At 64.6% G+C, this 57516-nt stretch carries 57 protein-coding genes and 1 pseudogene (2 of these 58 running past the window's edge); 38 read left to right on the top strand and 20 right to left on the bottom strand.

Annotated features, from left to right (window positions below; genetic code table 11):
- A protein-coding gene (locus tag MSTE_RS13595) for a primosomal protein N' (protein ID WP_096501948.1) crosses the window boundary here: on the top strand, window positions 1-1209 show its 3' portion. It extends 807 nt beyond the left edge of the window; only the last 1209 of its 2016 coding nucleotides appear in the window; the start codon falls outside the window, past its left edge; the stop codon is at window positions 1207-1209.
- Window positions 1210-1220: 11 nt separating this feature from the next.
- On the opposite strand, the gene MSTE_RS13590 is transcribed toward MSTE_RS13595, so the two are convergent.
- Window positions 1221-1787 (bottom strand): TetR/AcrR family transcriptional regulator, encoded by a 567-nt coding sequence (locus MSTE_RS13590; RefSeq protein WP_162291642.1) that lies wholly within the window; start codon window positions 1785-1787, stop codon window positions 1221-1223.
- A gap of 179 nt (window positions 1788-1966) precedes the next feature.
- Between MSTE_RS13590 and fmt the strand changes: the two genes are divergently transcribed.
- Genes fmt through ribD form a run of 4 tightly spaced genes read left to right on the top strand, consistent with a single transcriptional unit; the run spans window position 1967 to window position 6029 of the window.
- On the top strand, window positions 1967-2899 hold the full coding sequence (gene fmt / locus MSTE_RS13585) for a methionyl-tRNA formyltransferase (protein ID WP_096501946.1): 933 nt from the start codon (window positions 1967-1969) through the stop codon (window positions 2897-2899).
- On the top strand, window positions 2896-4299 hold the full coding sequence (locus MSTE_RS13580; protein WP_096505851.1) for an RsmB/NOP family class I SAM-dependent RNA methyltransferase: 1404 nt from the start codon (window positions 2896-2898) through the stop codon (window positions 4297-4299). Before fmt ends, MSTE_RS13580 begins: the two co-directional genes overlap by 4 nt.
- Before the next feature lie 40 nt (window positions 4300-4339).
- A complete protein-coding gene (rpe, locus tag MSTE_RS13575; RefSeq protein ID WP_162291425.1) occupies window positions 4340-5005 on the top strand; it encodes a ribulose-phosphate 3-epimerase in 666 nt (221 codons plus the stop codon).
- A 1-nt stretch (window position 5006) separates the two neighbouring features.
- The gene (gene ribD, locus MSTE_RS13570) at window positions 5007-6029 is read left to right on the top strand and encodes a bifunctional diaminohydroxyphosphoribosylaminopyrimidine deaminase/5-amino-6-(5-phosphoribosylamino)uracil reductase RibD (RefSeq protein ID WP_096501942.1); all 1023 of its coding nucleotides are present in this window, start codon (window positions 5007-5009) and stop codon (window positions 6027-6029) included.
- On the opposite strand, the gene MSTE_RS13565 is transcribed toward ribD, so the two are convergent.
- Window positions 5997-7541: an MFS transporter gene (locus MSTE_RS13565; protein WP_096501940.1), complete on the bottom strand. Its 1545-nt coding sequence runs from the start codon at window positions 7539-7541 to the stop codon at window positions 5997-5999. The two genes, ribD and MSTE_RS13565, sit on opposite strands and share 33 nt — an antisense overlap.
- Window positions 7538-8215, bottom strand: coding sequence for an LppX_LprAFG lipoprotein (locus MSTE_RS13560; protein ID WP_096505849.1), 678 nt, complete (start codon window positions 8213-8215; stop codon window positions 7538-7540). Before MSTE_RS13560 ends, MSTE_RS13565 begins: the two co-directional genes overlap by 4 nt.
- 171 nt (window positions 8216-8386) lie before the next feature.
- Here MSTE_RS13560 and MSTE_RS13555 point away from each other — a divergent pair, with 171 nt between their 5' ends.
- The 4 genes from MSTE_RS13555 (at window position 8387) to MSTE_RS13540 (ending at window position 11828) form a co-directional block, all read left to right on the top strand.
- A complete protein-coding gene (locus tag MSTE_RS13555) occupies window positions 8387-9121 on the top strand; it encodes an Rv1815 family serine proteinase (protein ID WP_096501938.1) in 735 nt (244 codons plus the stop codon).
- Between the two features lie 153 nt (window positions 9122-9274).
- Window positions 9275-10141 (top strand): MetQ/NlpA family ABC transporter substrate-binding protein, encoded by an 867-nt coding sequence (locus MSTE_RS13550; RefSeq protein WP_096501936.1) that lies wholly within the window; start codon window positions 9275-9277, stop codon window positions 10139-10141.
- Entirely contained in the window at window positions 10138-11169 is a 1032-nt protein-coding gene (locus tag MSTE_RS13545; protein WP_096501934.1) for a methionine ABC transporter ATP-binding protein, read from the top strand. Before MSTE_RS13550 ends, MSTE_RS13545 begins: the two co-directional genes overlap by 4 nt.
- Window positions 11166-11828 carry a methionine ABC transporter permease gene (locus tag MSTE_RS13540; RefSeq protein ID WP_057967972.1) on the top strand — a complete coding sequence of 221 codons (663 nt, stop codon included), beginning with the start codon at window positions 11166-11168 and terminating at the stop codon, window positions 11826-11828. Before MSTE_RS13545 ends, MSTE_RS13540 begins: the two co-directional genes overlap by 4 nt.
- On the opposite strand, the gene MSTE_RS13535 is transcribed toward MSTE_RS13540, so the two are convergent.
- The 3 genes from MSTE_RS13535 to MSTE_RS13525 all read right to left on the bottom strand — a co-directional run bounded on the left by MSTE_RS13535 (window position 11829) and on the right by MSTE_RS13525 (window position 14047).
- A complete protein-coding gene (locus tag MSTE_RS13535) occupies window positions 11829-12551 on the bottom strand; it encodes a hypothetical protein (protein WP_231896879.1) in 723 nt (240 codons plus the stop codon).
- Between the two features lie 42 nt (window positions 12552-12593).
- Window positions 12594-13283 carry an MspA family porin gene (locus MSTE_RS13530; RefSeq protein ID WP_162291424.1) on the bottom strand — a complete coding sequence of 230 codons (690 nt, stop codon included), beginning with the start codon at window positions 13281-13283 and terminating at the stop codon, window positions 12594-12596.
- A gap of 62 nt (window positions 13284-13345) precedes the next feature.
- On the bottom strand, window positions 13346-14047 hold the full coding sequence (locus tag MSTE_RS13525; RefSeq protein ID WP_096501930.1) for an MspA family porin: 702 nt from the start codon (window positions 14045-14047) through the stop codon (window positions 13346-13348).
- Between the two features lie 475 nt (window positions 14048-14522).
- Here MSTE_RS13525 and MSTE_RS13520 point away from each other — a divergent pair, with 475 nt between their 5' ends.
- From MSTE_RS13520 to eutC, 10 genes are all read left to right on the top strand, one after another.
- Window positions 14523-15056 (top strand): hypothetical protein, encoded by a 534-nt coding sequence (locus MSTE_RS13520; RefSeq protein ID WP_231896878.1) that lies wholly within the window; start codon window positions 14523-14525, stop codon window positions 15054-15056.
- A 28-nt stretch (window positions 15057-15084) separates the two neighbouring features.
- Complete coding sequence (locus MSTE_RS13515) at window positions 15085-15681, top strand: riboflavin synthase (protein WP_096501926.1); 597 nt, start codon at window positions 15085-15087, stop codon at window positions 15679-15681.
- Window positions 15682-15777: 96 nt separating this feature from the next.
- Window positions 15778-17031 carry a bifunctional 3,4-dihydroxy-2-butanone-4-phosphate synthase/GTP cyclohydrolase II gene (locus MSTE_RS13510; RefSeq protein ID WP_030093516.1) on the top strand — a complete coding sequence of 418 codons (1254 nt, stop codon included), beginning with the start codon at window positions 15778-15780 and terminating at the stop codon, window positions 17029-17031.
- Entirely contained in the window at window positions 17028-17516 is a 489-nt protein-coding gene (gene ribH, locus MSTE_RS13505) for a 6,7-dimethyl-8-ribityllumazine synthase (RefSeq protein ID WP_096501924.1), read from the top strand. The genes MSTE_RS13510 and ribH overlap by 4 nt, the downstream gene beginning before the upstream one ends.
- Window positions 17513-17983: a PH domain-containing protein gene (locus MSTE_RS13500; RefSeq protein ID WP_096501922.1), complete on the top strand. Its 471-nt coding sequence runs from the start codon at window positions 17513-17515 to the stop codon at window positions 17981-17983. The genes ribH and MSTE_RS13500 overlap by 4 nt, the downstream gene beginning before the upstream one ends.
- A gap of 152 nt (window positions 17984-18135) precedes the next feature.
- Window positions 18136-19413, top strand: coding sequence for a sigma-54-dependent transcriptional regulator family protein (locus MSTE_RS13495; protein ID WP_096505845.1), 1278 nt, complete (start codon window positions 18136-18138; stop codon window positions 19411-19413).
- 103 nt (window positions 19414-19516) lie between these two features.
- Window positions 19517-21040, top strand: a complete 1524-nt coding sequence (gene exaC / locus MSTE_RS13490) for an acetaldehyde dehydrogenase ExaC (RefSeq protein ID WP_096501920.1) — start codon at window positions 19517-19519, stop codon at window positions 21038-21040.
- A gap of 74 nt (window positions 21041-21114) precedes the next feature.
- Complete coding sequence (eat, locus tag MSTE_RS13485; RefSeq protein ID WP_096501918.1) at window positions 21115-22542, top strand: ethanolamine permease; 1428 nt, start codon at window positions 21115-21117, stop codon at window positions 22540-22542.
- A complete protein-coding gene (locus MSTE_RS13480) occupies window positions 22539-23951 on the top strand; it encodes an ethanolamine ammonia-lyase subunit EutB (RefSeq protein ID WP_096501916.1) in 1413 nt (470 codons plus the stop codon). Before eat ends, MSTE_RS13480 begins: the two co-directional genes overlap by 4 nt.
- Window positions 23951-24724: an ethanolamine ammonia-lyase subunit EutC gene (eutC, locus tag MSTE_RS13475; RefSeq protein WP_096501914.1), complete on the top strand. Its 774-nt coding sequence runs from the start codon at window positions 23951-23953 to the stop codon at window positions 24722-24724. Before MSTE_RS13480 ends, eutC begins: the two co-directional genes overlap by 1 nt.
- Before the next feature lie 9 nt (window positions 24725-24733).
- On the opposite strand, the gene MSTE_RS13470 is transcribed toward eutC, so the two are convergent.
- Genes MSTE_RS13470 through MSTE_RS13460 form a run of 3 tightly spaced genes read right to left on the bottom strand, consistent with a single transcriptional unit; the run spans window position 24734 to window position 27665 of the window.
- Window positions 24734-26677 carry a gamma-glutamyltransferase family protein gene (locus MSTE_RS13470; protein WP_096501912.1) on the bottom strand — a complete coding sequence of 648 codons (1944 nt, stop codon included), beginning with the start codon at window positions 26675-26677 and terminating at the stop codon, window positions 24734-24736.
- Window positions 26678-26696: 19 nt separating this feature from the next.
- Window positions 26697-27332, bottom strand: a complete 636-nt coding sequence (locus MSTE_RS13465; RefSeq protein WP_096501910.1) for a hypothetical protein — start codon at window positions 27330-27332, stop codon at window positions 26697-26699.
- 18 nt (window positions 27333-27350) lie between these two features.
- A complete protein-coding gene (locus MSTE_RS13460; RefSeq protein WP_057967980.1) occupies window positions 27351-27665 on the bottom strand; it encodes a hypothetical protein in 315 nt (104 codons plus the stop codon).
- A 235-nt stretch (window positions 27666-27900) separates the two neighbouring features.
- Between MSTE_RS13460 and MSTE_RS13455 the strand changes: the two genes are divergently transcribed.
- The 13 genes from MSTE_RS13455 (at window position 27901) to MSTE_RS13390 (ending at window position 40098) form a co-directional block, all read left to right on the top strand.
- On the top strand, window positions 27901-28260 hold the full coding sequence (locus MSTE_RS13455; RefSeq protein WP_162291423.1) for a heme-binding protein: 360 nt from the start codon (window positions 27901-27903) through the stop codon (window positions 28258-28260).
- A gap of 313 nt (window positions 28261-28573) precedes the next feature.
- Window positions 28574-30619: an excinuclease ABC subunit UvrC gene (gene uvrC, locus MSTE_RS13445; protein WP_096501908.1), complete on the top strand. Its 2046-nt coding sequence runs from the start codon at window positions 28574-28576 to the stop codon at window positions 30617-30619.
- A complete protein-coding gene (gene rapZ / locus MSTE_RS13440) occupies window positions 30591-31505 on the top strand; it encodes an RNase adapter RapZ (protein ID WP_096501906.1) in 915 nt (304 codons plus the stop codon). Before uvrC ends, rapZ begins: the two co-directional genes overlap by 29 nt.
- The gene (locus MSTE_RS13435) at window positions 31502-32578 is read left to right on the top strand and encodes a gluconeogenesis factor YvcK family protein (protein WP_096501904.1); all 1077 of its coding nucleotides are present in this window, start codon (window positions 31502-31504) and stop codon (window positions 32576-32578) included. Before rapZ ends, MSTE_RS13435 begins: the two co-directional genes overlap by 4 nt.
- Window positions 32575-33552, top strand: a complete 978-nt coding sequence (gene whiA, locus MSTE_RS13430; protein ID WP_078343326.1) for a DNA-binding protein WhiA — start codon at window positions 32575-32577, stop codon at window positions 33550-33552. The genes MSTE_RS13435 and whiA overlap by 4 nt, the downstream gene beginning before the upstream one ends.
- Window positions 33553-33731: 179 nt before the next feature.
- Entirely contained in the window at window positions 33732-34955 is a 1224-nt protein-coding gene (locus MSTE_RS13425; protein ID WP_162291641.1) for an MFS transporter, read from the top strand.
- Between the two features lie 56 nt (window positions 34956-35011).
- Window positions 35012-36034, top strand: a complete 1023-nt coding sequence (gene gap, locus MSTE_RS13420) for a type I glyceraldehyde-3-phosphate dehydrogenase (RefSeq protein WP_030093498.1) — start codon at window positions 35012-35014, stop codon at window positions 36032-36034.
- Between the two features lie 2 nt (window positions 36035-36036).
- Window positions 36037-37263: a phosphoglycerate kinase gene (locus MSTE_RS13415; RefSeq protein ID WP_096501900.1), complete on the top strand. Its 1227-nt coding sequence runs from the start codon at window positions 36037-36039 to the stop codon at window positions 37261-37263.
- A gap of 11 nt (window positions 37264-37274) precedes the next feature.
- Window positions 37275-38060: a triose-phosphate isomerase gene (gene tpiA / locus MSTE_RS13410; protein WP_096501898.1), complete on the top strand. Its 786-nt coding sequence runs from the start codon at window positions 37275-37277 to the stop codon at window positions 38058-38060.
- An 80-nt stretch (window positions 38061-38140) separates the two neighbouring features.
- Window positions 38141-38377: a preprotein translocase subunit SecG gene (gene secG / locus MSTE_RS13405; protein WP_030093493.1), complete on the top strand. Its 237-nt coding sequence runs from the start codon at window positions 38141-38143 to the stop codon at window positions 38375-38377.
- 266 nt (window positions 38378-38643) lie between these two features.
- The gene (locus MSTE_RS13400) at window positions 38644-39030 is read left to right on the top strand and encodes a hypothetical protein (RefSeq protein WP_096501896.1); all 387 of its coding nucleotides are present in this window, start codon (window positions 38644-38646) and stop codon (window positions 39028-39030) included.
- Complete coding sequence (locus MSTE_RS13395; RefSeq protein ID WP_096501894.1) at window positions 39027-39362, top strand: hypothetical protein; 336 nt, start codon at window positions 39027-39029, stop codon at window positions 39360-39362. Before MSTE_RS13400 ends, MSTE_RS13395 begins: the two co-directional genes overlap by 4 nt.
- The gene (locus MSTE_RS13390) at window positions 39349-40098 is read left to right on the top strand and encodes a hypothetical protein (RefSeq protein ID WP_096501892.1); all 750 of its coding nucleotides are present in this window, start codon (window positions 39349-39351) and stop codon (window positions 40096-40098) included. Before MSTE_RS13395 ends, MSTE_RS13390 begins: the two co-directional genes overlap by 14 nt.
- Before the next feature lie 304 nt (window positions 40099-40402).
- On the opposite strand, the gene pgl is transcribed toward MSTE_RS13390, so the two are convergent.
- From pgl to tkt, 5 genes are read right to left on the bottom strand one after another with little or no spacing between them, the layout of a single operon-like run.
- On the bottom strand, window positions 40403-41146 hold the full coding sequence (gene pgl, locus MSTE_RS13385; protein ID WP_096501890.1) for a 6-phosphogluconolactonase: 744 nt from the start codon (window positions 41144-41146) through the stop codon (window positions 40403-40405).
- On the bottom strand, window positions 41143-42051 hold the full coding sequence (gene opcA / locus MSTE_RS13380) for a glucose-6-phosphate dehydrogenase assembly protein OpcA (RefSeq protein ID WP_162291422.1): 909 nt from the start codon (window positions 42049-42051) through the stop codon (window positions 41143-41145). The genes pgl and opcA overlap by 4 nt, the downstream gene beginning before the upstream one ends.
- Window positions 42048-43598, bottom strand: a complete 1551-nt coding sequence (zwf, locus tag MSTE_RS13375) for a glucose-6-phosphate dehydrogenase (RefSeq protein WP_096505841.1) — start codon at window positions 43596-43598, stop codon at window positions 42048-42050. Before zwf ends, opcA begins: the two co-directional genes overlap by 4 nt.
- A 35-nt stretch (window positions 43599-43633) precedes the next feature.
- Window positions 43634-44767 carry a transaldolase gene (gene tal, locus MSTE_RS13370; RefSeq protein WP_096505839.1) on the bottom strand — a complete coding sequence of 378 codons (1134 nt, stop codon included), beginning with the start codon at window positions 44765-44767 and terminating at the stop codon, window positions 43634-43636.
- A 26-nt stretch (window positions 44768-44793) separates the two neighbouring features.
- A complete protein-coding gene (tkt, locus tag MSTE_RS13365) occupies window positions 44794-46911 on the bottom strand; it encodes a transketolase (protein ID WP_096501886.1) in 2118 nt (705 codons plus the stop codon).
- A gap of 226 nt (window positions 46912-47137) precedes the next feature.
- Between tkt and MSTE_RS13360 the strand changes: the two genes are divergently transcribed.
- Window positions 47138-48076 carry a heme o synthase gene (locus MSTE_RS13360; protein ID WP_162291421.1) on the top strand — a complete coding sequence of 313 codons (939 nt, stop codon included), beginning with the start codon at window positions 47138-47140 and terminating at the stop codon, window positions 48074-48076.
- Here the strand turns inward: MSTE_RS13360 and MSTE_RS13355 are convergent.
- The gene (locus MSTE_RS13355; protein ID WP_096501882.1) at window positions 48065-49042 is read right to left on the bottom strand and encodes a quinone oxidoreductase family protein; all 978 of its coding nucleotides are present in this window, start codon (window positions 49040-49042) and stop codon (window positions 48065-48067) included. The genes MSTE_RS13360 and MSTE_RS13355 overlap by 12 nt on opposite strands.
- Window positions 49043-49075: 33 nt before the next feature.
- On the opposite strand from MSTE_RS13355, the gene MSTE_RS13350 reads away from it, so the two are divergent.
- Both MSTE_RS13350 and MSTE_RS13345 read left to right on the top strand, forming a co-directional pair.
- Complete coding sequence (locus tag MSTE_RS13350) at window positions 49076-49408, top strand: hypothetical protein (RefSeq protein WP_096501880.1); 333 nt, start codon at window positions 49076-49078, stop codon at window positions 49406-49408.
- Window positions 49390-50355, top strand: coding sequence for an ATP-grasp domain-containing protein (locus MSTE_RS13345; protein ID WP_096501878.1), 966 nt, complete (start codon window positions 49390-49392; stop codon window positions 50353-50355). Before MSTE_RS13350 ends, MSTE_RS13345 begins: the two co-directional genes overlap by 19 nt.
- On the opposite strand, the gene MSTE_RS13340 is transcribed toward MSTE_RS13345, so the two are convergent.
- A complete protein-coding gene (locus MSTE_RS13340) occupies window positions 50308-51294 on the bottom strand; it encodes a COX15/CtaA family protein (RefSeq protein ID WP_096501876.1) in 987 nt (328 codons plus the stop codon). The genes MSTE_RS13345 and MSTE_RS13340 overlap by 48 nt on opposite strands.
- 192 nt (window positions 51295-51486) lie before the next feature.
- Here MSTE_RS13340 and MSTE_RS13335 point away from each other — a divergent pair.
- The 3 genes and pseudogenes from MSTE_RS13335 to MSTE_RS13325 all read left to right on the top strand — a co-directional run bounded on the left by MSTE_RS13335 (window position 51487) and on the right by MSTE_RS13325 (window position 53457).
- Window positions 51487-52561 (top strand): annotated as a pseudogene (locus MSTE_RS13335) (oxygenase MpaB family protein).
- A gap of 17 nt (window positions 52562-52578) precedes the next feature.
- Complete coding sequence (locus tag MSTE_RS13330) at window positions 52579-52794, top strand: hypothetical protein (protein WP_096505837.1); 216 nt, start codon at window positions 52579-52581, stop codon at window positions 52792-52794.
- 99 nt (window positions 52795-52893) lie between these two features.
- On the top strand, window positions 52894-53457 hold the full coding sequence (locus MSTE_RS13325) for a TetR/AcrR family transcriptional regulator (RefSeq protein ID WP_096501874.1): 564 nt from the start codon (window positions 52894-52896) through the stop codon (window positions 53455-53457).
- Between the two features lie 23 nt (window positions 53458-53480).
- Here MSTE_RS13325 and MSTE_RS13320 read toward each other — a convergent pair whose 3' ends face one another.
- The 4 genes from MSTE_RS13320 to MSTE_RS13305 form a co-directional block, all read right to left on the bottom strand.
- Window positions 53481-54731 carry an MlaD family protein gene (locus tag MSTE_RS13320; RefSeq protein WP_162291639.1) on the bottom strand — a complete coding sequence of 417 codons (1251 nt, stop codon included), beginning with the start codon at window positions 54729-54731 and terminating at the stop codon, window positions 53481-53483.
- A 68-nt stretch (window positions 54732-54799) separates the two neighbouring features.
- A complete protein-coding gene (locus MSTE_RS13315) occupies window positions 54800-55999 on the bottom strand; it encodes an MlaD family protein (RefSeq protein ID WP_408645790.1) in 1200 nt (399 codons plus the stop codon).
- On the bottom strand, window positions 55999-57123 hold the full coding sequence (locus tag MSTE_RS13310; protein ID WP_096501868.1) for an MlaD family protein: 1125 nt from the start codon (window positions 57121-57123) through the stop codon (window positions 55999-56001). Before MSTE_RS13310 ends, MSTE_RS13315 begins: the two co-directional genes overlap by 1 nt.
- Window positions 57120-57516: the end of an MCE family protein gene (locus tag MSTE_RS13305; RefSeq protein ID WP_096501866.1), read on the bottom strand. The gene runs 650 nt beyond the window's last position; only the last 397 of its 1047 coding nucleotides appear in the window; its start codon lies off the right edge, out of view; it ends in the stop codon at window positions 57120-57122. Before MSTE_RS13305 ends, MSTE_RS13310 begins: the two co-directional genes overlap by 4 nt.

The following is a 57516-nucleotide window of genomic DNA, read 5'->3' as shown; positions in this document are numbered from 1 at the left end:
AATCTCGCCGAACCCCGTTCGCCCTATCCGCACGCCCGTGAGGTGGCCATGCTGCGCGCGCATCAGCTGCGATGCGCGGCGGTGATCGGTGGGTACGCGCGCACCGCCGAGTCGCAGGCACTCGTGGAGAGCCGCTGGGCACACGACCTTGTCGCGGCCCGGCCCGTGGTGCGCAAGGCCTCCGCGCGGATCAGTGCTCTCGACGACAGCGGGTATGCGCAGGAGCGCGATCCGGCGGCACGTTCGGCGCGGCTTCCCATGGTGGTTCTAACGGCCGCGCGCGATGCGTTGAAGCGCGGGCACTCGGTGCTCGTGCAGGTGCCGCGACGTGGATACGTTCCGGCGTTGGCCTGTACGCGGTGCCGCACTGTCGCGCGGTGCCGTCACTGCACCGGCCCGCTGGCATTGGAAGGGCCCGGCGGGCCCTCCAACAATCTCAGCCCCAGCTGCCGATGGTGCGGACGCGTGGATGCCGACCTGCATTGCGTCCGTTGCGGCTCCAGCGCGGTCCGTGCCGTGGTGGTGGGTGCCCGCAGGACGGCCGAGGAACTGGGCAGGGCACTGCCGGGAGTCCCGGTGGTGACATCCGGTGGCGGCGAGGTGCACACCACCGTCACCGGACCGCCAAGCCTGGTGGTGTGCACGCCGGGCGCAGAGCCCTTGACGCCCAACGGGTATGGCGCAGCGTTGCTCTTGGATGCATGGGCACTGCTCGGACGCCAGGACCTACGCGCCGCGGAGGACACGTTGCGGAAGTGGATGGCAGCCGCAGCGTTGGTGCGCGGACATGATGAAGGGGGCGCCGTGGTGGTGGTCGCGGACTCCACACTGCCCACGGTGCAGGCACTCATCCGGTGGGACCCGGTGGGGCATGCCGCCGACGAATTGGCCGCGCGCGCAGAGGTTGGATTGCCGCCGCAGGTGCACATCGCAGCCATCGACGGGCCCGCCGCAGCGGTGGCTGCCCTCGTCGACACCGCGGACCTGCCCGAGGGCGCGGAGCTGTTGGGGCCCGTCGATCTTCCGGTGGGAGCGCGCCGGCCGGCCGGGATATCCGACGGTGTCGAAGTAGTGCGCATGCTGGTACGTGTACCGCGCACAGCCGGGTTGGAGATGGCCGCGGCTTTGCGCCGCGGAGTGGCAACGCTGAGTGCCCGGCGCGACGCGGAACCCGTCAGAGTGCAGATCGACCCGCTGCACGTGGGTTGATCGGGCGAACCTCAGGTGTTAGCGGCAACGAGGGTGGGACCGGCGCTGATGCCCTGGGCGAAGGTCTCGACGATATAGCCGATGAGATCGTCCCGACTAACCGTCCGCGAGGCGCTCCACCAGTTGATCGTCATGAGAACACCGCCAACCGCGAGCCGCGACCAGATCGGAGCCAGCCGTCGCATGTGATCGCCGGGAAACTCGGCCTGCAAATGTTCCTCGGTGACCTGCGCGATGAGGTCGAACACCCCGTGGTCGAGTCGCTCCTGTGCGGTGAGGTCGCGATCGAGCGCGATGTACAGCTCCGGTTCCGCGATGATCCAGTCGACGACGATGTCGGCAAATGCCCGGGTCTGATCGCGTATATCGCCGACCATGCTGTCGCGCCACGAACCGGAGATCAGTCGATCGGCGTGGCGGCGGCTCAATGCCCGCAGCAGGTCCGCCTTGGTGGGAAAGATTGCATAGCAGGCGGACCGGGCGAATCCTGCCTCCCGGGCAACCTCCGCGATGGAGACGGTGCCCCCCGTGTTGTGAATCGCGCGCTCTGCGGCGTCAAGTAGTTCTTCTGCTCGCAGTTTGCGATCATACGGAGCGCCACTCGGCCGGCCTCGTCCTCTGGTAGCCATCAAAATCATGGTATCGGATGTATCCAGACTTAGTGTCGCTCTGCTCGGCGAATCGCGCGCGCGACTCGGGGCCTCGTCTACGGACCTGGGATTCGATGTGGGCGGCGCATCCTTCCTAGACTGACTCGGTGCGCATAGTGTTCGCCGGTACTCCGGCCCCGGCGTTGCCCTCTCTGAGGAGGCTGTTGGCCTCCCGTCACGAGGTGGTCGCGGTACTGACGCGACCCGACGCCCGCGCGGGTAGGGGACGGGCCTCGGCCGCGTCGCCGGTGGCCGAGCTGGCCCGTGAGCATGGGCTGCCCGTGCTCGCGCCGCCGCGGCCCAACGATGCGGAATTCGTCAGTGAGCTCACCGAACTCGCTCCGGACTGCTGCGCGGTGGTCGCCTACGGCGCCCTGCTGAAACCCGAACTACTCGTGGTGCCCACTCACGGCTGGGTGAATCTGCATTTCTCGCTGCTCCCGGCCTGGCGCGGTGCCGCACCCGTACAGGCAGCCATCGCGGCCGGTGATGAGATCACGGGTGCCACGACATTTCTCATCGAGCCCACACTGGACAGCGGGCCCGTCTATGGAGTGGTCACCGAACGGATCATCGCCAGTGATACCGCCGGTGTGCTGTTGGGCCGACTCGCCGAATCCGGTGCGGGGCTTCTTGAATCGACAATGGACGGGATCGACGACGGGGCACTGGTGGCCGTTCCACAGGTGGCCGACGGAGTGAGCGTCGCACCGAAGATCACGGTGGAGCAGGCGCGCATCCGATGGGAGCTCCCTGCCCATGCGATCGATCGCCATATCCGGGCCATGACTCCCGATCCCGGTGCCTGGACAACCATTGGGGATACGCGTATCAAGGTTGGACCGGTGAGAATGGATGTGGACGTGCACGCCGAGGAACTACCGCCCGGAGCCTTCGCGGTCCGCAAGCGTGACGTGCTGGTGGGCACCGGCACCACACCGATCGCGCTCCACGAGGTGCAACCCCAAGGTAAGAAGTTGATGAACGCCGTCGATTGGGCGCGCGGCGCCCGGCTGGACGCGGAGGTGCGCGCACTGTGACTACCCGCCCGCCACGCCGACGGCCCAATCAGGATGCGCGCCCGAAGGAGCGTGCACGCCAGAAGCTCGATCCGGCGCGTCAGGTCGCGCTCGATGTGTTGCGCGCGGTATCGCGCCAGGATGCGTATGCAAATCTGGCCCTGCCCGCGCTGATGCGTGAACGCGGCATCACCGGGCGCGACGCCGCCTTTGCCACCGAACTCACCTATGGAACGTCCAGGGCTCGTGGTCTTCTCGATGCGGTCATAGCGTCGGCCGCGGGTCGAACGATCGACCAGGTTGACGAGGGGCTGCGTGATCCCTTGCGGCTCGGTGCCTACCAACTGCTGCGCACCCGCGTCGAACCACACGCGGCGCTGTCCACCACCGTAGATGCCGTGGCCGTCGAATTCGACCAGGGCAGAGCCGGTTTCGTGAATGCGGTACTGCGGACGATCTCCCGTCGCAGCGAGCAGGAATGGGTCGATGAGCTGGCCCCGCCGGAATCTGACAGGGTCGGCCGACTTGCCTTCGCGACTGCCCACCCACGATGGATCGCTCAGGCGTTCTCCGATGCACTTGGCCCCGCGGCCGGTGAGCTCGACGATGTGCTCGCCAGCGATGATGAGCGTCCCGTGGTTCATCTCGCCGCGCGTCCCGGGTACATCGACGCGGTCACGCTGGCCGACGAGGTGGGCGGCACCGTCGGCCGTTACTCGCCTTATGCGGTGTACCTACCCGGTGGAAATCCGGGTCGGGTGGACTCAGTCCGCGATGGCCTGGCACAGGTGCAGGACGAAGGCAGCCAGCTGGTCGCGCGCGCGACCGCGTTGGCTTCGCTGGACGGGGCCGATGAGCAATGGCTTGACCTGTGCGCAGGGCCCGGCGGCAAGACCGCGCTACTGGGCGCACTGGCGGCCGAGCGTGGAGCGCACGTCACGGCGATCGAGGTCGCTGCCCATCGCGCCGAGTTGGTGGCCACCGCCACGAAAGCCCTGCCGGTGACGGTGCTCACGACGGACGGGCGCGAGAGCGGTTTGGCGGCAGGGTCCTTCGACCGTGTGCTGGTCGACGCCCCGTGCACGGGGCTGGGTGCGCTGCGCCGCCGCCCGGAAGCTCGCTGGCGCCGTCAACCGAGCGACATTCCGGCATTGGTCAAGTTGCAACGCGAGTTGCTTTCCAGCGCCATCGAATTGACTCGGCCGGGTGGCATCGTCGTGTACAGCACGTGTTCGCCGCACTTGGCAGAAACGGTGGGTGTGGTCTCCGATGCGGTGCGGCGCCATCCGGTGACGGCCGAGGACGCCCGCGCGGTGTTCCCCGGTGTGGACGGGCTCGGCGATAGCGATGCGGTGCAGTTGTGGCCGCACCGGCACGGCACCGATGCCATGTTCACCGCCCTCCTGCGCAAACACGTATGATGAGGCACATAAGCTGAACGGCATGTCTCACCGCGCTCCTATGATCGCTCCGTCGATCCTGTCCGCCGATTTCGCACGTCTCGCCGAAGAGATGGCGGCAGTGGAAGGAGCCGACTGGCTGCATGTGGACGTCATGGACGGGCACTTTGTGCCCAATCTGACACTGGGTCTCCCCGTCGTCGACAGCCTCTTGGCCGCAACCGATATCCCGATCGACTGCCATCTGATGATCGACAACCCCGATCGGTGGGCGCCCGGATACGCCGAGGCGGGGGCGCACAATGTCACCTTCCACGCCGAGGCCACGGACAACCCCGTCGCAGTCGCCCGTGACATTCGGGCAGCAGGCGCCAAGGCCGGTCTCAGCATCAAGCCGGGCACACCTCTGGATCCATATCTGGAGGTGCTCAAGGACTTTGACACGCTGTTGGTGATGTCGGTGGAGCCGGGATTCGGCGGGCAATCCTTTATCGCGGGAGTGCTCGACAAGGTGCGCGCGGTGCGTAAGCTAGTCGACTCCGGCGAGCTGACGGTGCTCGTGGAGATTGACGGCGGCATCAATGCCGACACCATCGAGCAGGCCGCCGAGGCCGGCGTCGACTGTTTCGTCGCAGGTTCGGCCGTGTACGGGGCGCAAGATCCTCAGGCGGCGGTGCGGGCGTTGCGTGAGCAAGCTGCCAGGGCGGCAGCACATTTGGCCCGCTGATATGGCCAACCCGATCGGCCTCGACGCCGCCATGGATCTGGCGATCCGAGCCGCAGAGGAAGTCAAGGGCAGCACCTATCCGAACCCGCCTGTCGGCGCGGTGATCCTGGATGCGGCGGGGGTTGTTGCCGGGGTCGGTGGCACCCGCCCGCCCGGGCGGGAACACGCCGAGGTGGTGGCGCTGCGCCAGGCCGCTGATGCCGCGGCAGGCGGTACCGCCGTCGTGACCCTGGAGCCGTGCAATCACCAGGGAAGAACCGGACCTTGTGTGGATGCGCTTGCAGCTGCGGGTGTTTCACGTGTCGTCTACGCAGTCGCCGACCCAAATCCACAGGCGGCCGGGGGAGCGGAGCGCTTGCGTGCGCTGGGTATCGACGTCGTCGATGGCGTAGGTGCCGAGCTGGTCTCGGCAGGAACGCTGCGCGAATGGTTGTACAAACAACGTACCGGTCGTCCCCATGTCACCTGGAAGTACGGCGCCAGTGTCGACGGGCGCAGCGCTGCCGATGACGGCACCAGTCAATGGATCACCAGTGAGCAATCGCGAGCCGACGTGCACCGGCGCCGCGCGTTCGCCGATGCCGTTCTCGTCGGTACCGGCACCGTCTTCGCCGACGATCCGCAGCTCACCGCGCGCACGCCCGAGAACGTGTTGTTTCCCCACCAGCCGCTGCGCGTCGTCATCGGTATGCGCGAGGTCTCCTCGGATGCAAAGGTATTGAATGACGACTCGCACACCATGGTGATCCGCACCCACGACCCGGCCGAGGTGCTTGCCGCGCTGGCGGACCGAACCGACATCTTCCTGGAGGGTGGACCGACGTTGGCCGGGGCCTTCCTGCGAGCCGGTCTTGTGGACAGAATCCTGGCCTACCTGGCCCCAATGCTGTTGGGTGGCAACGTCCCCGCCGTGGAGGACGTGGGCGTCACCACCCTGTCACGCGCGCTGCACTGGGAGTACGACCAGATCGAACGCATGGGACCCGACGTGCTACTGAGCCTCGTTCCCCGCCTTGCGGTGTGAACCGATGAACAGCGCGATCACCGCGCCGATCACACAGACGATTGCCGTGATCGCGAACATCTCGCTGTACATCTCGCTGTAGGCGGTGATGCTGCGGTTCAGGAGCCGCATTTGTAGCTCCATGAAATTCGGCTTTCCGGTCGGCTTGGGTTCCTTGGCGGCCAGCGCATCGAAGTTCTGGTAGAAGCGGTGAATACCCCAACCGCCGAGGGCGGCCATGCCGATGAGCATGCCCGTCATTCGAGCCACCACCACGAGGGCCGAGGCGATGCCGTGCTGAGCGGCGGGCACCACGCGGAGAGCCGCGGATGACAGCGGTCCGATCACCAGGCCCAGACCCACACCGGCGACCACCAGGTCGGTGTCGAGCCGGGGCAGCGTGAAGAGCCCGAAGTTGTGCACGGCATCCAACACATCTACCGGCCAACCGGAGATCAGGTAGTACCCGAACGCGGCGATGAGCAGGCCGACGACGGCGATGATCCGATCGCCGAATCGGGTCGCGAGCCAGCCACCGATCACCGCCCCGATCGGCAGTGCGACAAGGAAGCGGGACAGCAGGAAGACCGCGTCGGCCTTGTTCATCTGCAGCACTCCCTGCCCGAGCAGCTCGATGTTGACCAGTGTCACCATTAACGCCGCACCGGCGGCCAGGGACGCGGCCAACGCCGCGAAGAACGGGCCGAACCGCACGCCTTGTGGCTTGATCAGCCGGGTTTTGGCCCGCGATTCCCAGAGGATGAACGCCAGGAATGCGACCCCGGATCCGATCAGAACCGGCAGGGCCCACTCTGGTAGTGCCGAGACTTTCGGATCGGGGCTGTACAAACCCACCACCAGCAGCGCCAATGCGGCGGCCAGCAGTGCGCCCCCTACGACGTCCACCTTCGGCCGATTCGGGTCGTGCTGGTGCGCGGGCACGCTGAACTGGACCAACACGATGGCGATGATCGCCAACGGCACGTTGACCCAGAAGATGGCGGTCCAGTGGCCGAACAGCCATACGCACAGCACGCCGTACAGGGGGCCGAGCACGCTGCCCAGTTCCTGGGCGGCACCGATACCGCCGAGAACGGTCGCGCGATTGCGTTGCGCCCACAGATCCGCGCCCAGAGCCAGGGTGACCGGAAGCAGCGCGCCACTGGCCACGCCCTGAATGATGCGGCCCGTGACCAGCATCGTCAGGTCGGTGGACAGCGCCGTGACGATCGAACCGATCGCGAAGCCCGCCAGCGCCAGCTGCAGGATGAGACGACGGCCGAATCGGTCGGAGGCCTGTCCCAGCAGTGGCATCGCGGCGATATATCCGAGTAGGTAACCCGTGACGATCGGAGTGACCTGCTGGATGTTGTTAAGCGCGATGCCGACGGTAGTCATGATGTCGGTGAAGACACTGACTACGACGTAGGTGTCCAGGGCGCCCAGGAGCACCGCCAGGCTTCCGGCGCCGATGGCGATGCTGCGATGCCGCAGGGGTAGGGAGGTACCGGGCTCCGTCGCTGTGTGCGTCACAGGGCGGGCTTGTCGACCGTGACCGGCTTGCCCCAGTCGGACAACGACATCTCGATGGTGTTACCCGGCGAGGTGTCGACGCTGATCTTGGTCAGCAGGTGCTTGCCGTCCTTCTGGATCCACGCCTTGGCCGGAATGTCGGCGGTGAGCGTGGTGCCGCTGGTGAAGGTGTTCAAGGCGTCCTTGCTCATCGTTCCGGTCACGAGAACCGAATCGACACCGTCGACGGTCTCGACCTTTTGGGACTTGGCATCGGTGATGTTCGACAGCAGGTTGGCCAGCCCCTTGTTGGGATCCAGGATCAGCCCGATGTCGTAGATGTCCTTGACCGGTCCCATGCTGGAGTACGCGCTGCCGAGCTGCGCGAACAGCTCGCCGTCGACCACGACGAACGGCAGCTCCAGCCCCCCGGTCTTGGCGGTGCCCTTGGCGGCCACGGCGGGTGTGGTGGTCAGATCGCCGGTCAGGTCCGACAGCTTGAGGGTCGGCTTGTCGCCGGTGACCTTGAGCACGATGTGCGTGCTGGTCTGGGTCTTGGTGGTGGCCGCCGATTCGCTGAGCAGCGTGGCGGCCTCGGGCAGGCTGGGGTCGGCCTTCTCGGTCTTGGAGCAGCCGGCCAGGGCGATGGCGGCGACGGCTACGGGGATAACGGCGAGTCGGATGCGGTTGCGCATGGGACCGATCGTAGAGGCTGACCGCGACCACTGGGAGGCTCGCGACACGACGACGTTGCTGGCGATGAAATTGACACCCCAGCAATCCGACGCCATGCTCGTTTGCAGGGCGGGATTGTCAACCGAGGGCTGGTTGTGGTGAAAAACGTGAGCAGAGCACTGGCATGTGGCATGTCCACGGTCGCCGCTGCCGCAGGCATTCTCGTTGCTTTACCTGCGCTTTCGTTCGCCGATCCAGCCTCGGAAACTCAGCCCAAGATTGTCGCTTTCCCGGGCATGTCGATTGTCCAGGGGGATAGCCGTTGCACGCTCGGCTACGTCGATCCGATATCGCGAATCGGTCTGACGGCGGGACATTGCAACGCCACCGGAGCGGTCACCGATCTGGGCGGGAACCGTGTCGGCGAGGTGCTGCTGATGAGCCGGAACCTGCCAACCGGTGGAGCGATCGGCCCCGGCGACGTCGTCTCGGACTACGAGGGCATCACGTTCGCGCCCGGGGTCGAGCTGAGCAGCAAACTGCCCAACGGGGTTGCGCTGCGCATGACCCAGAACGCGGGCCCAGAGCCCGGGCTCCCGGTGTGTCTGATGGGCTCGGTGTCGGGCGAGACGTGCGGCAAGGTCGATGCGATCAACAACGGCTGGTTCACCATGACGGATGTTGGTGGGCAGCACGGTGATTCGGGTGGGCCGGTGTACACCATCACGCAGCCCGGCCAGGCATTGCTGGTCGGCATCTACTCGTTGCGGTGGGGCGGAAAGCCTGCGGCCATGTCATGGTCGGCGATATCCGCACAGATGCAGTCGCAGTTGGTGGCGCAGATTCCGGCTGCCGGGCCGGGTAACGGCGGTCCACCGCTGCCTGCTGTGCCGTCGCCGGGTGCCGCGGCGCCCGCCTCGGCCTAGGCTTCGCCGGCTCATTTCGCATTAGTACAGGGCGCATTGCGTTTTCTATTCTGGTACTGTGGCGCCGTTCTGGGGCCATTATTAAATTTGCTGAGCCTTCAGAAATTCCACAATGTCAACCATTGTGATCACACTGAATTTTGGAAGGTAGACATGAAACGCATTGCCATTGCTCTCGCAGCCGCCGCGATAGCCATGGGGACCGTCGGGTGCTCCGCGAGCGACGATCGTGGTGGAAACATCGTGTGTATCGGCACCACAGAGGCGGGTAAAGACTCGTGGGACGTCTTTGTCGATGAAGCGGGGAAGGCGGGAATCAAGCTCGTCACCACCAACTTCACCGACTACAGCCAACCCAATGTAGCGCTCACTCAAAAACAGATCGATGTGAATCTATTCCAGCATCTTCGTTTCCTGGGTGAATACAACGTCGCCGATAGCGCGAATCTTGCTCCGGTCGGTGCCACCTATATCGTGCCGCTCGGACTCTATTCACAGAAGCACAAGGCGATAGCGGATGTTCCGCAAGGCGGACAGATCGCGATTCCCAACGATCCGCCCAACCAGGCGCGCGCGCTGTTCGTGTTGAAGGCGGCCGGGCTCATCGCGCTCAAGGGTGGACGTACGACACCGAGTGTGGCCGATATCGACAAGGGGGCATCGAGGGTCACCGTGACGTTGGTGGACGCGGCGCAGACGGCATTGTCTCTCAAGTCGATCGATGGCGCCGTCATCAACAACACCTATCTGGCGCAGTCGAACATCGACCCCAAGAGCGCGCTCTACGCCGATGACCCGGCCAGTCCGGGCGCCGAGCCGTATATCAACGTCATCGTTGCGCGCGACGAGGAGAAGGACAATCCGACGTATCAGAAACTCGTCGATGTCTTTCATTCCCCGGCCGTTACCGAGGCATACGCCAAGGAGAGCAAGGGAACTCAACTGACGGTGACAAAGAGTGGCCAGGACTGCGCGTCCATCCTGGCGAGGATCGAGCAGCAGATCCGCGCCGAGAAATGACGGAAGCGGCACCGCTCATCCGGTTCGAGAACGTCAGCAAGACGTTTCGGGTGGGCAAGAAGACCGTCACCGCCGTCGATGACGTGTCGCTGGACATCGACGCGGGCGACGTGTTCGCCATGATCGGTTACTCGGGGGCAGGGAAGAGCACACTGGTACGTCTCATCAATGGGCTCGAGCGACCCAGCTCTGGTCGGGTCGTGGTGGACGGAGCCGAGGTGAGTGCCCTCGGAGGGCGTGAATTGCGCAGTCTGCGTACCGATGTGGGCATGATCTTTCAGCAGTTCAATCTCTTTCGATCCCGGACCGTAGCGGGAAACATCGCCTACCCGCTGCGGGTGGCCGGGTGGACGGCCGAGAAGCGCACCGCGCGGGTCGCCGAGCTGCTGGAGTTCGTCGGCTTGGGTGAAAAGGCGAAGAGCTATCCGGATCAGCTCTCCGGTGGGCAGAAACAACGTGTCGGGATTGCGCGCGCACTCGCGACATCGCCGTCCATCCTGTTGGCCGACGAGGCCACCAGCGCCTTGGATCCCGAGACCACCGGCGATGTGCTGCAACTGCTACGCACGGTGAACGACGAGTTCGGAGTCACCATCGTGGTGATCACCCACGAGATGGACGTGGTGCGTACGGTGGCCGATCGTGTCGCGGTTCTCGCCGATGGCAGGGTCGTCGAGTCCGGCACCGTTTTCGACGTTTTCTCGACACCGCAGAGTGAGGCGGGTAAACGCTTCGTCGGCACGGTTCTGCAGAACACTCCCAGCGCCGCGGATGTCGCCCGAATAGCTCAGCGGCACAAGGGAAGCATTGTCTCAGTGGAGATCAGCGAGGGCGTCCAGATAGGACCGGCGCTGGCGCGTGCCACCGAGCTCGGGGTGCGTTTCGAGGTGGTCTACGGAGGTATCACCACTCTTCAGTCGCGCTCATTCGGCAATCTCACACTCGAGCTTGAGGGGCCTGATAGTCAAGTGGCGCAGATTATTTCGGACTTATCCGCAGTGACGACCATCCAGCAGGTGAGGCGATGACGACGAATTGGGAGCGGTTGCGCCCGCAATTGTTCGAAGCCTTTGGCGACACCCTGTATATGGTGTCGATCACCCTTGTGGTGGGCGGTGTCATCGGTCTGGGCTTGGGAGTGCTGCTGTACACCACGAGATCCGGTGGGCTGTTGCAGAACCGGGTGCTGCATACGCTGCTCAACGTGGTGGTGAACATCGTCCGGCCCATACCGTTCGTGGTGCTGATCGCCGCACTCGGACCGATCACACTTGGGGTGGTGGGGACGACCATCGGCACTACGGCGGTGGTGTTCGTGATGATCGTCGCGGCGTCTTTCGCGATTGCGCGCATTGTCGAACAGAACCTGGTGACCATCGACCCCGGGGTCATCGAGGCGGCGCGCGCAGTCGGTGCCGGGCCGTTGCGGATCATCCTGACGCTGCTGGTGCCGGAAGCGCTCGGGCCGTTGATACTCGGCTACACCTTTGTGCTCATCGGGATTGTGGACATGTCCGCGATGGCAGGTTTGGTGGGCGGTGGCGGTTTGGGCGACTTCGCGATCGTGCAGGGATATCAGCGTTTCAACTGGCAGGTGACGATCGTATCGACCGTCATCATCATCGCGCTGGTCCAGGCGGCGCAGTTCTTTGGAAACTATCTGGCGCGCAAGGCGCTTCGGCGATAGTTACGCGGGAGGCGCAGGCGCGGCAGGTGCCGGCGGTGCACCGGGCGCGGGAGCAGCGCCTTCGGGCGCCTCGGGCGGGGTCCAGTGCCACTGCTCGGGCGCGGGGCCCTGCGAGTCATCACCCAAACCGGGAATGCGTGTTCCGGGAGGCGGGGCGGTGCCGGGCAGGGGCTGGTTGAGCGATTCCTTGGTCCCGCGGCCTACGATGCCGCCTCGCCACTGACCGTCCTGTACGCCCCGAACGAGCCTGCCCAGGTAGTCACCGCCGGAGATATCGGCGTTCTCTTCTCCGGGGTTCACGCCGTAGATCTCGCCCTTGCCGGGCTCGGCGGGCTTCAGGTTCTGCGGCAACAGGTACTGGTTGTTGAGCGCCCTCGTGTTCGGGGTGACGACGGGAGTCTCGAAGCCCGGTGCCGTCGGTGCTGCCGGTGCCGGATTCTGGCCAATCAGATTGGGATTACCCACGATTGCCAGGTTGGTGGGTATGCCACCGGGGCCCTGGTCGGTTCCGGACAGGGCGAGCGGGTTGCCGATGTGAGACGGCGGTGGCGGCTCCGGCGGGCCGGGAGGTGCCGTAGGGGGAGGTGCGGCCGCGGGCACCGGCGCCGGGTCCGGTTCCCCGGGATCGGCGCCGGCGGTTGCCGCGGAGGGGAGCAGCGCACTAGCGGCAAGAGCCGCAGCTACCCCGATCTTCACGATGGACGGACGATCGGGGTTTTTCATGGCTGCGGCTCCTCTGCGCTGGACGAGATCGGACGGTCTGAATTAGACGGTCTTCGTGACGCCGTAGTAGGCGACGATATCGTCGTTGTCCTTCGACGAGCTGGTCAGCACGGCGTACGAACGCAGGAACGACTGGCCGATGCAACCGTCGATCTTGATGTGCACGTCCTTGAGGGTGATGCGCACTTCGCTGCCCTTGTACTTCTTCTTGTCGACCGAGACGTTGATGACCTCACCGGGCTGCGGGTGCACTTCGATCTGGCCCTGAATGGGCATCGACAAACCGGGGCCCAGCGATGGAACTCCAGCGGCAGTGATACCTGCGTTTAGCGATGCTGACAGGCCAATCGAGCCGTTGAGCTTTACCGTGTTGAGGGAGATGCCGCAACCGATCTGATAGCCGGCTTCCAGGGTGCCTCCGGACAGCTTGGTGCCGCCGCCCTTTGCCGAGCCGGTGAACGTGCCACCGGCGAGATACTCGCGCGATGAGGTGGCGGTGGTCAGCGGCGGGATGGGTAGTTGGGTCTCATCCTTGGCGCCGACGGTCAGGGTCCAGCCATCGGGGGTCTTGACGACGCCCGGATCCTCGGAGCCGACGAGGCCGTTGTCCGGCGGCGGGCCGTCAGCGACTGGCTGTACGGGGGATGGCTCGTCGGATGGGTCTGCCAGGGCGAGCGGAGTCGACGCCGCGAGTGCGCACACGGCGGTCAGGGTGATAAGACTCTTGAGCATGGGGTTGGTACCTCTCGAGGTCTGGAGCAGTGGGCTGGCTGTGGGTGTTTCGGTCATCAATGTCAGACGGCCTTGGTGACACCCATGTAGGTGACCACGTCATCGGTGTTCTCGGTGGAACTGGTGAAGGTCGCATACGACCGGATGAAGGACTGACCGACGCAGCCGTCGATCTTGATACGGAAGCCGGTGATGGTGGTACGTGTGGTGGTGCCCTCAAAGGTCTTCTTGTTGACCGGTACGATGGTCACCGTGCCCGGGCGAAGGCCGACCTTGATCTGGCCGACGACACTGACGCCGACACTGGCACTCGCCGATGCAAGTCCTGTGTTGTTGAGGCCTGCGCCGATGCCAGGAGTGATACCGGCTCCACCCATGAGCTCGACAGGCCCGCCGTTGATACCGCAGCCGATTTGGTAGCCGGCCTCCAGGGTGCCACCGGCGAGCTTGGTCTTACCCGAGCCCTTCACCCCTCCGATGAAGGTGCCGCCGACGATGTATTCACGCGAGGACAGCGCGGTGGTCAGCGGGGCCACTGGGAGCAGGCTTTCATCCTTGCCTGCCACGGCCAGGATCCAACCATCCGGGGTAGACAAGGTGCCGGGCTCTGCGGACGGCATGGCGCCGGTATCACCGGGCGGGGGAGGCGGCGCATCGGCCACCGGCTGCACGGGCGCCGGATCATCACCGGGTTCGGCCAGGGCGAGGGGCGCAGTTGCGGCTAGCGCGCATACAGCAGTCAGAGTGACAAGACTTTTCAGCATGGTGCGGTGGCGCCTCTCATTGTGTGGTGATGTCCATGACTTCTGTGAGGAAGCTGTCCAGACGAATGTTGGGGGTGCCGCATTGCGAAACGGTTAATGGACGGACAACAGTTATCGCCCAATGTCTATCCATTTCGTACGTCGGTACACACCGTTCCAACCGCGATGATTTGAAACGCGAAAAGCCTTCTGCCTCGGCGATTGTGACGAAAACCACTGGTGTCGTTACCGCCTCGCCGCGATCGTTTGGGACTACCCCGTAGGGGTATCCAGCCCACTTTTCAACGGTCAGTCGAATTTCACGCCGTATATCGGTTGTTCAACTCTCGTTCAGACTTGTGACAATTCCGCAACTCACCATCGAATATCGGTGCCGTACTAACGCGACGTCTTATGGAATTCCCGGTACGGTCACGGCACCAGAGAATCTGGAGAGGAATCGATGAGGTCACTACATCTGTGTCGCAAGGCGGTCGTGCCTGCATTGGTTGCGATCGGTATGGGGCTGACGGTCGTCCCGTCGGCATACGCGGAGCCCGATCAGCCGGATCCTTCGGAACAGCCCGCTCAGCAGACTGTCGTGGCGCCCGGCCCCGCCATGGCGGCCGCGCCCGCACCCACCTCCGATAGCGCCGCTCCGGCGGCCATCGAGGCGTGCGCCAAGTTCGCGACGGCACTTGATTACGCGGCCACCAACTACTCCGATTTTGCCGAGAACCTGGCCGGTATGGAAGGCAACTACAGCGACACGTACGTCTCGTCCAGCAATGGCACGGGCCGAACCGCGCTCCGTGAGGCCGCATCCTTCGCCAATGAGGCGGCAAGTACCCCGGAGCTGGACCCGGCGATCGCCGATCCGATGCGTTCGTGGGCGACGAACGCCAACAAGCTGATGATCCTCATGGGTGTCCGGGCACCGGTGGACGGTGTAAACGGGAAGGCCAACGACCTGAACACCGATGCGCACAACGTTCAGATGGCCTGTGCACTGGCGGGGACGCACGCCTAGCCCGGCACGGTCGTCCTAGTCTGGTTCCATGTTCACCGGAATCGTTGAAGAGCTTGGCGAGGTCTTGGGCAGAGAGGATCTCGGCGACTCTGCCCGCCTCACCGTCCTCGGCCCGCTGGTTGTCGAGGACGTCAAACATGGCGATTCGATAGCCGTCAATGGTGTCTGCCTGACGGTGGTCGAGGTGCGTCCCGGTGGAGTCTTCACCACCGACGTCATGGGGGAAACCTTGTCGCGCTCGAGCCTGGACAAGATCGGGACGGGTACGAAGGTCAATCTTGAGCGTGCAGCGGCGGTCAACAGCCGACTCGGTGGGCACATCGTGCAAGGGCATGTCGACGGCACCGGCAACGTGCTTGTCCGCACTCCGTCGGAGAACTGGGAAGTGGTGCGCGTCTCACTGCCCGCACAGGTGGCCAGATACGTCGTCGAAAAGGGCTCGATCACCGTGGACGGGGTGTCACTGACGGTGTCGGCACTGGGGCCGGATTGGTTCGAGGTGTCGCTGATTCCCACCACCTTGGGGTTGACGACGCTCGGATCTGCCGAGGTGGGGACGCCGGTGAACCTAGAAGTGGATGTCATTGCCAAGTACGTGGAGCGCCTCCTCGAGCACCGTTCTTAGGTCCCTGGTTCCGCTGAGTGAACAGCGCTCGAATCGTTCGATTCGCGGTGGTTCATAATTAACGTGCCCCACACGCCCCTAACGAGAGTGGTCCCCATGACCAGGTTGGACAGCATCGAACGCGCTGTCGCCGATATCGCCGCCGGTAAGGCCATCGTCGTCGTCGACGATGAGGATCGGGAGAACGAAGGCGATCTGATTTTCGCCGCGGAGAAGGCCACCCCGGAGTTGGTGGCGTTCATGGTGCGATACACGTCGGGCTACCTCTGTGTGCCGCTGGCCGGGGAGGACTGCGATCGCCTCGGACTCTTACCTCAATACGCGGTAAACCAGGACAAGCACGGCACCGCATACACGGTCACCGTCGACGCGAAAAATGGTATCGGAACCGGGATTTCGGCGTCCGATCGCGCGGCGACAATGAGGTTGCTGGCCGATGCGACAAGCGCACCCGATGACTTCACCAAACCGGGCCACGTTGTTCCGTTGCGCGCCAAGGACGGCGGAGTGCTGCGGCGTCCGGGCCACACCGAGGCCTCGGTGGATCTGGCGAAGCTGGCGGGGCTACGGCCCGCCGCGGTGATCTGCGAGATCGTCAGCCAAAAAGACGAGGGCGCCATGGCCCAAACCGAGGAACTGCGGGTCTTCGCCGACGAACACAACCTTGCCCTGGTATCGATCGCGGACCTGATCGAGTGGCGGCGCAAGCACGAGAAGCATGTGGAGCGGATCGCGGAGGCACGGATTCCCACTCAGCACGGCGAGTTCCGTGCGGTGGGGTACACGAGCATTTACGACGACGTCGAGCATGTGGCATTGGTACTGGGAGACATTTCCGGGCCCGAAGGCGACGGCAATGATGTATTGGTGCGGGTGCACTCTGAGTGTCTGACCGGCGACGTATTCGGCTCTCGCCGTTGCGATTGCGGTCCGCAGCTGGATGCGGCAATGGAGATGGTGGCCAAGGAGGGGCGCGGCATCGTGCTGTACATGCGCGGCCACGAAGGGCGCGGTATCGGCTTGATGCACAAACTGCAGGCCTACCAGTTGCAGGACGCCGGTGAGGACACCGTAGATGCGAACCTCAAGCTCGGTTTGCCTGCCGACGCGCGTGATTACGGTTTGGGCGCACAGATTTTGGTGGACCTCGGGGTGAAGTCCATGCGACTGCTGACCAACAACCCCGCCAAGCGGGTGGGGTTGGACGGATACGGCCTGCACATCATCGAGCGCGTGCCCCTGCCGGTGCGCGCCAACTCGGAGAACATCCGATACCTGCGCACCAAGCGCGACCGGATGGGGCACGATCTGGCCGATCTTGACGATCACCCTGAGGCCGACGGCGCGTGAGCGGCGAGGGCATCCCGTCACTGAAGGTCGGTGACGCATCAAGTCTCAGCTTGGCGATAGTGGCCAGCACCTGGCATGACCAGATCTGCACCGCGCTGCTGGAGGGCGCCAAGCGCGTAGCGGCCGACGCGGGGATCGATCGTCCGACCGTCGTTCGGGTCCTGGGTGCCATCGAGATACCCGTCGTGGCGCAGGCGCTGGCCCGTACCCACGACGCCGTCGTTGCGCTCGGGGTCGTAATCCAAGGCGAGACACCGCATTTCAACTACGTGTGCGACGCGGTGACTACCGGTCTGACCCGTGTTTCCCTGGATACGAGCACACCGGTGGCCAACGGAGTGCTGACCGTGAACAACGAGCAGCAGGCCCTCGACCGTGCCGGACTGCCGGATTCCTCCGAAGACAAGGGTGCCCAGGCGGCGGCCGCCGCGCTGGATACCGCGCTGACGCTGCGTCGGCTTCGCCAGCCGTGGACTGAGGCGTGACCGAATCGCCACGGGACGGCGCATGGGAGCTCGTCCTCAAACCGCACCTATCGCCGTACTTCGTGTACGCCGCCGCCTTCATCATCGCGGCCGCGCATGTCGCGGTGGGGGTGCTGCTCAAGATCTCGCCCAATAGCGGGGTGATCTTCAAGACCTCCGACCAGATCGGTATCGCGTTGGTGGGCTTTGTCATCGCGGGTGTGGTCCTCATGTTCGCGCGCCCGCGGGTACGTGCCGGTGTGGTGGGGCTCGAGGTACGTAATGTGCTGGGTCCCAAACTCATCCCGTGGTCCGAGGTAGTTGGAGTCTCATTTCCCGCCGGTGCGCAATGGGCACGGCTGGACCTGGACGACTACGAATACGAGCCGTTGATGGCGATTCAGGCCATCGACAAGCAGCGGGCCGTCGACGCGATGGACGCGCTGCGGGGCCTGGTCGTGAAGTACACGGAGCAGTCGACGGCCTAGCCGCCGTATTCGACGCGATCCGGGCAGGAAAGCCGTTCGTGAGCGGGCGGCCGCTCATCTCACCCAGTTTCCGGCCGTGGTGGCGATGTCCACGTATCGTGTCAATACCGAACGTGCCTGCGAATATGGCCAGGGCAGAGAGCTTGGAGAACGTGGCGACTACGAGAACTACCGCGCGCCGCGGGGGTGTTCGGGCGTCGCTGGCGTCCGTACGGAACGCGCACGACCTCTTTGTAGCAGGTCAGGTAGACGGTTCGTATCTGGAGTCGATACCGCTGCCGCGTCTCGTCACCGAAAGCTGGCAACGGAGCCTGGCGACCGGTGTCGATCCTGATCGCGGGCCCGGTGAGGCGGCCGCCGCGAGGACCCTGACCGAGCTGCGTAGCAGTCATCCACTGGCCGGCGCGCTGCCGGTCATTCGTCGTCTGCTGGTGGACCATGCCACGGACTCGGGCGTGCTTGTCGGGGTTACCGCTGCCGACGGCGCACTGCTGTGGGTGGAAGGCGACGCGGGCGCAAGCCGCAAGGCGGCCTCGATGAACTTTGTACCCGGTGCCGACTGGAGCGAGCGGGCCGTGGGCACTAATGCCCCGGGTACCGCCCTCGCCCTGGATCGGGAGGTGCAGATCCGTGGCAGCGAGCATTTCTGCAGGTTGGTGCGGCCATGGTCGTGCACCGCGGTGCCGATACATGACCCGCTGACCGGCGAGGCCCTGGGAAGCATCGATCTCACCGGCGGTTCGGCTGTTGCATCGGCTCAGACCCTGGCCCTGGTGCGTGCTACGGCAGTGGCCGTCGAGCATTTCATCGCGCTGAACTACCCGCGGCGCGGTCAGCCGGAAAGTGGTGTCGAACCGCGTGTGACGCTGCTCGGCGCCGACCGCCCGATTTTGCACACCGGCGGCGGACAGCACCGGCTGTCCGGTCGCCACGCCGAGATCATGGCGCTGCTGATGCGTCACCCGGAGGGTCTGAGCGCCGACCATCTGGCGATACTGCTCGACGAAAACGATCTCGACGTCGTCACCGTTCGCGCCGAGATGTCCCGATTGCGGCGCATCGTGGGGGACGAGTTGATCGGGTCCCGCCCATACCGGCTGCTCGAACATGTGGGAAGCGATATGGATGATGTCTTCGCCGCGCTTCGATCCGGTGATATCGCCAGGGCCATGGACCACTACTCGGGCCAGCTGTTGCCGCGTTCGGCAGCTCCCGCAATTGCGCGGCTGCGCCTGGAGCTGAGCACCAGCCTTCGCAGCGCGGCACTTGCCGACGGTGATCTGCAGCTGCTGCGTCGTTGGCTCGACCTGCCGGAGGCTCGCGATGACCGCCAGGGATGGCAGGCGCTGCACGATCACCAGGGTGCTGGGGTTGTCGGCCGCTCCGCAGCGCGTGGCCATCTCATTGCGCTGGACTCCGACCTCGCCTGAGCACCGCCACCGTTGGCCGGAAGTTGCAACCGTGCTGCAACGGGCCAAAACCTACCTTCAGTGATCACCGACACATGTGATGTCTTGAAGGCAGGAGAACGCCGTGACTGTTTACGCCCACCCGGGTGCGCAGGGATCGCTGATGACTTTCGCATCCCGCTACGAGAATTTCATTGGTGGGCAATGGGTTCCTCCGGCCGAGGGCCGATACTTCGAGAATCGCACGCCGGTGACGGGGGAGGTGTTCTGCGAGATACCGCGCTCCGGTGAGGCCGATGTGGAGAAGGCTCTCGATGCCGCGCACGCCGCGGCCCCCGGCTGGGGCAAGACCTCGCCGGCGGATCGGGCGCTCGTCCTCAACAGGATCGCTGACCGGATGGAATCCAACCTGGAGTCCATTGCCGTTGCCGAGTCGTGGGACAACGGCAAGCCCATCCGGGAAACCCTGAACGCAGACATCCCGTTGGCCATCGATCATTTCCGGTACTTCGCCGGTGTCCTTCGGGCGCAAGAGGGTTCACTCTCGCAGATCGACGAGGACACCGTCGCCTACCACTTCCACGAGCCCCTCGGCGTGGTCGGGCAGATCATCCCGTGGAACTTCCCCCTGCTGATGGCGAGCTGGAAACTCGCCCCGGCCATCGCCGCGGGCAACACGGTGGTACTCAAGCCCGCCGAACAAACCCCCGCGTCGATCTTGTACCTGTTCTCTCTTATCGGCGACCTGCTGCCTCCCGGCGTGGTGAACATCGTCAACGGGTTCGGGGTGGAGGCGGGCAAGCCACTGGCATCCAGCAGCCGGATCGCCAAGATCGCGTTCACCGGCGAAACCAGCACCGGCCGGCTGATCATGCAGTACGCCAGCCAAAACCTGATTCCGGTCACCCTGGAACTCGGTGGCAAGAGCCCCAACCTCTTCTTCTCCGACGTGATGGTCGCCGGTGACGACTTCCAGGACAAGGCCCTGGAAGGGTTCACGATGTTCGCGTTCAACCAGGGTGAGGTGTGCACCTGTCCTTCGCGGAGCCTGATACAGGCCGACATCTTCGATGAGTTCCTGGAGCTGGCCGCCATCCGTACCAAGGCCATCCGCCAGGGTGACCCTCTCGATACCGAGACGATGATGGGGGCGCAGGCCTCCCACGAGCAGCTCGAAAAGATCATGTCGTACATCGATATCGGCAAATCCGAAGGGGCGCGGCTGGTTACCGGCGGTGAGCGGGCCGAGCTCGGCGGCGATCTGTCGGGCGGTTACTACGTGACGCCGACGGTCTTCGCCGGTACGAACTCGATGCGGATCTTCCAGGAGGAGATCTTCGGGCCGGTGCTGGCCGTGACCTCCTTCGCGGACTACGACGACGCGATCGCCATCGCCAACGACACTCCGTACGGGCTGGGCGCCGGAGTGTGGAGTCGCAACGGCAACATCGCCTATCGCGCCGGGCGTGACATCAAGGCCGGCCGGGTGTGGACCAACTGCTATCACCAGTATCCCGCGCACGCCGCCTTCGGCGGCTACAAACGGTCGGGCATTGGCCGCGAGAACCACAAGATGATGCTGGATCACTACCAACAGACCAAGAACCTGCTGGTGTCCTACAGCTCCAAGGCCCAGGGCTTCTTCTGAGCAACGCCACCGGCGATGTCACCCGAAAGCGAAGTCATTCAACTGAATTGATCTGTGGAGAGCAAGGAAACGATATGGCGACCACCAAGCACGGCCTCGTCGAGGAGCATCTCGAAAGCGCGGACTATCTGCGCAAGCGCCAACTCAAATCGGGGAGTGCGGGCTGGCTGCTGCTGGCCGGCCTCGGGGTGAGTTACGTGGTGTCCGGCGATTACTCGGGCTGGAACTTTGGCCTCGGCCAAGGCGGTTTCGGCGGGTTGGCCATCGCCACCGTGGTGATCGCCGGCATGTACCTGGCACTGGTGCTGGGGATGGCGGAACTCTCGTCTGCGCTGCCGACCGCAGGCGGCGGTTACACCTTCGCACGCCGTGCGCTCGGACCGTGGGGCGGATTTGCCACGGGGACCGCAATTCTCATCGAGTACTCGATAGCTCCGGCCGCCATCGCGACATTCATCGGCGCGTATGTCCAATCGTTGGGTCTGTTCGGCATCACCAATGGATGGTGGGTTTACCTGGCCGCCTATGCGTTGTTCATCGGGATCCACCTGTCGGGGGTTGGCGAGGCACTCAAGGTGATGTTCGTGATCACCGCGATCGCCTTGGTTGGCCTGCTGATCTTCGCGGTTGCCGCGGCCGGTCAGTTCGACGTCCACAATCTCACCAACATCGCGGTGGATGCGGGTGCGGCCGGGTCCTCGAGTTTCCTACCGCATGGATACCTGGGTATCTGGGCGGCCATCCCGTTCGCGATCTGGTTCTTCCTCGCCGTCGAGGGTGTTCCACTGGCGGCGGAGGAGACGGCCAATCCGGAACGCAATGTGCCGAGGGGGATTATCGCGGCGATTGGCGTGCTGCTGGTGACCTGTGCGATCGCACTCGTGCTTACCACGGGTGCCGGTGGCGCAGAACAGATGTCGGATTCGGGTAATCCGCTGGTCGAGGCGCTCGGTCACGGCACTGCCGCCAAGCTGGTCAACTACATCGGGTTGGCCGGGCTGATCGCCAGCTTCTTCTCGATCATCTACGCATACTCACGGCAGCTGTTCGCGCTCTCCCGCGCGGGCTATCTGCCGACGATGCTGTCGGTGACCAATTCGCGCAAGGCGCCCACGCTGGCGCTGATCGTCCCCGGCGTCATCGGGTTCGCACTGTCGCTGACAGGACATGGCGACCTGCTGCTCAACATGGCGGTCTTCGGTGCGGCCCTGAGTTATGTGCTGATGATGGTCAGCCACATCGTGCTTCGCGTGCGCGAGCCCAACATGCCGCGGCCGTACCGTACGCCGGGTGGTGTGGCCACCACCGGCTTCGCTTTGGCCATCGCGGTGCTGGCGGTCATCGCGACCTTCCTGGTCAACCCGGTGGCTGCGGGCTTGTGCCTGGCGGTGTTCGCGGCATTCATGGTCTATTTCGCGCTATACAGCCGCCACCGCCTGGTGGCGAATTCGCCCGACGAGGAGTTCGCGATGCTGGCGGAGGCTGAAAGCGAGCTCACGTGAAGTACCGGCAACAGGTCGCGGGGGTCAGCTACGCGTTCGACGGGCTGGTGGACGTGATGGCCAAGGCGACGCCGCTGCGATCGGGTGACCAGCTCGCAGGCTGCGCGGCGGATTCTGATGCTGAACGGGCAGCCGCGGCATGGGTTCTCGCTGACCTGCCACTCGATACGTTTCTCAACGAAGCGGTGGTGCCCTACGAAACCGACGAGGTTACCCGGCTGATCATCGACAGCCACGATCGACGCGCCTACTCGGACATCGCGCATCTGACGGTCGGTGGCTTTCGGGATTGGTTGCTGCAGAGTGCATCCCATGACGACGGTGCTCAGCGCATCGCTGCCGTTTCTGCCGGGGTAACCCCGGAGATGGCGGCGGCGGTCAGCAAGATCATGCGCAATCAAGACCTGGTGGCGGTCGGGGCGGCGATGCGGGTGAGCGCAGCCTTCCGCACCACGGTAGGTGGCGTGGGCACGCTGGCCACCCGGCTTCAGCCGAATCACCCCACCGATGATCCTCGGGGTGTCGCCGCAGCCGTGCTCGATGGGCTGCTCCTGGGGTGTGGTGACGCGGTTATCGGTATCAATCCGGCGACCGATTCGCCGGAAGCCACATCGGATCTGCTTTATCTGCTGGACTCGATCAGGTCGCGCTACGACATTCCGACCCAGTCGTGCGTTCTGTCACACATCACCACCACCATCGGATTGATCGAGCGGGGTGCGCCGGTGGATCTGACGTTCCAGTCGATCGCAGGCACAGAGGGCGCCAACTCTGCTTTCGGAGTGAACATCGCGCTGCTGCGTGAAGGTCGCGATGCGACCCGGGCGCTGCGGCGTGGGACCGTCGGTGACAACGTCATGTACCTCGAAACCGGCCAGGGTTCGGCGCTGAGCTCCCAGGCCCACCTGGGTATCGGCGATAAACCTGTCGATCAGCAGACCCTCGAAACGCGCGCCTACGCGGTGGCCCGCGATCTGGACCCATTCTTGGTCAACACCGTCGTCGGATTCATCGGGCCGGAATATCTCTACGACGGAAAGCAGATCATCCGCGCCGGATTGGAGGACCACTTCTGCGGCAAGCTACTCGGTCTGCCGATGGGTGTCGACGTCTGCTACACCAACCACGCAGAGGCCGACCAGAACGACATGGACACACTGCTGATCCTGCTTGCCGCCGCCGGGGTGGCATTCGTCATCACTGTTCCCGGTGCCGACGACGTCATGCTCGGTTACCAGAGTCTGTCGTTTCATGATGTCCTGCAGGCTCGCCGGACGTTGGGCCTGCGTCCTGCACCCGAGTTCGAACAGTGGCTGCACGCCATCGGAATGATCGACGAAGCCGGCGCTCTCACCCCCTTCGACGTGACGAGCTCGCCATTGCGTGCGCTGACGGCATCGGGTGCCTGATGACGGCAGGTGATGTTGCCCGTCAAAGGTTTTGGAAAGAGCTGCGGGTGAACACCCAGGCCCGGATCGGTTTGGACCGGGCGGGCAATGCGCTGCACACGCGAGATGTGCTGGACTTGGCTACCGCGCACGCGGCTGCCCGCGATGCGGTCCACGTGCCCCTGGACACCGAGCGTCTCACCGCCGAAGTCGGTGGTATCGGACTGGGCACACCGGCGGTGGTCACCAGCCAAGTGAGTTCGCGCGCAGAGTATTTACGCAGACCCGACCTCGGGCGGTTGCCGGCCGACTTGTCTTCGGTGCCGAGGGAAGCAGCCGATATCGGCTTCGTGCTGGCCGATGGTCTGTCACCCACGGCCCTCATGCGCCACGGCGTCCCCCTGCTATGCGAACTCGTCCTGCAACTCGGCGTTTCCTACAGCCTGGCCGCGCCCGTCATCGCTACGCAGTCCCGGGTGGCGCTGGGCGATCACATCGCCGCGCAGGGGCGGTACCGAACGCTGATTGTCATCATCGGGGAGCGGCCCGGCCTCAGCGTTGTCGACAGCCTCGGCATCTATCTCACGCATCTGCCGCGCCCGGGCTGTACCGACGCCGATCGCAATTGCATATCCAATATCCACCCGCCGGACGGGCTCAGTTACCGCGAGGCCGCACATATCGCGGCGAGTCTGGTCGGTGGTGCGCGCCGGTTGGGCCGTTCTGGCGTGTCGCTCAAGGACACCTCGCGTGCGAGCGCGATTGACGGGCCCGGACAGGGCGAGTTGGGCTGATCTGCGTGCTTATCCCGTGTCACCCATGACGAGGCCCTCACGGCGCGGATCCGCACCGCCGATCCATCCCTGACCTCGTCGCACCAGCGCCGACAGCCCACTGGACTGATCGGCGACATCGACAGTGTGTCCTCGACTGCGCAGCCCTTGGATCAGTGGATCGTCGGAGCCATTGTTGTGCGCATCGATGTTGGGGTGCTCTCCACCGACGTTCGTCTTGCGCGAATTGTTGGCGCCGAAGTCCACCATGGAAACCGCCTGTTGTGGATCGAGCCCCCAATCTAAAATGCCGACAAGGGTTTTCACCACGAATTGGATGATCACCGCACCGCCCGGAGAGCCCAGCGCCAGCAGCAGCGCGCCACGCTTGCCGGACTCCGTGCGTTCGAAGACCAGGGTGGGGGCCATGGAGCTACGCGGCCGTTTTCCCGGCTGTAGCCGATTGGCGACGGGAAGTCCGTCCTTGCCCACGGGCTCGGCGGAGAAGTCGGTGAGCTGGTTATTGAGGATGAAGCCGTCGACCATGTGGAAGGAGCCGAACGCGGATTCCACTGTGGTGGTGAGCGATGCGGCGTTGCCTTGCCTGTCGACGACAGTCACCTGGCTGGTGCCGTGTTCGGGGGTGGATACCGCCGCAGACGCCGGAACGTTGAATTCGCCGGGCCGGGCGGTGCCCATCGTCTTCTCGCCGGAGATCAGCCGGGCACGTTCGGTCAGGTAGGTCGGGTTGAGCAGGGTCTTCGGTGAATTACCCGGCAGTGCCACAAAATCGGTGTCGGCGACGTACTTGTCACGGTCGGCATAGGCCAGCCGCTCGGCCTCTGCGATGTAGTGCACCCCGTCGACAGTGGGTCTTCCGCCGTCCAGGTCGACGTCGGTGGGGCGGTAGGAGGCCATCGGAAAGTTTTGCAGGATACCCAGAGTGGCCGCGACGGCGATGCCGCCCGAGGATGGTGCCGGCATACCGCAGATTTCGTGATCACGGTATGTGGTGCACAGGGATTCACGACGCTTGGCCGTGTACCCGGAGAGATCGGCCGCCGTCATCAGGCTTGGGGTGCGTCCGGACGAGGTATCAGCCGCCGCCGCGACGATATCTTCGGCGATGGCACCCCGGTAGAACGCGTCAGGCCCGTCGGTGGCCACCGCGCCGAGGGTTTTCGCGTAGGCCGGATTGGTCAGCTTCGTCCCCGCGGGCTTCGCCGATCCGTCGGGGTTGAGAAAGTACGTGCCCGCCTCGGGATCGATGGCAAGGCCGGCCGCCGAGCCGCTGATGGCGGCAGCGAGCCGTGGGCTGATCTCGAAACCTTCGTCGGCCAATTGAACTGCCGGAGTGAACAAGTCGCGCCACGAAACGGTTCCGTGCACGGAATGGGCGTCGTGGAGTAAGCGAAGGATGCCGGGAACGCCGATGGAGCGGCCCGATGATCGGGCATCGGGAATGGGCTTGACTCTGTTGGCGTCATCGATCCAGCGCAGATAGTTTTCGGTGGCCGCCGCAGGAGCTATCTCTCGGCCGTCATAGGCCTCGACGGCGCCCGTCTTGGCGTCGTAGTAGACGAGGAAGCCGCCGCCCCCGATCCCGGAGGATTGCGGCTCGACGAGCCCGAGGACGGCTTGTGCGGTGATCAATGCGTCGGCCGCGGACCCGCCGTCGCGTAGCACTCGGCAGGCCGCCTGGGTGGCCAGTGGGTTGGCCGTCGCGACGGCAAAGCCGGCAGTGCGAACGGCCGTCATGCCCGTGCGATAGCCGGTCGCGATCTCGGGGTTGATGGAGATATCGCGTTTCCCGGTGGGGCCCGCGACGGCGCTGTTCGTGACGGGAACGCCATTGGTGGAGATGCTGCACGGCTCGGATCCGGCGCCCGGATGCGTTGCGTGGTCGGTTGAGCAGCCGGCTGTCACGAGTACAGCGATGGCGAGGACGGCTAGCGGTCGTGGTGGAATCCTCACAGTTCCATCACGGTAGCGGCTACGGGCTGAGGTCGACCGGGTGGTAGGAGAAACCGATCTCGACGGGCGTGTTGGTGAGTTCGGCACTGCGCCCGGACAGCAGCACCTGGCCATCGGGATCGATCGTGACGGTCAGCGGGATCGTGGTGCCCTTGCTGCTGGTTACTGCGGGGGATGCGAACATCCCGACCAGCAGTGGCGGCTGATCCGCACCGGCGGCATCGGATTCGATCAGCAGTGTGGTGTCGTGGCGCACCCAGTGGGTGCCCGCGGGAAGAGCAAGGTGCAGGTTGTAGTCGAATGAGTCGGAGGGGTTCTTCTTCACGATGGTGAAGTACTCGCCGCCGTCGACAAGAGGGGTCACCGTGAAGTCGGTGTCGGCAGACCGATAGGTCGCCTCTCCGTCGGGGCCCCATTCCGCGGGCAAGAGGGGAGCGCCGTCGGGCAGGTGGATTGTCAACAACTCGCCGGGTTTACCGGTCCTGACCTTGATGCCCTCCTGCGCGAAGACGGGAAGTATCGCTGTCCGCGTGGTGGCTTCGGAATTCGGTGCGGGTGCCGGGGTATCGGGATCGGCCGCGGCGATCACGGGTGACAACGCGATCCCGCTCATCGTCAGCAATACGGTAGCCAGGGAACTAATGCCGAACTTCATTCAATTCGTCCTTCTGTGTCAGCACGCCAGCGTGACGTGGGCGACCTTGGTGGACACCGGAACCGATGTCGGCCTGTTGCGCATATCACGCGCGCTGGCGACGTTGGAAACCGGCGATTGCTGATTGACGGATTGGACGGTGCAGTTATCTGGATGACCCGATCCGATTCTCGTCACGGTGACGCGATAGCCGCTGGCCTGCAGGCTGTTGATCACTGCATCGGCGTCATTCGACGGTCGGGCCTGCGCGTGAATTGCCGTCGCCAGAGAAAAGCTGGAGGCCGCTACGAGCAGGACAGGTATGAATCCACCAGGCAATCTACGTACCGTCATAAAGCCCTCACCTTGTAGTTGATTCTCTTTCCAGGCTAGCCGATCACACGCGCCGCGTCTGGAAGCCCGTGATTCTGAGCTGCGCTAAGAGCGAGGCCCGGTCTGCTCGGGTGCGGATAGGTGCCGGGTTATCGCATGAACAGCAATCCAACGATTGAGCTCGATTAAGTAAACAGCTACCCATTAACGGGTTAACAACGTTAGCTCGATGCTACTGTTGTTTATGCGAATAGCCATGGCGAAAGTGATGTCTGGATATGTGTCTTCGATGCTTATCGGGGGCGTATTCCTTTGTAATGTTGCTCACGCAGACCCAAGTGCCGAACCGGCCGACTGCTCGGCTGCTGACTTAGCGGGGATTGTGGCGGGGGTTTCCGCCTCGGAATCGGTCTATCTGCACACGCACCCCGAAGTGAATGACTTCTTGTCGGGTTTGAAGGGCAAAAATGCTAAGGAAATTCGTACCGACCTGCGGCAGTACATGAGCTCACACCCGGATGTGAAACAAGATCTTCAGGATATCCGTCGGCCACTCACCGATTTCAAGACCAGGTGCAGCGCCGAGTCGCTTGAATCAGTCGGCGATTCGGAATAGGGGGCAATGGCGATGCGCAGTGTTGCATTTATCACAGGCCTCCTGAAGCGAGGATCCATCATCGGAATGGCCGCATTGGCGTTGTTTGCCACTGCAAGTCTGAACGTTGCGCACGCGGATATTCCGCCGTGCGCCCCGCACGAAGACCCCGAGCACTATCGATGCAAGATCTACACAGACGATCCATTTGGTGTGTGGGAGTCCGAGGTTGAGCAGGAGCTGCTGGGGATTCCTTGGTCCGACCACTGACGGGCCCGGACCGGACGCGCTCTGCGCGCCGGGGTTAGTCGGACTCCGCGACTAGCCTGGATACGTGCCCGATCCCTCGACCTATCGACCGACCCCCGGCTCGATACCCGTCGAGCCGGGGGTCTATCGATTCCGTGATCCGCACGGACGGGTCATCTACGTGGGCAAGGCCAAAAGTCTTCGTAGTCGGCTCACCTCGTACTTCGCCGATATCGCCAGCCTGCATCCGCGTACCCGGCAGATGGTCACCACCGCCGGCAGCGTGGAGTGGACCGTGGTGGGTACCGAGGTCGAAGCCCTGCAGCTCGAGTACAACTGGATCAAGGAATTCGATCCGCGCTTCAACGTGCGCTACCGCGACGACAAGTCGTATCCGGTGCTTGCGGTCACGCTCAACGAGGGGTACCCGCGGCTGTTCGTCTATCGCGGGCCCCGCCGTAAGGGCGTGCGATACTTCGGCCCGTACTCGCATGCGTGGGCCATCAGGGAGACGCTCGACCTGCTTACCCGGGTCTTCCCGGCCCGCACCTGCTCTAACGGAGTGTTCAAGCGGCACAAACAGATTGACCGCCCATGCCTGCTGGGATACATCGAGAAATGTTCGGCACCCTGCATTGGGCGGGTGAGCGCCGAAGAGCACCGTGAGATCGTTCTGGATTTCTGCGACTTCCTCTCCGGTAAGACGGATCGTCTGGCCCGGGACATGGAACGTGAAATGAACCATGCGGCTAAGGAACTCAATTTCGAGCGGGCGGCCCGGCTGCGCGACAACATTTCTGCCTTGCAGCGAGCACTGGAGCGACAGACCGTTGTGTTCGGCGATGGCACCGACGCCGATGTGGTGGCCTTCGCCGACGACGAGCTGGAAGCCGCGGTGCAGGTGTTCCACGTGCGTGGTGGTCGGGTTCGCGGCCAGCGTGGCTGGATCGTCGAAAAATCGGGGGACCCGGGCGATTCCGATCTTGAGGGACTCGTCGAACAGTTCCTCACTCAGTTTTACGGCGACCAGGCCGATCTCGCGTATGTCGCCGACACTGATGCCGATGTGGCTCCGGTGCCGCGCGAGGTTCTCGTGCCGGTGCTGCCGCGCGATGCCGAGGGCATGACTTCCTGGTTGACCGGTCTACGGGGTTCACGGGTCTCGTTGCGGGTACCGCAGCGTGGCGACAAAAAGGCGCTCGCCGAGACGGTGGAGCGCAATGCCAAAGAGGCCCTGTCGCAGCACAAGCTCAAGCGCGCAGGCGATCTCACCACACGGTCGGCGGCGTTGCAGGAGATTCAAGATGCACTCGGCCTGGAGCAGGCGCCGCTGCGCATCGAGTGCATCGATATCAGCCATGTCCAGGGCACCGATGTGGTGGCCTCATTGGTGGTCTTCGAGGATGGGCTGTCGCGCCGGTCGGACTACCGTCACTACAGCATCAGGGAGGCTGCCGGCGATGGGCGCTCCGACGACGTCGCCTCCATCGCGGAGGTCACTCGGCGCCGATTCGCCCGGCACGTGCAGGATCAGCAGGTTCACGGTGACGCCGGCGCGGGACCGGATGTCGCCGGCGTTGCGGCTCCGGAAGGCAGGTCGAGGAAGTTCGCCTATCCGCCCAACCTTTTCGTCGTCGACGGTGGTGCGCCGCAGGTCAACGCGGCCGCCGCCGAACTGAGTGAACTGGGTGTCACCGATGTCGCGGTGATCGGTTTGGCCAAGCGCCTCGAGGAGGTATGGGTGCCGGGTGAGCCGGATCCGGTGATCCTGCCGAGAACAAGCGAGGCGCTGTATCTGCTGCAGCGCGTTCGCGACGAGGCGCACCGATTCGCCATCACGTTCCATCGCAGCAAGAGGTCCCGGCGGATGACCGCCTCGGTGCTCGACGGGATACCGGGGCTGGGAGAGGCGCGCCGGGCCGCGCTCGTCTCGCACTTCGGTTCGGTGGCGCAGCTCAAGAAAGCCAGCCTCGAGGAGATCACCGCAGTTCCGGGTATCGGTGCGGCCACCGCACTCGCGGTACGTGAAGCACTCGTCGGTCCGAGCAATTCGGAGGCGACTTCCTATGCAACGGAAGCACCACTGCCCGCCATGGTCGAAAATGGAGTCGATGACAATCGATCCCCCTAATCTCGCCAGCGGACCCACGAACGCCGATATCGACGTCGTCCTGGTCACGGGCCTATCGGGCGCGGGACGCGGCACTACGGCCAAGGTGCTCGAAGACCTGGGATGGTATGTCGCCGACAACCTGCCCCCCGAACTGATTACCCGGATGGTCGACCTGGGTCTTGCCGCGGGTTCACGCATCACGCAGCTCGCTGTGGTGATGGATGTCCGGTCCCGAGGCTTTACCGGAGATCTGGAATCAGTGCGTGCCGACCTGGCCACTCGGGGCATCAGCCCACGCGTCCTCTTCCTGGAGGCCTCCGACGAGAGCCTGGTGCGCCGCTACGAACAGAACCGGCGCAGTCACCCACTGCAGGGCGGTCAGACCCTTGCCGAGGGCATCGCCGCCGAACGCACGCTGCTCTCGCCCATCCGGGCCTCGGCGGATCTGGTTATCGACACGTCGTCGTTGCCGGTACCCGCACTACGTGCCGCGATCGAACGTGCCTTCAGCACCGAGACGGTCGCACATCTGAGCGTCACCGTGGAATCTTTCGGATTCAAATATGGACTACCGATGGATGCCGATATGGTCGTCGACGTCCGATTTCTACCGAACCCGCACTGGGTAGATGAGCTGCGGCCGCATACCGGTCAGCATCCATCGGTGAGTCGGTACGTGTTGAGCCAACCGGGCGCGGACGAGTTCCTGGACACATACCATCGGCTGCTGAACCTCGTCATCGACGGTTACCGGCGAGAGGGAAAGCGCTACATGACAATCGCGGTCGGCTGTACGGGCGGTAAGCATCGCAGTGTTGCGATCGCCGAGGCGTTGGCCGCATCTTTTGCCCCCGATGAAGGCTTGTCGGTACGGGTGTTGCACCGCGACCTGGGGCGCGAATGAACCCCGGTACCGACCAGCCGTTCGCGCGACGCGAACCACGGATCGTTGCCCTCGGCGGCGGGCACGGTCTGTACGCCACACTCTCGGCGGCGCGACGGCTCACCCATGACATCACCGCCGTGGTCACGGTGTCCGACGACGGCGGTTCGTCCGGGCGGATTCGTTCCGAGCTGGGGATCGTGCCACCCGGCGATCTGCGGATGGCGTTGGCGGCGCTCGCCTCCGACAGCCCGCGCGGGCGCATGTGGGCCACGGCCATCCAGCACCGGCTGGGCGGCAACGGCGGGTTGGCCGGGCACCCGATCGGCAACCTGATTCTGGCCGGGCTCACCGACATGCTCGCCGATCCGGTCACCGCGCTCGACGAGATGGGCCGCATGCTCGGCATCACCGGGCGGGTGCTGCCGATGTGCCCGATTCCGTTGCAGATCGAGGCAGACGTGTCGGGCCTGGAGTCCGATCCCCGGATGAGCCGGGTGATCCGGGGACAGGTGGCGTTGGCGACCACTCCGGGCAAGGTGCGCCGCGTACGTATGCATCCGGGTAATCCGCCCGCCACCCGGCAGGCCGTGGAGGCCATCATGGCCGCCGACCTGGTGGTTTTAGGGCCTGGGTCCTGGTTCACGAGTGTCATCCCACATGTCCTGGTGCCCGAACTTTTCGCTGCATTGCAACAGACCCGTGCCCGCAAAGCCCTGATCTTGAATCTGGCCCCGGAGCCGGGGGAGACGGCGGGCTTTTCCGCGGAGCGTCATTTGCACGTACTCTCGCAACACGCGCCCGAGTTCGGTGTGCACGACATCGTCGTCGAATCTGCCTCCGCAGATGCCACCGAACGCGACCACTTGACCAGGGCGGCCGCCTTGTTCAATGCGCACGTTCAATTCGCTGACGTCTCGCGCCCTGGTACACATTTACATGACCCTGCGAAACTGTCGGCGGTCTTGGATCGAGTACGAACGGGTAGTGCGGCTGCGGCCGCGGGAACAGATGCCGAATCCACGGTGCGCCTGGCAGCGGGGGGCGGGAGCACGCAGCATGGAATCCAGAGAGGGGACACCCCGTGGCGATGACCGCCGAGGTCAAAGACGAACTGAGCCGCCTGGTGGTGACTCAGGTCAGTAGCCGGCGCGCCGAGGTCGCGTCGCTGCTGCGGTTCGCCGGCGGACTGCATATCGTCAGCGGCCGAGTTGTCGTCGAGGCAGAAGTCGACCAGGGCAGCATCGCGCGGCGTCTCCGCAAGGACATCTTCGATCTGTACGGCTACAACGCCGTGGTGCACGTGTTGTCCGCGGGCGGTATCCGCAAGACCACTCGTTACGTGGTCCGTGTCGCCAAGGACGGCGAGGCTCTTGCCCGGCAGACCGGTCTGCTCGACCTGCGGGGCCGCCCGGTGCGTGGGCTGCCCGCACAGGTGGTGGGCGGCAGCGTGGCCGATGCCGAGGCAGCTTGGCGCGGCGCTTTCCTGGCCCACGGCTCGCTGACCGAACCCGGACGATCCTCGGCGCTGGAGGTCAGCTGTCCGGGGCCGGAGGCCGCGCTGGCACTGGTGGGCGCGGCCCGACGACTCGGCGTGAGCGCCAAGGCGCGTGAGGTGCGGGGCAGTGATCGTGTGGTGGTTCGCGATGGTGAGGCCATCGGTGCCCTGCTCACCCGGATGGGCGCGCAGGACACCCGACTGACGTGGGAAGAACGCCGGATGCGCCGCGAAGTGCGGGCAACAGCGAACAGGCTCGCGAATTTCGACGACGCGAACCTGCGCAGGTCTGCGCGCGCTGCGGTTGCGGCGGCTGCACGCGTGGAGCGTGCCCTGGAAATCCTTGGCGACACCGTGCCCGACCATCTCGCGGCCGCCGGAAAGCTGCGCGTTGAGCACCGGCAGGCATCACTTGAGGAGCTGGGCCGTCTCGCCGATCCGGTGATGACCAAAGATGCTGTCGCGGGCCGTATTCGGCGGTTGCTTTCGATGGCAGACCGCAAGGCCAAGACCGACGGGATCCCCGATACCGAGTCCGCGGTGACCCCGGAGCTGCTCGAAGACGCGTAACAAGTCGCCTCGCGACGAGTGAAAACCGATGGCGAATTGTCGGAGCGCTTTCGTACTCTGAATCGGTGGACTTCGCTAAGCAGGTGAAAACCGAAGGGGTCCTTGGGGAAATGCCCGAGGACTCTTCGGGCGAGGAGCCACACCATCAGAGCAGCGGTCTCCCGCGCGCGCTGCGTCCGTTGCGGCATCGCGACTATCGACTGCTGACGCTGGGTCTGGCAGTGACGCTGCTGGGCAATGGCATGTGGACGGTGGCGCTCGTCTGGCAGGTCATCCGGATGGGGCTCGGGCCGGCGCAGGTGGCGATCGTCGGCACCACCTTCAGTGTGGGTCTGCTGATCAGCGTGTTGCCCGCGGGTGTCGCCGCTGATCGACTGCCCAAGTTGTGGGTGATGCGCTGCTCGCTCGCCCTGCAGACAGTGCTGATGTTCACCACCGCGACGCTCGCGCTGACCGGTGCCGCCCACATCTGGCATCTGGCGCTGAACTCACTGTTGTTCGGGATTGCCGAAGGTTTCTACATCCCGGCATACACCGCGTTGTTGCCGAGTTTGTTGCCCGCCGATGAGCTGTTGGCTGCCAACGGAATCGAAGGCGTGCTGCGGCCCGTGATGCAGCTCGCGGCCGGCCCCGCGGTCAGTGCCGCCATCGTCAGCGTGTGGTCACCGGGCGGAGCGTTCCTGTTGGAGGGTGCGCTGGTGGCGGCGGGTATGGGCTGCCTGCTGCTGGTCCGGCACACCCACGAGCCGGCCGCCGTGCCCGATGTACGCCGGCATCCGGTGCGCCGTGCGCTGGCCGATTTGGCGGAGGGGTTCCGCTACATGGTGCACACCACCTGGTTCTTCGCCACGCTGCTGTTCGCGATCGGTTACGTATTGGTGGTCGTCGGGCCCATCGAGATTCTGCTGCCGTTCGTCATCCGGGACCATGGCGGAGACCCCGGCACACATGCCACGGTGCTGGCGTTGTTCGGCCTGGCCGGCGCGGCCGGGTCCTTCATCGTGTCGTCACTGCCGCTGGCTCGCCGGTACCTGACGGTGATGATCCTGATGTGGGGAGCGGGGTCCTTGCCCCTGGTGCTCATCGGGTTCACCGGACGCGTCTGGATGATCGCGCTCGCCATGATCATCGTGGGCGGCACCATGCAGGCGGCCAACGTCATCTGGGGCACCCTGATGCAGCGTCGCGTGCCCGAGGAGATGCTCGGCCGCGCGGCGAGTATGGACTTCTTCGTGTCCCTCGTCGGCCTGCCCGCCTCGTTCGCACTGGTGGTTCCCGTGGCGCACATCATCGGCAACACCACGGTGTTCGTCATCGCCGGCGTGGCACCGCTGGTGTTGGCGGTCATCGCCCACATCGTCGCGCGACTGGGCCGGGACGAAATGGCGCACCCCCTGGGCTAATGTGAGTGCCGATAACGGGTACACCACAGATCAAACAGACAAAGAGGGAGCGCTACGTGACTGTCCGGGTAGGCGTAAACGGGTTTGGCCGGATCGGCCGGAACTTCTTTCGGGCACTGGACGCGCAGAAGGCTCAAGGGATCAACACCGACATCGAGATTGTCGCGGTCAACGACCTGACCGATAACGCCACCCTGGCCCACCTGCTGAAATTCGACTCGATCCTGGGTCGGCTGCCGTACGACGTCAGCCTGGAGGGCGATGACACCATCGTCGTCGGCGACCACAAGATCAAGGCCCTCGAGGTCCGCGAAGGTCCGGCGGCACTGCCGTGGGGCGACCTGGGAGTCGATGTCGTCGTCGAATCGACCGGCATCTTCACCAAGCGTGAGAAGGCGCAGGGCCACCTGGACGCCGGTGCCAAGAAGGTCATCATCTCCGCGCCCGCCAGCGACGAGGACATCACCATCGTGCTGGGCGTCAACGACGACAAGTACGACGGCAGCCAGAACATCATCTCCAACGCCTCGTGCACCACGAACTGCCTCGGACCGCTGGCCAAGGTGCTCAACGACGAGTTCGGCATCGTCAAGGGCCTGATGACCACCATCCACGCCTACACCCAGGATCAGAATCTGCAGGACGGCCCGCACAGCGATCTGCGCCGCGCTCGCGCCGCCGCGCTGAACATCGTGCCGACCTCGACCGGCGCCGCCAAGGCCATCGGTCTGGTGCTGCCCGAGCTCAAGGGCAAGCTCGACGGTTACGCCCTGCGCGTGCCGATCCCCACCGGCTCGGCGACCGACCTCACCGTGGAGCTGGCCAAGGCCGCCAGCGCCGACGAGATCAACGCCGCCATGAAGGCCGCCGCGGAGGGCAAGCTCAAGGGCATCCTGAAGTACTACGACGCACCGATCGTGTCCTCGGACATCGTGACCGACCCGCACAGCTCGATCTTCGACGCGGGATTGACCAAGGTGATCGACAACCAGGCCAAGGTGGTCTCCTGGTACGACAACGAGTGGGGTTACTCGAACCGCCTGGTCGACCTGGTCGGCCTGGTCGGCAAGTCGCTGTAACGATGGCGATCAAGTCCCTCAACGACCTGCTGGCCGAGGGAGTTTCGGGCAAGGGCGTGCTGGTCCGATCGGACCTGAACGTCCCGCTCGACGACAACCTCAACATCACCGACCCCGGCCGCATCGTGGCCTCGGTCCCGACCATCCGCGCGCTCGCGGGTGCCGGGGCCAAGGTCATCGTCACCGCGCACCTGGGCCGCCCCGACGGTGCGCCGGACCCCAGGTTGTCCCTGGCTCCAGTGGGTGCGGCGCTCAGTGAGCTGTTGGGGCAGCACGTGCAGGTGGCCGGCGACGTTGTCGGGACCGATGCGCTGGCGCGTGCCGAAGGCTTGACCGACGGTGACGTGCTGCTGCTGGAGAACATCCGGTTCGACCCGCGTGAGACCAGCAAGGATGACGCGCAGCGGCGGGCGCTGGCCCAGGAGTTGGCCGAATTGGTCGTCGGCCCAACGGGTACCGACGGTGCGTTCGTCTCCGATGGATTCGGTGTGGTGCATCGTAAGCAGGCCTCCGTTTACGACGTGGCGACTCTGCTGCCGCATTACGCGGGTGGTCTGGTCGCGGCCGAGGTGGAAGTTCTGCGGGTGCTCACGGCCAGCACCGCGCGTCCGTACGCGGTGGTGCTCGGCGGGTCCAAAGTCTCCGACAAGCTGGCGGTCATCGAATCGTTGGCCACTAAGGCCGACAGCCTGGTGATCGGCGGCGGGATGTGCTTCACCTTCCTGGCCGCGCAGGGGCTGCCGGTCGGCAAGTCGCTGGTGCAGCCGGAGATGGTGGACACGTGCAAGCGGCTGCTGGATACCTATGCCGATGTGATCCACCTGCCGATGGACATCGTGGCGGCCGATGAGTTCGCGGCCGATTCGCCCTCGGAAATCGTTGCCGCGGATGCTATCCCGGACGGAAAGATGGGCCTGGACATCGGGCCCGAGTCGGTGAAGCGGTTCACGGCCGTGCTGTCGAACGCCAAGACCATCTTCTGGAACGGTCCCATGGGTGTCTTCGAGTTCCCCGCCTTCGCCGCGGGCACTCGAGGTGTCGCCGAGGCGATCATCGCGGCCACCGAGAAGGGCGCGTTCAGCGTGGTCGGAGGCGGTGACTCGGCGGCTGCGGTGCGTGCGCTGGACCTGCCGGACGACGGCTTCTCGCACATCTCCACCGGTGGTGGTGCATCCCTGGAATACCTTGAAGGCAAGGCGCTTCCGGGTATCGACGTTCTCGAAAGCTAGAGGAGCATCGCATGTCGCGTAAGCCGTTGATCGCCGGCAACTGGAAGATGAACCTCAATCACTTCGAGGCCATCGCCCTGGTGCAGAAGATCGCGTTCTCGTTGCCGGACAAGTACTTCGACAAGGTGGACGTGACGGTCATTCCGCCATTCACCGACATTCGCAGCGTGCAGACCCTGGTCGACGGGGACAAGCTGCGGTTGACCTACGGCGCACAGGACCTGTCGGTGCATGACTCGGGTGCCTACACCGGCGAGATCAGCGGCGCATTCCTGTCCAAACTGGGCGTCACCTACGTCGTGGTGGGGCACTCCGAGCGTCGTCAGTACCACGCCGAGGATGACGCGCTGGTCGCCGCCAAGGCGGCCGCGGCCCTCAAACACGGTCTGACGCCGATCGTCTGTATCGGCGAAGCCCTGGACATCCGCGAAGCGGGGGACCACGTGCAGTACAACGTGGACTCCCTGCGGGGGTCGCTGGCCGGGCTGTCCGCCGAGCAGGTCGACAAGGTTGTCATCGCCTATGAGCCGGTGTGGGCCATCGGCACCGGCCGGGTGGCCAGCGCGGCGGACGCGCAGGAGGTGTGTGCCGCGATCCGTGCCGAGCTGGTCCAGATCGCGAATGCGGAAGTGGCCGCCTCGGTGCGCGTCTTGTACGGCGGCTCGGCCAATGCCAAGAATGTGGGCGAACTGGTCGCGCAGGACGATGTGGACGGCGCCCTGGTGGGCGGCGCCTCGCTGGATGGCGAGCAGTTCGCCCAGATGTCGGCGATCGCGGCCGGCGGACCGCTGCTGTAGCCCACCTACCGGTGAGGACGGCGCGCGACGAGGGGTCATCCCTGCGCGGCCGACCAGAAGGGAGCCGGTAGGCTAACCCCATGGAATTGGCGCTGCAGATCATCCTGGTGATCACGAGCTTGTTGGTGGTCCTGCTGGTGCTGTTGCACCGTGCGAAGGGCGGTGGTCTGTCCACACTGTTCGGTGGTGGCGTGCAGTCGAGCCTCTCCGGTTCAACCGTGGTGGAGAAGAACTTGGACCGGCTCACCTACTTCGTCACGGCCATTTGGGTCATCTCGATCATCGGTGTTGGGCTGGAGATCAAGCTCGGCGGATAGCGGAACGACGTTTTATCGGCAGCGGACTACTCCACAGGTAGTCCGCTGTTTTGTCTCTGCGGTGGATATTCTCGCTGGTAGTTGATGTTTCATCTATTTGCCGAGAAATTTCTTCAAAATTCATGGAACCGATTCATGTCCTCGGACCATCAATCTCTATGTATGGCACAGAAGTCGACGAATGCCATCAGCGGTCGGTGGACCGGGGACGCGGAGGGGACGTTCCCGTTTCACCGGCCGTACCCCCAGGAAAGGAGCCCCTCGACATGTCGGAGTGCCGTGGTGACCCCCGCCAATGGATCCGTGAGTACCAGGATCGCCTGGAGGTTCTTGGGCAGCGTGCCCAGTACGTACAGCAGACCGTGGGCCTGGTTCGCGGCCATGCGCAGGATGATGTGGGAGTCGCGGTGACCGTGGGGTCGGGAGGCCGCATCGAGGCGCTGGATCTCGATGAGTCCACGCTGTCGATGGATGCGCGGGATCTGTCGGCAATCATCACCAGGACTATTGCCGCGGCACAGGTCAATGCGGCCAGCCAGATCCACAGCACGTTGCATGACCTCACCGGTGACGGACCGGCCATGGACTACGTCAAGGGCTACCTGGACGGGGGGCACCTTGGGGAGGGTGAACATCTGGGACCGTCGTCATGAGCAATGAGCCGGGCGGGACCTTCCACTTTGATCGCGATGTGGTGCTGCACGAGGCGGCGAACCTGGAGGCCGCCGGGGGGTCGGTGCGGTTCTTGCTCGAGCATCACGGCGAGGGGCTCGACGATCAGGACCTGGGGTCTGTGTCATCGGATTTCGTGATGTCGGTGCGGGGAAGCATCGATGAGCTGTCCGATGCCGTCCGCACGCTCGGCGATGTCATTGTGGAGACGGGGCAGCGCCTGCACGATCAAGCTCGGCAGATCGCCGAGGCGGAGGATCAGACTGTCGCCGCGATGACGAAGATTGGTAAAGGGTTCGGTGGACACCCTTGATGCCGAGCTGAAACCGCTCACTCGCCTGTATGACGCCGGATTGGGCTTCTTGGTCGAGCATGTGCAGTTCCTCGAAGAACCACTCAATGCGCTTCGGGGTGACCCGGTCGCGGCGTCCGCCGAGGCCACGTTCTGGCGCTATTGCATTGCCGACGTCACCAATGTGCAGCAGGAACTGTCGGCTGTGCTCAGCGCGCTGGACGACGGTCACAGTGGTGCGGCGGCAACAGGATTCGGTGAGACAGCAGGCGCTATCGATGACGCTCTGCAGGAGCTGCGCCTCGTCGCGGCGAATGTCAACCAGCGCATCAACGTCGTGACGGATCTGGTCACTCACACGCGAAGCATGCTCGGGCAATGGGTGGAAGGGTACGTGGACGACATCATCACCGAGTTCACAGCGGCCCGTGCTGCCTCGCCCATCACCCAGGGCGGCAGTGTGGCGACCACCATCGCCTCCGCGGTGGCGGATGCCTCCGAGCTTGGAAACAAGATGGGGCGCACGCTATCGCAGCTCCTAGACCGTCTTGACGAGCATGCGGCCGCGATCCGGGATGCGGTGACCGAATTCGCGATCAATGTGCAGCGTCTGAAGACGCCCGCACCGGGACCCGTCGCCGCCCCGTCGCCGGGTGTGTCGGCTCAGCTGTCTGCGCCGACGCAGGCCCAGACGGCGCATGGCTTGTCTGTAGACCCGGATGCGCTCTTCGCCGCGGGACAGGGCAACGAGAGCTAGACCGCCACGTACAGGGTGTAGGTCAGGATTGCGAAGACGACGGCACGATCAATATCACCGGGATGGAGGGGTGTCCCGAGGAACTCTCGGACCAGGAGAGGACGGTGCAGACCGTCAGCGTCAGCCAGGTCGGCAGCGCGGTAAGAAGTCGCTGCCGCATCGAATCTGGGCGTGCGGCGCCACCGTTGGCGCGCGCAGTCGGTCAGTGGAAGGCGCCGTCCGATATGGCGCTCGGAAAAGTGTGTAGCGGCGAGCTGTTTCGGCCCTGAATCAAGACCGCATGATGACCCTGTCGGTGGGGTGGCTAGCCCAACTGGCTCGCGGCGGCCTCGTCGAGCAGCCACACGGTACGTTCTGTGCCCTTGGCGCCTGCCGCGGGCACATCGATCGGATCTGCCCCTCCGATGGCTGCCGCGACGGCCTCGGCCTTGGCCTCGCCGGAGACGATCAGCCACACCTCGCGTGAACGCTGAATGGCAGGCAGTGTCAACGTGATCCGCTGTGGGGGCGGCTTGGGGGAGTCGGGCACCGCCACCACCAGTCGGTGTGTTTCCTTGACGGCATCGGTGTGTGGGAACAGCGAATTGATATGGCCTTCGCCGCCCATGCCCAGCAGGTGGACGTCGAATGAGGGGCAGTCCTGGCCGGGCTCGGCATTGGCCGCCAGCAGCTGCTCGTAGGCGAGTGCGGCCGCGTCCAGGTCCGTGCCGTATTCGCTTTCGCTGTTGGGCATGGCGTGCATGTTGCGCAGCGGGAAGTCGACATGCTCAAGCAGCGCCTCCCAGGCCTGCCAGGCATTGCGTTCCGGATCGGTCTTCGGGACGTACCGATCGTCACCCCAGAAAACGTGGACGTTGGCCCAGTCGAGATGGCTGGCCACATCGCGCAGATGTTTGAGCAGGGCGATACCTGTGCCGCCGCCGGTGAGCACGATCATCGCCTTGCCGCGTTCAGCGAGGGCGCCGGCGATCGCCGATGCCAACCGGTCGCCTGCTGCGGTCACCAAAGTATCTGTGTCCGTGTACTTTTCGATGATTGTTTCACTCATAGGTATTGCACCTTCGCGATTCCCTCAAGCGCCGTGCGGTAGATCTCATCGGGATCGAGGCGGCGTAAATCCTCGGCCAGGCAATCTCGTGTCTCTCTGCGTGGCAACGGAAGTGATGCCGACGGGCGCCCGGTGCGGGCCAATGTCGCGATGGCCCCGGTCTGCGGCCGGCTCAGGGTGACGACCTCGCTGTCCCGGTGCAGTTCCACCTTGAGCTCGCCGACCAGTCGGGTGACGGGTCCTTCGATACGTGACGCGAGCCAACCCGCAGTGACGTCGAGCGCGGGTTCGGTGGCCAGCCCGGACACCACTGCCGAGTTGATGCCCTCGTACGGTGGTTGATCCAGGGCCGAGGCCAGCAGCGCGCGCCAGTAGGTGATCCGGCTCCACGACAGGTCGGTGTCGCCGGGGGTATATCCGGCGAGCCGGTTCTTGATGGCGTTGAGTGGATCGGGTGCCGTCGTCGCATCGGTGATTCGGCGAATCGCAAGACGTCCCAGCGGATCTTTCGCGGGAACGGCAGGAGCCTGGTTGGGCCACCACGCCACCACGGGGGTGTCGGGCAACAGGAACGGGATCACGACACTGTGCTCGTGTGCGGCGAGCGGGCCGCGCAGCCGCAATACGACAACCTCGCCGGCTCCGGCGTCACCGCCGACCCGGATCTGAGCATTGAGCCCGGTGGTGGGAGCCAACGGATTGCGCTCCAGCACGATGATGCGACACGGATGCTCGTGGCTGGCGCCGTTGGCGGCCTCGATGACCTCTTCCACGTCATCGCCGGCGTCGGTGATGACAACCAGGGTAAGCACGCGCGCCATGGTGACCGCGCCGCCGGTTTCGCGCAGCTCTACCAACTTTTTGTTGACGTCGTTGGTGGTGGTGTCGGGCAGATCGATGATCATGGTCGCCTCCAGTCACGTCCCGTACGGGCCAGCATGTCGAACGCCGACTGGGGGCCCCAGGTGCCGGATTCGTAGGTCTCGGGTTTTCCTTCCGACGCCCAGAAGTCCAGTGCTGGATCCAAAATCCGCCACGACAACTCGACTTCGGCGTTCACCGGGAACAGCGAGGGCTCGCCCAACAGCACATCGAGGATCAGCCGCTCGTACGCCTCCGGTGATTCCTCGGTGAACGCCTGCTCATACGAGAAGTCCATGTTGACGTCCCGGACCTCCATCGCGGTACCCGGAACCTTCGATCCGAAGCGCAGCGTGACGCCCTCGTCGGGCTGCACCCGAATCACCAGCGCGTTGGCGCCCAGTTCCTCGGTCATCGTGGAATCGAAGGGCAGGTGTGGTGCCCGTTTGAACACCAGGGCGATTTCGGTGACGCGGCGGCCCAAGCGTTTTCCGGTGCGCAGGTAGAACGGAACCCCGGCCCAGCGCCGACTGTCGACCTCCAGGGTGATCGCGGCGAATGTCTCGGTGGTCGAGGTCTTGGAGAAGCCTTCCTCCTCCAGCAGACCGGGAACCTGCTGGCTGCCCTGCCACCCGGGTCCGTACTGACCGCGGGCAGTGGTTTCGGCGAGCGGCTCGGCCAGCCGAGTGGCCGAGAGCACCTTGATCTTCTCGGCCTGCAGCTCGGCGGGGGAGAAGTTGATGGGCTCTTCCATCGCGGTGAACGCGAGCAACTGCAGCAGGTGGTTCTGGATGACATCGCGCGCTGCGCCGATGCCGTCGTAATAGCCTGCGCGGCCGCCCAATCCGATGTCCTCGGCCATGGTGATCTGCACATGATCGACGAAGTGGGCGTTCCAGATCGGGTCGAACAACTGGTTGGCGAACCGCAGCGCCAGAATGTTCTGCACCGTCTCCTTGCCGAGGTAATGATCGATCCGGAAGACCGATTCCTCGGGGAACACCTGGTTGACCACAGCGTTCAGCTCGCGGGCGCTCTGTAGATCGTGGCCGAAGGGTTTCTCGATCACGACGCGGCGCCATGCGCCGTCCACGGGCTGGGCGAGTCTGGACTTGGACAGCTGCTCGCACACCGTGGGGAACGCCTTCGGCGGAATCGACAGGTAGAAGGCGTGATTGCCGCCGGTGCCGCGTTCCTCGTCGAGCGTCTGCAGGGTCTTCTTGAGCTGCTCGAAGGCCGTGTCATCATCGAAACTGCCCTGCACGAACCGGATTCCCTCGGCAAGACGGTCCCAGACATGCTGACGGAACGGGGTGCGTGAGTGTTCCTTCACGGCATCGAGCACGATCTGGCCGAAGTCCTCGTTGGCCCAGTCCCGGCGAGCGAATCCGACCAACGCGAAGCTCGGTGGCAGCAACCCGCGGTTGGCCAGGTCGTAGATGGCCGGCATCAACTTCTTGCGTGCCAGATCGCCGGTGACCCCGAAGATCACCAGCGAGCAGGGTCCCGCGATGCGTGGAAGACGCTTATCGCGCTTGTCCCGTAACGGGTTTTTCGCCGATGAGCCGCTCGCGCGAAGAACGTCAGTCATGGATGAGCCTTTCGTGTGAAGACCGTCATCCACGCTCACTCCTTGGTGGATACCGCATCGAGTTGGGCTTGGGTGGCGTCGATGAGCTCGTTCCAGGCAACCTCGAACTTGTCGACGCCCTGGGTCTCGAGCACCTCGAACACGTCGTCCAGATCGATTCCGGCGCGACTGAGCTCATGGAAGACCGCGTGCGCGCCGTCATATGTCCCGTGAATGGTGTTACCGGTGACGATGCCGTGATCGGCAACGGCCTCCAACGTCTTCTCGGGCATGGTGTTGACGGTGTGCGGAGCCACCAGGTCCACCACGTAGAGGGTGTCGTCGTAGTCGGGGTTCTTGACTCCGGTCGAGGCCCACAGCGGACGCTGCACGCGCGCACCGGCCTTCTTGAGCTCGGCGAACCTGTGACCGTGATCGAAGACCTTCTCGTAGGCCTGGTAGGCGAGGCGGGCATTGGCGACCCCGGCCCGGCCCCGCAGGGACAGTGCCTGACCGTTGCCGATGTCCTCGAGGCGCTTGTCGATCTCGGTGTCCACCCGGGACACGAAGAACGAGGCCACCGAGTGGATCTTGGAGAGGTCGCGTCCGGCTTCCTTGGCTGCCTCCAGGCCGGCCAGGTAGGCGTCCATCACTTCCTTGTGGCGTTCCACCGAGAAGATCAGGGTGACGTTGACCGAGATGCCCTCGGCGATCACCGCAGAGATCGCGGGCAGACCGGCCTTGGTGGCTGGGATCTTGATCAACAGGTTGGGCCGATCGACGATCTTCCACAGCTCGATGGCCTGCAGGATGGTCTTGTCGGTGTCGTGTGCCAGGCGCGGGTCCACCTCGATGGACACTCGGCCGTCGACGCCCTCGGAGGCTTCGTACTGCGGAGCCAACACGTCGCAGGCGGCGCGCACGTCATCGGTGGTGGCGGTGCGGATTGCCGAGTCGACATCGGCCCCCCGCTCGGCCAGCTCGGCGATCTGCGCGTCGTAGGCATGCCCCTTGGACAGGGCGGCCTGGAAGATCGCAGGGTTGGTGGTCACCCCGACGATGCTTCTGGTCGCGATCAACTCGGCGAGGTTGCCCGAGTTGAGTCGGTCCCGGGAGAGATCGTCGAGCCAGACGGCGACTCCGGCTTCGCTCAGTTCGGCGAGATTAGCGTTCTGATCAGATGTGCTCATGGGATTCATCCCTTCCTGATTCGGGGTTATTGAGCTGCTGCGATGGACCTTTCGGCGGCCGCAGCCACTGCATCCGGGGTGAAGCCGAACTCGCGGAACAAGGTCTTGTCGTCAGCGGAAGCTCCGAAGTGCTCGAGTGAGACGATTTGACCGGCGTCGCCGACGAACTTGTACCAGCCCTGCGCGATGCCGGCTTCCACGGACACCCGGGCACGCACCGACGGCGGCAGCACGCTGTCGCGGTATTCCTGGGGCTGGGACTCGAACCATTCCACACAGGGGAACGACACCACGGAGGCCGCAATTCCCTTGGCGGCAAGAATCTTCTTGGCCTCGACGGCGAGCTGCAGTTCCGAGCCCGTGCCGATGAGGATCACGTCGGGCGTGTCCGCTGGATTCTCACTGGCTGCCTCCAGTACGTAACCGCCCTTGGCCACACCCTCGCGGCTGGTGCCTTCCAGGATCGGCACGCCCTGGCGGGTAAGTGCCAAACCGACTGGGCCGGTGCTGGATTGACGCTCCAGGACGGTCGCCCAAGCGTAGGCGGTTTCATTCGCGTCACCGGGGCGCACCACCGAAAGGTTCGGGATGGCACGCAGGGCGGCCAGGTGCTCCACCGGCTGGTGAGTGGGGCCGTCCTCGCCGAGACCGATCGAGTCGTGTGTCCACACGTAGATCGGGTCGATGTTCATCAAAGCCGCCAGGCGCACCGCGGGCCGCATGTAGTCGGCGAACTGCAGGAACGTTCCACCGTACGCGCGGGTGGGGCCGTGCAGCACGATGCCGGACAGGATCGATCCCATCGCATGCTCGCGGATGCCGAAATGCAGTGTGCGGCCATATGGTTGGGCATTCCAGTCCGATGTTGCGATGGACGTTGGGCCGAAGGAATCGGCGCCCTTGATGGTGGTGTTGTTGCTGCCCGCGAGGTCCGCGGAGCCACCCCACAGCTCGGGAAGCTTGGCGCCGAGCGCCGAGAGGGTGTCGCCGGATGCGGCGCGAGTGGCCACGCCCTTGGAGCCGGGCTCCCAGGACGGCAGGTCGGCGTCCCAGCCCTCGGGCAGGGTGCGTGCCTCCAGCCGGTCCAGCAGCGCCTTGCGCTCGGGCTCGCGGGCGGCCCAGGCGTCAAAATCCTTGTCCCACTCCGCATGTGCCTGCTTGCCGCGCTGCACCAGCTCGCGGGTGTGGGCGATGACTTCTGGGGCCACGTCGAAGGATTTCTCCGGATCGAAGCCCAGAATTTTCTTGGTGGCGGCCACCTCGTCGGCCCCCAGCGCCGAGCCGTGCACGCCGCCGGTGTTCATCTTGGTGGGAGCGGGGTAGCCGATGATCGTGCGCAGCGCGATGAACGACGGGCGGTCGGTGACCGCACGGGCGTTGGCCAGTGCTTCCTCGATGCCGGTGACGTTCTCACCACTGATGACTGTCTGTACATGCCAGCCATACGCCTCGTAGCGGGCCGGGGTGTCCTCGCTCAGTGCGATCTTGGTGTCGTGCTCGATGGAGATCTCGTTGTCGTCCCAGATGACGATGAGGTTCCCGAGCTGTTGGGTACCGGCCAAGGAGGACGCTTCGGAGGTCACGCCCTCTTCGATGTCGCCGTCGGAGGCGATGACATAGATGAAGTGGTCGAACGGGCTGGAGCCCGGCGCGGCGTCGGGGTCGAACAAGCCGCGCTCGTACCGAGAGGCCATCGCCATGCCAACCGCCGAGGCCAGGCCCTGGCCGAGCGGCCCGGTAGTGATCTCGACGCCCTTGGTGTGGTGGTACTCGGGGTGGCCGGGGGTCAGCGAGCCCCAGGTACGCAGTGCCTCGATGTCGGAGAGCTCCAGGCCGAACCCGCCCAAGTACAGCTGCAGGTACAGGGTCAGGCTGCTGTGCCCACAGGACAGCACGAATCGGTCGCGCCCGATCCAGGAGGGGTCGCTGGGGTCGTGGCGCAGCTGGCGCTGAAAAAGCGTGTACGCCACGGGTGCCAGGCTCATCGCGGTGCCGGGGTGGCCATTGCCGACCTTCTGCACGGCATCGGCGGCCAGCACCCGTGCGGTGTCTACCGCACGCGAGTCCAGGTCTGTCCAGTCATCCGGGTGGTCGGCCCGGGTGAGGGTTGGGATATCGGTCGGGATCTCGTCGATCGCGGTCACGGGCCCATCGTAGTGCCGCCGATTTCGCGCCGCTGCCTCACGGCCGGGTCACGCCATCTCGGCAATGTGATAGTCCGGTGGCGGACAACCTATGTTCACTTCAATGGGCCGACCTTGGTTGTCGACGCGCGACCCTGGCGGTCTACCATCGTCTGTAGTAGAGCGCTCAGTGCCGCGGGTCGGCTGGCTCACCGGATAATTACCCAGGAGGATCAGCGCGGTGCGGATGCGAGAGACGCAAGGCGCGCGTGCTCGCGGCCCGTTCCTTTCGACAATCCTCGCCTACGTGGCGCTGACCAAGCCCAGGGTCATCGAGCTGTTGCTGGTCACCACCATTCCCGCGATGCTGCTGGCCGACCGCGGTCACGTGAATCCGCTGTTGATCCTGAACACGCTGCTCGGCGGCATCATGGCCGCGGCCAGCGCCAACACGCTGAACTGCGTGGCCGATGCCGATATCGACAAGGTCATGAAGCGCACCGCGCGGCGGCCGCTGGCGACCTCGACGGTCACCACCCGCAATGCCCTGATCTTCGGGATCGTGCTCGGTGTGGGGGCGTTCGCCTGGCTGTGGTGGACCGCCAACCTGCTGTCCGGTGTGCTCGCCGTGGCCACCATCGCCTTCTACGTCTTCATCTACACGTTGGTGCTCAAGCGACGCACCGCACAAAACGTGGTGTGGGGCGGCGCTGCCGGGTGCATGCCCGTGATGATCGGGTGGTCGGCGGTCACCGGCACGATTCAATGGCCGGCAGTGGTGATGTTCCTGATCATCTTTTTCTGGACTCCGCCGCACACCTGGGCGCTGGCCATGCGCTACAAGGAGGACTACCGGGCTGCGGGCGTCCCGATGCTGCCCGTGATCGCCACCGAGGAGAAGGTCACCCGGCTGATCCTGATCTATACCTGGCTGACGGTGCTGGCCACGCTGGCACTCGCGCTGGCCGCCGGTGTCATCTACGCCGTGGTGGCATTCCTGGCCGGGGTGTGGTTCCTGGCGATGGCGCACCAGTTGTACTCGGGTGTGCGCAAGGGTCAGCCGATCAAACCGCTGCGGTTGTTCCTGCAGTCAAACAACTACCTGGCCGTGGTCTTCTGCGCGCTGGCGGTCGACTCGGTGGTCGGCTGGCCGCTGTTGTTCGGTAATGGGCTGCTAGGGCACTAGGACGACCGACCCGGTGGTCTTGCGTGCCTCCAGGTCGATATGGGCCTGGGCGGCCTGCTCCAACGGATAGCTGGCTCCGACGGTGATCTTCAATGTTCCGCGCGACACCAGGTCCAGGACATCGTCGGCGCGCCAGGCGAACTCTTTGGGGGTGCGAATGAAATGCCCCATGGTCGGACGGGTGAGCACTGCCGACTTGGCGGTGAGGCGCTGCGGGTCGAAGGGCGGTACCTGGCCGCTGGCCGCGCCATACAGGGCGATCAGGCCACGTACTCGGACTGCTGCCAGGCTTGCCTCAAAGGTCGACTTGCCGACGCCGTCGTAGGCGACCGCCACACCCTCACCCGAAGTCAGCTCCAGGATTTTCTCGGCGAATTCCGCCGGATCTGTGGGATCCGGGTAGGACAGCACCTCGGCGGCACCGGCCTCGCGGGACAGTTCCCCCTTGGCCGCGCTCGACACGGTCGTGATGACCCTGACACCGCGATGGGATGCCCATTGGGTCAACAGCAAGCCCATTCCGCCGGCGCCTGCGTGCACCAGCACGGTGTCACCGGCGGCGACGGGGTAGACCGAGGTCAGCAGGTAATGGGCGGTGATGCCTTGAAGTAAGGCGCTCGCGGCAACCTCCGGGGACAGGCCTTCGGGCACCTTTGCGGTGTAATCGGCTGGTGCGGTGGTCGATTCGGCATACCCCCAGGCGGCGACGGGGCTGGCGACCCGGTCGCCGGGGGCGAGGGTTTCGACACCCTCACCCACTGCGCTCACCAGTCCGGTGACCTCCGACCCCGGAATGTGGGGGAGCGGGGCGGCGTAGCTGCCGTTGCGCAGATAGACATCACGGAAGTTGACCCCCACCGCGTCGACGTCGATGAGCACCTCGCCGGGGCCCGGTGTCGGAGCTGTCTTTTCGACGAGGGTGAGCACTTCGGGTCCGCCGGTCACCGGCACTTCGATGGCGCGCATGGGTACCAGTATCCAGGCACGTACGCTCTATACATGACCGATGAAGCCCAGTCAGCCGACAAGCAGCGGAAGGTGTCCGTTCCGTCGACCGTGCATCGCGCACTGACGGCGTTCGTGAAGGCGCATCACATGCCCACCAAGGCAGTGCTGCAGCCCATCGGGCAGGCGGGTGTTCGCATCACCCTGGTCGGTGCCGACGGGATACTCGGCGATCAGGTTGTTGCCGACCTGGCGACCGCGCACGCCGCCGTGGAGGCCGTCGAGGGCATCGAGGCCGTCGAGGAATGGGACCGCGAGCTGGTCAGTACCGCCACCCCGGCACCGGGTCACGCCAAGAAGATGGCCGGGTGGGTCGCCCGGACGTAAGGCTGGGACGGCCGGATATCTTCCATCCGCGCATCGTTCTGGCCGGTTGCCCACAGCTCGTCTCCGGTGACGGTGACGACGCCGAACTTGTTGCCGCACTGCGTGTTCGTGATCTACACGCGCGTTGGCTGTCTTGGGATGACCCGGAGACCGCACAAGCCGATGTGGTGATCCTGCGTGCCACCTGGGACTACCCCGAACGTCTGGATGAGTTCCTACAATGGGCCGGGTCGATGCGCAACCTGCTCAACCCGTTGCCGGTGGTGCGCTGGAACACCGACAAGCGCTACTTGAATGATCTTGCTGCAGCAGGTGTTCCGACAGTTCCGAGTACGTTCTTCGCGCCCGATGAGCCCGTCCTCCTGCCCGACGGCGAACTGGTGATCAAGCCCGCAGTGGCGGGTGGATCGCGTGGCGCGGGGCGTTTCACATGCCCGGAGGCCGCACGTAATCACGCCGAGGCGCTGCAGGATGAGGGCCGCACCGTCCTTATCCAGCCCTACGATCCTCGTGTCGATGTGCACGGCGAAACAGCGTTGGTCTTCCTCAACGGCGAACCGTCCCATGCCTTTACCAAGGGTGCGCTGCTACCTCCGCCGGGTGCTGCCGCCGAGGTCGACGAGTCGGGTCTGTTCCACTCCGAGCGATTGGCGCCGGTGAAACCGTCCTCGGCGCTGTGGAAGTTCGGTGCTTCGGCGCTGGCTGCCGCGGCCACCAAATCCGGCATCGCCATGGCCGAGCTGCTGTATGCACGTGTCGACGTCATCGGTGGAGTGCACGATGACGACCCGCGGCTGTTGGAGCTCGAATTGGTCGAGCCGTCTCTGGGCTGGCGTCAGCTGGAGACCGAGGAGCGCGATCTGGCGCAACGGAAGTTCGTGATCGGTGTCGACGAGGCGTTAGATCGTTTGGGCCTGGGCCCGCTGGGGCAGCACCGACGCGGCTAGCGCCGGGGTGGTCAGCGCCGCCCAAAGAGCGGCCGTGGCCGCGGTGCACGCTGCCGCACCAGCGACGTGGACGGCGACGAGTACGGCAGGCACGCCGGTGTAGAACTGCACCACGCCCACGAATCCCTGTGCCAGTGTGAGTGCCAGCAATACCGTGAAACGGACCCAGATAGGCCGGGTCACGCCGACGGCCGCGAGCCCGAATCCCAGCCCTACGAGCAGCGCCAGGTAGGCGATGAGCAGTGTGCCGTGCAGATGCACCAGCGTGGTGATCTCCACCTGTAGCCGGGGCACTACGCGGGTGACGCTTTTGTCGCCGGCGTGTGGTCCTGCTCCGGTGACCAGCGTTCCGGCCACCAGGACGGCGGCCAATGTCGCGCCGATCAGCGCGGTCAGCCGGCGCAGCGGTCCGGGAGGCGGAGGCACCATCGGGAAGTCGGAGACGACGTCGGGCTCACCGATTTTCACGTAGAGCAGCGTCGCCAACCACACCATGCCCATCGACACCAGCAGATGGATCGCAACCGTCCACCACAACAGGCCCGTCAATACGGTGATTCCGCCGATGACAGCCTGCAGCACGGTCGAGGCCGGCATCAGCCAGGCGTATACGAGGACCTCGTGGCGGCGGCGCGCACGTGTCACGGCAAGGACGGCCAACGCGGCGGTGATCACCACCAGGAAGCTGATCATCCGGTTGCCGAATTCGACGGCCTGGTGGATGCGGGGCACTTCGGCGACCGCGACCGGGGTGAAACTCCCGGGGAAGCACTGCGGCCAGGTGGGGCATCCCAGGCCCGAGGCGGTGACGCGAACTACGGCGCCGGTCACGGCGATTCCGCCCTGGGTCAGCACGACCGCTGCGGCGATGAGTCGCTGCGTGCGCAGGCTCGGCATCGGCAGCAGATCGACCACCCGCAAAAACGCCCGATATAACACGCGATGAGTCTATGCCACTGCCAACTACGCCTTGTAGTAATCACCGCCGATCCGGCGCCGGCGCGGGGTTCGGGCGGGTGGATCGACTAGTTGACGCTTGCCCCCTTGACGTAAGCGATCCGGTAATGAATCCTACGCTGTGTATGAAATTCCTACACATCGTAGGAATTCGAGCGCAGAGGGAGCGGGCCTGTGAGCGTGATCCGGGATTGGCTGTCACTACCGAAGGTTGAACCTGCTGAGGACTACGGCTTCTTTGGTCCCGAGTCGGTGTCGTGGCGCGTGTGGAGCTACCCGACGTCGCTGTCCATTGGATTTCAGCGCGCCGTGGTGATCGAGGAACTTGATCCCGGACTGATTGCGGCCGTGGACAAGACGCACGAGGTCTATTCAAGGCCACGGACTCGTTACGACCGCACGCTGCGGTACTTCGCCATGGTGGCCTTTGACGACAGCAGGTCGACAGCCAAAGCGGCCGATGTACTGGTGAAGATTCATTCCAAGGCCATCGGCGTCGATCCCGTCACCGGCGAGAACTACGACGCGAACAATCCCGACTCGCAGTTGTGGATCCACCTCACGGCCTGGCATTCGATTCTGCTCGCCTACGAGAAGTACGGCCCCGGGCGGCTTTCCCACAACGAAGAAGCGCAGTTCTGGAGTGAATGCGCCCGTGCCGCGGAACTGCAGACGTGCGATCCGGGTGATATCCCCCGAACGCGCGAGGGGATAGGCGAATACTTCGAAAAGATGCGGCCGCAGCTCATCGGCTCCGATATCGCCCGGCAGGCGATGCGGCACTTGCTCAGCGCGGAGGTGATGCTGCCGCCGATGCCACTGCTGTTGCGGCCGTTCACCAAGGTGATCACCTTGTTTTTTGCGCCGGGGCACCTTGGCGACCATGCCTCGGTGGATGCGGGAGATGGCCGGGTTAAGCGTGGCCCCCCTGCTTGACGCGGCGATCGTGCCACCGATAAGCGCCGCGTTCACCGCGGTCAGCATGAGCAAGCGGCTGCAATTGATCCTGCTCCGGCTGATCTCGCCGGCCACCGTGCCCATCGGCGCCCGCGTTCTGCTGTCGGTACCGCCGAAAAGCTCAATCACCATGACGCCCAGGGAGGCTCAGGAACTCTACGGCTACGAGATTCCGAGCCGGGCGCATCGAGAACTCCGGGAAAGGCAGCAGGCTCGCGTGTTCGGAGAGGGGCAAGCTCCCAGCGACGAGGGCATCAGAGAGTCCGAGCCGATTCTCGGCACCGTTGGATGATTCGGAAGGAACACACCATGATCAAGGACCTGCTCGACCGTCGCCTCAGCATCCGCCAGCTCGTCTACCTGGCGATCGTCATCGGTTTGCCGTATGTGGTGATCGGGTTGATTTGGGCAATGACCCATCGGGGACACCTCGAGCAACTCACCGGATTGGACAAGCTCTTCTCTATGCTGGGAGAAATTGTCGCCTGGCCGGTGCTCATCATCGCCAACGTGTATCTGCAGTAGCCGGGCCAGCCGTAGGAGGACACCGTCACTGCGCCGCCAGCCTCGACGAATCCGCGCGCCCGGGCCGAACATCTCGGACCGGAACGGAGGCGGGCGCACGTGCTGGATACGGCCCTGCAGATCACCGCTGAACAGGGCGTGGCGAATGTGACGATGGCTGCCATCGCCACGCGCATGGGCGTCACGCGCCCCGTTGTGTACGCGTGCTACAACGGGCGAAATGAGGTACTGACGCAACTACTGGAACGGGAGACGCGGCTGGCGCTCGCGAGTCTCCGAGCCGTCCTACCGCCCCAGCGGACGGGTTCCATTGAGCAGATGTTCGTCGACGGATTCGGAGCTCTGCTCGGCGACGTTGTCGCGCGCCCTGCCTCGTGGCAGATCATCGCCGCAGCGCAGTCGGATCCTGTTCTTGCCGAGGCTATCTCGCAGGGGCGGGCGCAGATTCGGACACAGATCTGCGACGTCATGCGGCCTTTGCTGCAGCGGTGGCAGGTTCGTGATGTCGATTTTGTGATGCCCCCGCTGGTTGAAACGCTCCTGGCGATCAGCGAGGGGGCCATACGGTTGATGCTCAGCCCCGAAACACGCTGGTCCGCAACGGACCTGGCCGATATCGTCGGCCGGGCCGCGTATCGGGCATTGCGGGCCACTCCCCGCTGATGGCCTGCCGGCTGGTCGGGCCTCTACTGTGGCGGCTCGATGGGCAGCGTTGGTCCGCCGTACGGGGTGGGAATGCTGAAGTGTCCCGTGGCCGTCCGATCCGCGGTTGTCCCGAGATCGGCCCCGGGGCGTGGTCCGGCCGTATCGTCTCCGGCCGGGCGTGGAGCGTTCTTGGCCCCGCGGATCAGGACGGCGGGATCGTCGTCACGGCAGAACGTGTTCAAGAACGGCTCGGGGTAATCGGCCGATGACGGGGGCCTGCGCGGGGTGCCGTAGTCACACGTGTAGCGGGGGTAGATATCTGCGGTGGCCCACCCGCCACCGTCATGAAGGATCGTGGTGAGGGCCTCGAGCATGGAACCGCGATAGTCGGGGAACAACGCGTTGAGCGCCGGAACACGCAGGTAGGTCAGGTGCGAGACGGTGGCAAGGTTCCCGAGTAGCTGCACCATCGTGTCGGAGTTGTCGGAGAAGAGTGCGTCGATCTGATTGAAGCGTTGTTGTCCGGTGTCGACGAGTGTGCGGTAGCCGCCTTCCATCCGATTGACGCCGTTCATCACGGCGGTGAGATTGCGTGAGGTGGTGGCGATGCCGTTGTTGACATCGGCGGCGGTGGTGAGCACGACCCGGCTGGTGCGCAGCAGACTGATCGTCTCAGGCAGTACCTGATCGAGGGTGGCCAACAGGAACGTGCCGCCATCGATGATGTCGGTGAGCTTGCGGGGGCCGTCCTTGCTCAGGCTCAGTTCCGTGCGGATGATCTCAAGCTTCTTCGGGTCGAGCTGCGCCAACGTGCCGTCCGCATCGGCGAGCAGTTGCGCGAGGGTGACCGGAGTCGTTGCCTTGCCGAGCCCGACGACGCTGCCGTCGGTAAGAAATGGTCCGGCATCCGAGTGCGAGGAGAAGCCCACGTACTGCTCCCCGGCGGGTGAGAGTCCCGACACCCGCACCGTGCTGGAGGTGGGAATCTTCGCCGGTGAGTTGATACTGATGATCGCGTTGACACTGTCCTGGGTCACGTCGACCGATTCGACGCGCCCCACCGGTGCACCCTGAAACATCACATCTTGGTGGGGGAGCAGACCCCCGGACTCGGCGAGTTGCACGGTGACCCGGTAGGTGGGTGCGAACGGGCTGATGCGCAATCCGCCGACGAGGATGTAGACAGATCCGACGACGAATGCGAAGGCCAGTGCCAGACCAGAAAGCCACAGTCGTCGCCGGTAGTAGAAACGCACGACCTGCAGCACGATGCCGGCTGCGGTTTCGAGCAGCCCAGAGATTCCGGGTTTCAATGGAGCACAGTCTGTTTCGGTGTACTCGTCTTCGGCAATGCTTGTGGTCATTGTGGTGCGCCTTGTTCGGGTGCGGATGGAACCGGGGCATCAGGCGATGGCGGTATGGGTGCTGGTGGGATGGGGGCTGCACCCATCGGACTGTCCGGGCCCTGCCCGACGACCCGTTCCTGCAGGCGCCACAGCGTGTACTTGATCGAACCGGCGAGCTTGGCCCAGTCGTATCGTTTCGGGCCGTGGAAGCCGGGGTCCCCCGTGAACCCGATATCGGGGATGGATCCGAGTGCGATCTTGTCGATCTGGGCATTGAGAGGCAGCGAGTCGCCCGAGGTCAGTTTGACGAGGATCGGGAGCAGACGGCTCAGGTCCGAGAGCTTGGTGTCGGGGCTGACCACCACATCATTGAGTGCCCCCGCGACATCGTTGAGATCCGCAACGACGCTACGCGTCCCCTGGTCGGTCCCCGCGATCGAGGGAAACTTGGACAACTGCCGCGACGCGCCGCCGACTTGCAGTGCGAGGTCGATGATTCCCCGGGTGTTCTCCGAGACGGTTTCGGTGGCGGGGCCCGCAGCCTTCATCATCTCGGCCAGCGCCGTACGCTTGTTCTCCAGTCGCATGGACAGTTGCGAAACGTTGGTGATGGCCGCGTCGAGTTGTGTTGAGCGTGCGTCGATTTTCGCCAAGAGCCGGTTGGAGTCGTTGATGAGGTTTCCAAAAGCGTGCCCTTGATCCCCGGTTGCCTTACCGAGACCGTTCACAATGTCGGTGAGGTTGCGCACGGCACCGCCATTGATCATGAGGGCTGCCGAGCTCATCACGGACTCCACCGTCGATGCGGCGGCCGTTGAATCCAGCCCGATGGTGTCGCCCTCTTTCAGTAAGGGGTCGGTGGATCGCCCATCGGACGGCGTTGCAACAGAAACGAATACGTCGCCGAGCGGGGTGGCGGAGCGCAGTTGTGCGGTGCTCCCGGCGGGGAGTCGTACTCCGTCCATGATGCGCAAGGTGACGACGGCGACGTAATTCCGGGTCAGCATCGACTCGACAAAACCGACATCGGCGCCGGCCAGCTTCACCTTGGCTCTATCGGGGAGATTGAGAGCGTTGGTGAACAACGCGGTCAACGAGTACCCACCGCTGCCGGCGCTCGGCGCCGGCAGCGGGAGGCTGGCCAGGCCATTGGTGGCGCATCCGGAGAGAAGGGCGCCGGTGAGCAGAACACTAAGGGCGGCAGACTGCTTCACTATTTCTGCCCCATCGCCGCGAGGCCGTCGAGCATGTAGGTCAATCCGAAGTCAGGCCCGTAGTCCTGAAGCGTTCCGGTGCTACAACCGAGCTGGCGCAGCCCCATGAGATTGCATATCTCCTTAGCGAATTGGGTATCGAAGAGGACCTTGTCGACAAGGATGTGCGCACGCATACTCCCGTTGTTCCGATCGACGGCGTTGTAGAGATTGTCGGACATCAGCGGGAGGACGTCGAAGAGCTCGGAGGCCTCGCGTTGGTGGTCGGTCAACGACTGCAGCGCCGTGTTTCCGTGTTGCACGCTCTGTGCGAAGTTGTTGCGGTTCCTCTCCACGATGGCACCGGCCTTCTCAATGATGGCGTTGAGGGTGTGGCCCGTCTCTCCCGAACCAAAATCCTCGTCGGCGACGATCTGGCTCAGTTGCCGCACGCTGGAACCGAAGTCACGCAGGGTCTGGTCGTTCTTGGCAGCGGCGTCGAACAGCGAGCTGGTGTTGGTGATGATGGTGGTCAGCTGCTCGCGGGTGAGCGCACCGCCGTCTTCGGAGGTGATGCGCAAGGCCTTTGACAGTGCATCTGCCGCTGATTTCATCTGCCCGCCGTTGCCGTCGGCTATCGCGGCGCTGTTGTTCACCAGATCAGCGAGCGGTCCCTGCCCCTTGCCGTCGCCGCGCAGCGAACCTGACAGTTTGTCGAGAATGCCTAGCACACGGTCGAATTCGATGGGTGATTTGGTGTTCGGTAGTCCGATGGTGTCGTTCTCTTTCAACGTCGGGCCGCCGCGGTAGGGCGGCGTGAGCTCGATATGTCTGTCGGTGAGAATCGACGTAGACACCGTCACCGCCTGAGCGTCTGCTGGAATCTGCACGTCCTCGTCGATGGCCAGCACCACTTCGGCGTAGCCGCCCTTGAGGTTGATGGCGGCAACCCGCCCCACCGGCATGCCCAGCACGGAGACCGGGTTGTCGACGTACAGTCCCGAGACGCTTTCGAATTGCGCCGTGATCGTCATGGTGTTCACATACGGTTTGATGTAGCGCCACCCGATAACGCCCAGAGTGGCAGCCACCACCAGACCGGCGATGAGGACAGCGATGATGGTCCATCGCGGGATAGTTTTCACTTGCAGTCCTTGAAGTACTCGAGCATGCCGAATTGCTGTGCCCGGCCGCTGATTGCGCACATCCACGAGTCCACCAGCAGCCCATTGGTGACGTTGGCTTCCCAGGCGTTGCCATACCCGAAGGCGTTGGTGACATTGCGTGCGGTGACCGGGGCGATCTGCAGGATGTTGCGCACCAAGTCGTCGTGGTCCGACAGCAACCCCAACAGGTGATTCAGGTCCCGGATCAGGTCTTCGATGCTGGCCTGGTCGTCCACCACTACCTTGCTCAGGAATGCCACCAGCTTTGTGGTTGATTGGATCAGTGCGTGAAATGCGGTGCGGCGTACCACGAATTCGCCCAGCAGGTCCTGCCCCTGCCGGACGAGCGTCCCGACGCCCGACTGCTGGCGA

The organism is [Mycobacterium] stephanolepidis, from assembly GCF_002356335.1.
GTDB classification, from domain to species: domain Bacteria; phylum Actinomycetota; class Actinomycetes; order Mycobacteriales; family Mycobacteriaceae; genus Mycobacterium; species Mycobacterium stephanolepidis.
The sequence above is the reverse complement of the archived record's forward strand: the minus strand, read 5'-3'. Positions and strand labels throughout refer to the sequence as shown.

Coding starts and splice junctions, on each gene's coding strand:
- MSTE_RS13535 (WP_231896879.1), bottom strand. CDS start 12,551: ATGAAAAACCCCGATCGTCCGTCCATCGTGAAGATCGGGGTAGCTGCG.
- MSTE_RS13525 (WP_096501930.1), bottom strand. CDS start 14,047: ATGCTGAAAAGTCTTGTCACTCTGACTGCTGTATGCGCGCTAGCCGCA.
- MSTE_RS13465 (WP_096501910.1), bottom strand. CDS start 27,332: ATGAAGTTCGGCATTAGTTCCCTGGCTACCGTATTGCTGACGATGAGC.
- MSTE_RS13540 (WP_057967972.1), top strand. CDS start 11,166: ATGACGACGAATTGGGAGCGGTTGCGCCCGCAATTGTTCGAAGCCTTT.
- ribD (WP_096501942.1), top strand. CDS start 5,007: ATGGCCAACCCGATCGGCCTCGACGCCGCCATGGATCTGGCGATCCGA.
- eutC (WP_096501914.1), top strand. CDS start 23,951: ATGACGGCAGGTGATGTTGCCCGTCAAAGGTTTTGGAAAGAGCTGCGG.
- eat (WP_096501918.1), top strand. CDS start 21,115: ATGGCGACCACCAAGCACGGCCTCGTCGAGGAGCATCTCGAAAGCGCG.
- MSTE_RS13550 (WP_096501936.1), top strand. CDS start 9,275: ATGAAACGCATTGCCATTGCTCTCGCAGCCGCCGCGATAGCCATGGGG.
- MSTE_RS13515 (WP_096501926.1), top strand. CDS start 15,085: ATGTTCACCGGAATCGTTGAAGAGCTTGGCGAGGTCTTGGGCAGAGAG.
- MSTE_RS13415 (WP_096501900.1), top strand. CDS start 36,037: ATGGCGATCAAGTCCCTCAACGACCTGCTGGCCGAGGGAGTTTCGGGC.
- MSTE_RS13455 (WP_162291423.1), top strand. CDS start 27,901: ATGGCGAAAGTGATGTCTGGATATGTGTCTTCGATGCTTATCGGGGGC.
- MSTE_RS13435 (WP_096501904.1), top strand. CDS start 31,502: ATGAACCCCGGTACCGACCAGCCGTTCGCGCGACGCGAACCACGGATC.
- tal (WP_096505839.1), bottom strand. CDS start 44,767: ATGAGCACATCTGATCAGAACGCTAATCTCGCCGAACTGAGCGAAGCC.
- MSTE_RS13560 (WP_096505849.1), bottom strand. CDS start 8,215: ATGCGCAACCGCATCCGACTCGCCGTTATCCCCGTAGCCGTCGCCGCC.
- whiA (WP_078343326.1), top strand. CDS start 32,575: ATGACCGCCGAGGTCAAAGACGAACTGAGCCGCCTGGTGGTGACTCAG.
- MSTE_RS13460 (WP_057967980.1), bottom strand. CDS start 27,665: ATGACGGTACGTAGATTGCCTGGTGGATTCATACCTGTCCTGCTCGTA.
- MSTE_RS13350 (WP_096501880.1), top strand. CDS start 49,076: ATGACCGATGAAGCCCAGTCAGCCGACAAGCAGCGGAAGGTGTCCGTT.
- MSTE_RS13545 (WP_096501934.1), top strand. CDS start 10,138: ATGACGGAAGCGGCACCGCTCATCCGGTTCGAGAACGTCAGCAAGACG.
- MSTE_RS13400 (WP_096501896.1), top strand. CDS start 38,644: ATGTCGGAGTGCCGTGGTGACCCCCGCCAATGGATCCGTGAGTACCAG.
- rapZ (WP_096501906.1), top strand. CDS start 30,591: ATGGAGTCGATGACAATCGATCCCCCTAATCTCGCCAGCGGACCCACG.
- MSTE_RS13330 (WP_096505837.1), top strand. CDS start 52,579: ATGATCAAGGACCTGCTCGACCGTCGCCTCAGCATCCGCCAGCTCGTC.
- MSTE_RS13360 (WP_162291421.1), top strand. CDS start 47,138: ATGCGAGAGACGCAAGGCGCGCGTGCTCGCGGCCCGTTCCTTTCGACA.
- zwf (WP_096505841.1), bottom strand. CDS start 43,598: ATGACTGACGTTCTTCGCGCGAGCGGCTCATCGGCGAAAAACCCGTTA.
- pgl (WP_096501890.1), bottom strand. CDS start 41,146: ATGAGTGAAACAATCATCGAAAAGTACACGGACACAGATACTTTGGTG.
- tpiA (WP_096501898.1), top strand. CDS start 37,275: ATGTCGCGTAAGCCGTTGATCGCCGGCAACTGGAAGATGAACCTCAAT.
- secG (WP_030093493.1), top strand. CDS start 38,141: ATGGAATTGGCGCTGCAGATCATCCTGGTGATCACGAGCTTGTTGGTG.
- MSTE_RS13555 (WP_096501938.1), top strand. CDS start 8,387: ATGTCCACGGTCGCCGCTGCCGCAGGCATTCTCGTTGCTTTACCTGCG.
- MSTE_RS13355 (WP_096501882.1), bottom strand. CDS start 49,042: ATGCGCGCCATCGAAGTGCCGGTGACCGGCGGACCCGAAGTGCTCACC.
- opcA (WP_162291422.1), bottom strand. CDS start 42,051: ATGATCATCGATCTGCCCGACACCACCACCAACGACGTCAACAAAAAG.
- rpe (WP_162291425.1), top strand. CDS start 4,340: ATGATCGCTCCGTCGATCCTGTCCGCCGATTTCGCACGTCTCGCCGAA.
- MSTE_RS13510 (WP_030093516.1), top strand. CDS start 15,778: ATGACCAGGTTGGACAGCATCGAACGCGCTGTCGCCGATATCGCCGCC.
- MSTE_RS13530 (WP_162291424.1), bottom strand. CDS start 13,283: ATGCTCAAGAGTCTTATCACCCTGACCGCCGTGTGCGCACTCGCGGCG.
- MSTE_RS13395 (WP_096501894.1), top strand. CDS start 39,027: ATGAGCAATGAGCCGGGCGGGACCTTCCACTTTGATCGCGATGTGGTG.